The 57,671-nt window shown below is 44.9% G+C and carries 42 protein-coding genes (1 of these 42 cut by a window edge); 21 read left to right on the top strand and 21 right to left on the bottom strand.

The genetic code is table 11. From position 1 onward, the window contains the following. The first annotated feature begins 95 nt into the window (after nt 1-95). Together HGP28_RS02945 and HGP28_RS02940 are read left to right on the top strand one after the other, a co-directional pair. A complete protein-coding gene (locus tag HGP28_RS02945) occupies nt 96-905 on the top strand; it encodes a toll/interleukin-1 receptor domain-containing protein (protein WP_168834945.1) in 810 nt (269 codons plus the stop codon). A gap of 532 nt (nt 906-1,437) precedes the next feature. After that, nucleotides 1,438-1,887, top strand: a complete 450-nt coding sequence (locus HGP28_RS02940; RefSeq protein ID WP_343033785.1) for an MAPEG family protein — start codon at nt 1,438-1,440, stop codon at nt 1,885-1,887. A 59-nt stretch (nt 1,888-1,946) separates the two neighbouring features. Here HGP28_RS02940 and HGP28_RS02935 read toward each other — a convergent pair whose 3' ends face one another. From HGP28_RS02935 to malK, 7 genes are all read right to left on the bottom strand, one after another. Beyond that, nucleotides 1,947-2,255 carry a hypothetical protein gene (locus HGP28_RS02935; RefSeq protein WP_168834944.1) on the bottom strand — a complete coding sequence of 103 codons (309 nt, stop codon included), beginning with the start codon at nt 2,253-2,255 and terminating at the stop codon, nt 1,947-1,949. 298 nt (nt 2,256-2,553) lie between these two features. Further along, nucleotides 2,554-3,570 carry an acyltransferase gene (locus HGP28_RS02930; RefSeq protein ID WP_168834943.1) on the bottom strand — a complete coding sequence of 339 codons (1,017 nt, stop codon included), beginning with the start codon at nt 3,568-3,570 and terminating at the stop codon, nt 2,554-2,556. A gap of 231 nt (nt 3,571-3,801) precedes the next feature. Then, nucleotides 3,802-5,019 carry a serine/threonine transporter SstT gene (sstT, locus tag HGP28_RS02925; RefSeq protein ID WP_168834942.1) on the bottom strand — a complete coding sequence of 406 codons (1,218 nt, stop codon included), beginning with the start codon at nt 5,017-5,019 and terminating at the stop codon, nt 3,802-3,804. A gap of 659 nt (nt 5,020-5,678) precedes the next feature. After that, the gene (locus tag HGP28_RS02920) at nt 5,679-6,119 is read right to left on the bottom strand and encodes a copper chaperone PCu(A)C (RefSeq protein WP_168834941.1); all 441 of its coding nucleotides are present in this window, start codon (nt 6,117-6,119) and stop codon (nt 5,679-5,681) included. A 9-nt stretch (nt 6,120-6,128) separates the two neighbouring features. After that, nucleotides 6,129-6,737 (bottom strand): SCO family protein, encoded by a 609-nt coding sequence (locus HGP28_RS02915; RefSeq protein ID WP_168834940.1) that lies wholly within the window; start codon nt 6,735-6,737, stop codon nt 6,129-6,131. A 91-nt stretch (nt 6,738-6,828) separates the two neighbouring features. Beyond that, nucleotides 6,829-7,254, bottom strand: a complete 426-nt coding sequence (locus HGP28_RS02910) for a hypothetical protein (protein ID WP_168834939.1) — start codon at nt 7,252-7,254, stop codon at nt 6,829-6,831. 219 nt (nt 7,255-7,473) lie between these two features. Further along, nucleotides 7,474-8,583: a maltose/maltodextrin ABC transporter ATP-binding protein MalK gene (malK, locus tag HGP28_RS02905; RefSeq protein ID WP_168834938.1), complete on the bottom strand. Its 1,110-nt coding sequence runs from the start codon at nt 8,581-8,583 to the stop codon at nt 7,474-7,476. Nucleotides 8,584-9,076: 493 nt separating this feature from the next. Between malK and malE the strand changes: the two genes are divergently transcribed. The 4 genes from malE to malZ all read left to right on the top strand — a co-directional run bounded on the left by malE (nt 9,077) and on the right by malZ (nt 14,828). Continuing rightward, nucleotides 9,077-10,258, top strand: coding sequence for a maltose/maltodextrin ABC transporter substrate-binding protein MalE (malE, locus tag HGP28_RS02900; protein ID WP_168834937.1), 1,182 nt, complete (start codon nt 9,077-9,079; stop codon nt 10,256-10,258). Nucleotides 10,259-10,362: 104 nt separating this feature from the next. Further along, nucleotides 10,363-11,937 (top strand): maltose ABC transporter permease MalF, encoded by a 1,575-nt coding sequence (malF, locus tag HGP28_RS02895; protein ID WP_168834936.1) that lies wholly within the window; start codon nt 10,363-10,365, stop codon nt 11,935-11,937. Between the two features lie 12 nt (nt 11,938-11,949). Further along, complete coding sequence (malG, locus tag HGP28_RS02890; protein WP_168834935.1) at nt 11,950-12,840, top strand: maltose ABC transporter permease MalG; 891 nt, start codon at nt 11,950-11,952, stop codon at nt 12,838-12,840. Nucleotides 12,841-12,953: 113 nt separating this feature from the next. After that, nucleotides 12,954-14,828 (top strand): maltodextrin glucosidase, encoded by a 1,875-nt coding sequence (gene malZ, locus HGP28_RS02885; RefSeq protein WP_168834934.1) that lies wholly within the window; start codon nt 12,954-12,956, stop codon nt 14,826-14,828. A gap of 221 nt (nt 14,829-15,049) precedes the next feature. On the opposite strand, the gene HGP28_RS02880 is transcribed toward malZ, so the two are convergent. Beyond that, nucleotides 15,050-15,463, bottom strand: a complete 414-nt coding sequence (locus HGP28_RS02880; RefSeq protein ID WP_168834933.1) for a PACE efflux transporter — start codon at nt 15,461-15,463, stop codon at nt 15,050-15,052. An 82-nt stretch (nt 15,464-15,545) separates the two neighbouring features. Between HGP28_RS02880 and HGP28_RS02875 the strand changes: the two genes are divergently transcribed. The 3 genes from HGP28_RS02875 to HGP28_RS02865 all read left to right on the top strand — a co-directional run bounded on the left by HGP28_RS02875 (nt 15,546) and on the right by HGP28_RS02865 (nt 19,035). Further along, on the top strand, nt 15,546-16,442 hold the full coding sequence (locus HGP28_RS02875; protein WP_168834932.1) for a LysR family transcriptional regulator: 897 nt from the start codon (nt 15,546-15,548) through the stop codon (nt 16,440-16,442). A gap of 299 nt (nt 16,443-16,741) precedes the next feature. Continuing rightward, a complete protein-coding gene (locus HGP28_RS02870) occupies nt 16,742-17,101 on the top strand; it encodes a hypothetical protein (RefSeq protein WP_168834931.1) in 360 nt (119 codons plus the stop codon). A gap of 326 nt (nt 17,102-17,427) precedes the next feature. Further along, nucleotides 17,428-19,035, top strand: coding sequence for a DEAD/DEAH box helicase (locus HGP28_RS02865; RefSeq protein WP_168834930.1), 1,608 nt, complete (start codon nt 17,428-17,430; stop codon nt 19,033-19,035). A 78-nt stretch (nt 19,036-19,113) separates the two neighbouring features. Here the strand turns inward: HGP28_RS02865 and HGP28_RS02860 are convergent, their stop codons facing one another. The 3 genes from HGP28_RS02860 to HGP28_RS02850 form a co-directional block, all read right to left on the bottom strand. Next, nucleotides 19,114-20,007, bottom strand: coding sequence for a dihydrodipicolinate synthase family protein (locus tag HGP28_RS02860; RefSeq protein ID WP_168834929.1), 894 nt, complete (start codon nt 20,005-20,007; stop codon nt 19,114-19,116). Nucleotides 20,008-20,181: 174 nt separating this feature from the next. After that, on the bottom strand, nt 20,182-20,565 hold the full coding sequence (locus HGP28_RS02855; RefSeq protein WP_168834928.1) for a DUF2541 family protein: 384 nt from the start codon (nt 20,563-20,565) through the stop codon (nt 20,182-20,184). A 179-nt stretch (nt 20,566-20,744) separates the two neighbouring features. Further along, nucleotides 20,745-21,686, bottom strand: a complete 942-nt coding sequence (locus HGP28_RS02850; protein ID WP_168834927.1) for a Dyp-type peroxidase — start codon at nt 21,684-21,686, stop codon at nt 20,745-20,747. Nucleotides 21,687-22,284: 598 nt separating this feature from the next. On the opposite strand from HGP28_RS02850, the gene HGP28_RS02845 reads away from it, so the two are divergent. Next, a complete protein-coding gene (locus HGP28_RS02845; protein WP_211091868.1) occupies nt 22,285-24,105 on the top strand; it encodes an alpha-amylase family protein in 1,821 nt (606 codons plus the stop codon). A 201-nt stretch (nt 24,106-24,306) separates the two neighbouring features. Here the strand turns inward: HGP28_RS02845 and HGP28_RS02840 are convergent, their stop codons facing one another. The 5 genes from HGP28_RS02840 to HGP28_RS02820 all read right to left on the bottom strand — a co-directional run bounded on the left by HGP28_RS02840 (nt 24,307) and on the right by HGP28_RS02820 (nt 32,728). After that, nucleotides 24,307-24,546 (bottom strand): RNA recognition motif domain-containing protein, encoded by a 240-nt coding sequence (locus HGP28_RS02840; protein WP_168834925.1) that lies wholly within the window; start codon nt 24,544-24,546, stop codon nt 24,307-24,309. A gap of 129 nt (nt 24,547-24,675) precedes the next feature. Then, complete coding sequence (gene malT / locus HGP28_RS02835) at nt 24,676-27,366, bottom strand: HTH-type transcriptional regulator MalT (RefSeq protein WP_168834924.1); 2,691 nt, start codon at nt 27,364-27,366, stop codon at nt 24,676-24,678. Between the two features lie 574 nt (nt 27,367-27,940). Continuing rightward, on the bottom strand, nt 27,941-28,852 hold the full coding sequence (locus HGP28_RS02830) for a polyprenyl-phosphate transporter (RefSeq protein WP_168834923.1): 912 nt from the start codon (nt 28,850-28,852) through the stop codon (nt 27,941-27,943). Between the two features lie 546 nt (nt 28,853-29,398). Beyond that, entirely contained in the window at nt 29,399-32,290 is a 2,892-nt protein-coding gene (locus HGP28_RS02825; RefSeq protein WP_168834922.1) for a LuxR C-terminal-related transcriptional regulator, read from the bottom strand. Nucleotides 32,291-32,554: 264 nt separating this feature from the next. Beyond that, a complete protein-coding gene (locus HGP28_RS02820; RefSeq protein ID WP_168834921.1) occupies nt 32,555-32,728 on the bottom strand; it encodes a hypothetical protein in 174 nt (57 codons plus the stop codon). 150 nt (nt 32,729-32,878) lie between these two features. Between HGP28_RS02820 and HGP28_RS02815 the strand changes: the two genes are divergently transcribed. The 4 genes from HGP28_RS02815 (at nt 32,879) to HGP28_RS02800 (ending at nt 42,120) form a co-directional block, all read left to right on the top strand. Continuing rightward, entirely contained in the window at nt 32,879-35,329 is a 2,451-nt protein-coding gene (locus tag HGP28_RS02815) for a glycogen/starch/alpha-glucan phosphorylase (protein ID WP_168834920.1), read from the top strand. A gap of 57 nt (nt 35,330-35,386) precedes the next feature. Then, nucleotides 35,387-37,570: a 4-alpha-glucanotransferase gene (gene malQ, locus HGP28_RS02810; protein ID WP_168834919.1), complete on the top strand. Its 2,184-nt coding sequence runs from the start codon at nt 35,387-35,389 to the stop codon at nt 37,568-37,570. Nucleotides 37,571-38,626: 1,056 nt separating this feature from the next. Further along, a complete protein-coding gene (gene glgB, locus HGP28_RS02805; RefSeq protein ID WP_439333832.1) occupies nt 38,627-40,765 on the top strand; it encodes a 1,4-alpha-glucan branching protein GlgB in 2,139 nt (712 codons plus the stop codon). Between the two features lie 746 nt (nt 40,766-41,511). Continuing rightward, nucleotides 41,512-42,120, top strand: a complete 609-nt coding sequence (locus tag HGP28_RS02800; RefSeq protein ID WP_281355510.1) for a TetR/AcrR family transcriptional regulator — start codon at nt 41,512-41,514, stop codon at nt 42,118-42,120. A 64-nt stretch (nt 42,121-42,184) separates the two neighbouring features. Here HGP28_RS02800 and msrB read toward each other — a convergent pair whose 3' ends face one another. Next, the gene (gene msrB / locus HGP28_RS02795; protein ID WP_168834917.1) at nt 42,185-43,318 is read right to left on the bottom strand and encodes a peptide-methionine (R)-S-oxide reductase MsrB; all 1,134 of its coding nucleotides are present in this window, start codon (nt 43,316-43,318) and stop codon (nt 42,185-42,187) included. A gap of 176 nt (nt 43,319-43,494) precedes the next feature. On the opposite strand from msrB, the gene HGP28_RS02790 reads away from it, so the two are divergent. Both HGP28_RS02790 and HGP28_RS02785 read left to right on the top strand, forming a co-directional pair. After that, nucleotides 43,495-43,914: an OsmC family protein gene (locus HGP28_RS02790; RefSeq protein WP_168834916.1), complete on the top strand. Its 420-nt coding sequence runs from the start codon at nt 43,495-43,497 to the stop codon at nt 43,912-43,914. A 29-nt stretch (nt 43,915-43,943) separates the two neighbouring features. After that, the gene (locus tag HGP28_RS02785) at nt 43,944-44,864 is read left to right on the top strand and encodes a YdcF family protein (protein WP_168834915.1); all 921 of its coding nucleotides are present in this window, start codon (nt 43,944-43,946) and stop codon (nt 44,862-44,864) included. Between the two features lie 13 nt (nt 44,865-44,877). Here HGP28_RS02785 and HGP28_RS02780 read toward each other — a convergent pair whose 3' ends face one another. The 4 genes from HGP28_RS02780 to HGP28_RS02765 form a co-directional block, all read right to left on the bottom strand. Then, entirely contained in the window at nt 44,878-45,615 is a 738-nt protein-coding gene (locus tag HGP28_RS02780) for a hypothetical protein (RefSeq protein ID WP_168834914.1), read from the bottom strand. A 52-nt stretch (nt 45,616-45,667) separates the two neighbouring features. Next, nucleotides 45,668-46,624 (bottom strand): OmpA family protein, encoded by a 957-nt coding sequence (locus HGP28_RS02775; protein ID WP_168834913.1) that lies wholly within the window; start codon nt 46,622-46,624, stop codon nt 45,668-45,670. A 778-nt stretch (nt 46,625-47,402) separates the two neighbouring features. After that, complete coding sequence (locus HGP28_RS02770) at nt 47,403-48,044, bottom strand: winged helix-turn-helix domain-containing protein (protein ID WP_168834912.1); 642 nt, start codon at nt 48,042-48,044, stop codon at nt 47,403-47,405. A gap of 281 nt (nt 48,045-48,325) precedes the next feature. Continuing rightward, nucleotides 48,326-51,112 (bottom strand): Ig-like domain-containing protein, encoded by a 2,787-nt coding sequence (locus HGP28_RS02765; RefSeq protein WP_168834911.1) that lies wholly within the window; start codon nt 51,110-51,112, stop codon nt 48,326-48,328. Between the two features lie 1,458 nt (nt 51,113-52,570). Here HGP28_RS02765 and HGP28_RS02760 point away from each other — a divergent pair. The 5 genes from HGP28_RS02760 to HGP28_RS02740 form a co-directional block, all read left to right on the top strand. After that, on the top strand, nt 52,571-53,101 hold the full coding sequence (locus tag HGP28_RS02760) for a hypothetical protein (protein ID WP_168834910.1): 531 nt from the start codon (nt 52,571-52,573) through the stop codon (nt 53,099-53,101). Between the two features lie 107 nt (nt 53,102-53,208). Then, nucleotides 53,209-53,727, top strand: coding sequence for a hypothetical protein (locus HGP28_RS02755; RefSeq protein WP_168834909.1), 519 nt, complete (start codon nt 53,209-53,211; stop codon nt 53,725-53,727). Further along, a complete protein-coding gene (locus tag HGP28_RS02750; RefSeq protein WP_168834908.1) occupies nt 53,724-56,492 on the top strand; it encodes a TcfC E-set like domain-containing protein in 2,769 nt (922 codons plus the stop codon). Before HGP28_RS02755 ends, HGP28_RS02750 begins: the two co-directional genes overlap by 4 nt. Beyond that, nucleotides 56,489-57,217: a hypothetical protein gene (locus tag HGP28_RS02745; RefSeq protein WP_168834907.1), complete on the top strand. Its 729-nt coding sequence runs from the start codon at nt 56,489-56,491 to the stop codon at nt 57,215-57,217. The genes HGP28_RS02750 and HGP28_RS02745 overlap by 4 nt, the downstream gene beginning before the upstream one ends. A 9-nt stretch (nt 57,218-57,226) precedes the next feature. Beyond that, on the top strand, nt 57,227-57,671 hold the start of the coding sequence (locus tag HGP28_RS02740; protein WP_168834906.1) for a hypothetical protein. 599 nt of this gene lie beyond the right edge of the window; the window shows 445 of its 1,044 coding nt (coding positions 1-445); its start codon is at nt 57,227-57,229; the stop codon falls past the right edge of the window.

Raw genomic sequence — 57,671 nt, 5'->3', positions numbered from 1 at the left:
GATATTTTTTCGTATAATGTGTAAAAATATTACAGGGATGACGGTGTGTTAAATAGATGTCTGCTTGATACGCTGCTAGGCATCAGGAGATTTGCATGAAACATCCAAAGTTTAAAGGTGTTGGCACATTAGATGCTGAAATCAAAAAATGCGAAAAAAATTTGTTGAACAAAGAAATCGAGTTCAACTGGATTGTTCAGAAGCTAAAGTCTGCAGACCCGTCACTAGATAATATCAATAAGCTTAGACAGCAGCTTCGAGCTAAAGAGAAACAAGTGATAAAGGCTCGAAAACAAGTAAAGGCAAAAAAGGATCAAAAGTCTCGTAAGGTTAATGAGAAACAGAGAACCAAGCTTGGTGGTCAAGCTAAGAAAAAAGAACGATTGGCTTTAAATCGAGCGATTAATGAAGAAATGAATAATCAGGAGAATATTTTGTCCCAGCTAAAAAACATAGCAATTGAGTTTCCCTCTGATATAGAAGAATCAAAGTCAGGGACAGAGTTATTCATTTCCCACGCTTCGGAAGATAAAGCCGATTTTGTTAAACCACTAGCTGACGAGTTAATAAAGTTGGGTGTATCAGTGTGGTATGACGAATATACATTGCGTATTGGAGACAGCTTGCGCCGTTCAATTGACCAAGGTCTTGCTGAATCAAAGTATGGTCTAATTATCTTGTCTAAAGCATTTTTTGAGAAAAACTGGACTCAGTACGAGCTGAATGGATTAGTAGTAAGAGAAATGGAAGGAGATAAGGTCATATTACCTATCTGGCATAACATTACCAAAGACGAGATTATGAGACTAAGCCCATCGTTAGTCGATAAGGTAGCATTAAACTCAGCTATGTTCACGATTAGAGAAATAGCTGGGAAAGTGGCTGATGCTGTGAAAAATGCGTAACAAATGAGGATCAAGCGTTGCGCAGCCAGCGTTAAATTCCGAGTGTTGAACAAACCCGAAGCTTCTTTATAAGTAAATTGTGCAGTGGGTTTGGTGGTCGTGACGCCTTGAGACTTTTCTCAAGGCAAGCGCCAGTGTGCTAAGGTGTCGAGTGATTTTTTGTCAATAGGTTAACCATATTCGTATCGTTTTTTTGTCGCTTTACTCTCCCACATTAGTTTGATGCCATTCTCCTTATTCTGTTTGCCTTTCGGCTATCTCGGTCGGGTGATGCCTATACACGCCATTTCATTCTGGCAACATCAGTACATGCGTACCGTTTGGTTGCAACCATCAGAGATCTCAGTCGCTTTTTGGAATGTCAGCGCATTGATTCTGGGGTGTTTTCTGTAGAATTTGAATAACACGCATCGTAAGGGTTCCCTAATAAATCTATTTAATTAGGTGCACTTTCGTTTGAGAAAAGGGATGGAATTCATTAGCTCTGAGTGAGCAATGCGCACCGGCTCATTATTTATATAGAAATCATGAGGTGGGCCGTAATCTACAGATAATAATGAATATTGGAGTTTATCGAATGGAGTTGGTTACTCAATATAGCACAAGTGTTTTGGTGCTTGGTTTATCAGGAATATTATTTTTTATTCAGCTGTTAGTGGCTGATGTTACGGGCATAAAGCAGGGACACACGCTGGGTATTTCAGTTAATGCTGGGCATGAGAGCTTTTTATTTCGCTCTAGTCGCGCTTTTGCAAATAGCAATGAAACGGTCGGTATTTTCGTGTTATTTATGCTGTTCGCGATTTTTTCGTCAGCGAATCAATTTTGGGTAAACGGCTTATCACTAATGTATTTGGTTGGTCGCATTGGACACATGATTTTTTATTACGCTAATTTTCAATTGATGCGTAGTGTATCGTTTGTGATAAGTGCAATTGGGCTAGCAGGCATATTTGTATCAGGTCTAGTACGTTGGTTGTGAGCATCAAAAAGCCCCATATGCCTCTTTGGTGAATCTTTGACTGCAGCCGTCATGGCATCTTAGATACAAACCATATTTCTTATCCGCAGGTGGACATCCGAAAGGTCTGCAAGCTGGCCACTCGCTATAATATCGAGCGGTTTTCTTCCATCAAAATATGGCCCTGAATTTTTGGTTGTCATATAACCATTTCGCTTCGTTTCATCACGTAAAAGCAACTGTAAGCAGTCACTAATCGAGAACAACAAGTTGATTCGCGTTTGAAGCTCATTGTCATCGGTTATATTGCCGAGGATGGAGTCTATCTGATGAGAGCTCGCGCCCCATGCAGTCAATAATTCACTGGCTTGTTGCTTGGATTTAGACATGAAATACCCCTTTCCATAACCGCATGATTTATAGCCTTTCCACTTGAAGTTGCAGCGTTGGTGGCTGACTCACCCCTTATCACATAGTTTACTTATGCTCAGAGGCTTTGCTCGTTTGCTGCCTACCTGCAACTCCAAGTTGATTGAGTATAGATTGGCGGTAAATGGCAGTTTTATCAATTTATTATTCGAAAATGAGTGCGAATACGCGCCAGCTAAAGGTTTATTATGAACCAGCCAGTTGTGCAACACTGATTTGCTATAGGCTGAGGCTCGCTGCACTTTGCTAGCTGATCTCCTAGGGCAGTAGCCAACGAGTGAAACGGCTTTGCGCCACGATATAGCTTGCTGCGAGTGCCAAACTGCCGCTGATGAACACCCAAAGAGGGATCATGAGCGCGACTGGCCCGCGATACCATTCAAAGGCGTGCATTGGCCATAGAAAGAGCGGGTGCAGCAGATAAACACCTAAGCTGTAACGGCTGATAAAGCTCACACATTTTTTGAAGCCATTATTGAGATGGTCGGCGTAATATCGGCAGACGATAAACACCATACTTGCGGCCAGTACGGTATTGAGTGTTTTGTATGAAAACCAGCGCCCAACCACATAGCGCGCTTCACTCAGGCTGTTTTGAATGACCATATAACTACTCAGCGCCATAGCGGCAATGCCAATAAAAATAACGGCTCGCGTTAGCATCGGGTTGAGTGGCCATTTTTGATAGAGAACGTACCCAAGTGGCAGTAGTCCCATATAGAGCCAGAACTGGTGACTCCAAAGCCCATCCAATCGTAATAAAAACAGTAAGGTGGAGAGCAGCCAAACACCAATGAGTGCGTATATTACGTTGTTGTCATTATGGCGTACTAACCATTGCCATAGCGGGATCACCGCGTATAAGGGAATAAAGTAGTAGAAAAACCCTAAGTGGTAGTAAGTGGCGTGTTGCCAGCTTTCGGCGAGTTTTTCCTCGACCACATTGCCATTGAATCCCTGAGCGTTCCAGCCTGATAGATACGCGTAAAAAAGTGACCAGATAAGAAAGGGGATCAGGACTTTGCCAAGTCGCCGCGAAAGGTAGTATTTGAGATCAAACGGCCGCGTATCACTGAGCATTAGCGCCCCGGTTATCATAATAAACACGGGTACTGCCCAGCGACTAAAACCATTTAACGTGATTGCTGTGGCCCAATCGTCAAAGGGAATGACCCCTAACTCATGCCGATAGGGGGCTAATGCGTGAATAACCAGTACGGCAAGTGCCGCCACGCAGCGTAGAAGATCAAAGAAAAAAATATGCTGTTTGTTCATTGGATTTTCCTGCGCGCGAAATGAGACCCTGCATATTAACTTAAGTTGTAGGGGCGTTGTCAGCGCAGAGCAAATCTGAGTGTCGTGTGTTTTGGTCGGAGCTTGGTTTTAGGCAGAGCTTGGTTTGATGGGGAGCAAAGCAAAGAGGGCATAATGACAAAAGCCTCTTTACCTTATTATCGGGATAAAGAGGCTTGGTTTTCAGATTCTCTACTCGAAGTAGAAAAGAGTTTATTTCTGTTTCATCTGTTCAGCTTGGCACGCTGCTGCCGTGAAGACGACGTCGGTTGAGCTGTTTAACGCCGTTTCAGCAGAGTCTTGAATCACACCGATGATGAAGCCAACCGCAACCACTTGCATCGCGATGTCGTTTGAAATGCCAAACAAGCCACACGCTAGTGGGATCAGCAGCAGTGAACCACCAGCCACGCCAGAAGCGCCACACGCAGAGACAGACGCAACAATGCTGAGAAGCAGCGCCGTCATCAAGTCAATTTCAATGCCCATGGTGTGCACTGCTGCAAGCGTTAACGTGGTGATAGTGATTGCCGCGCCTGCCATGTTAATCGTCGCGCCCAGTGGGATAGACACAGAGTAAGTGTCTTCGTCGAGTTTCAGCTTTTCACACAAAGCGATGTTAACTGGAATATTGGCCGCGCTTGAGCGAGTAAAGAACGCGGTTACGCCGCTTTCACGCAAGCATTGGAAAATCAATGGGTAAGGGTTTTGGCGTGTTTTGAAAAAGACCATCGCAGGGTTGATGATTAGCGCAATGATTGCCATCGCACCAAGCAAAACTGCAAGTAGGTGTGCATAGCCGACTAACGCCGCAAACCCTGTGCTGGCAAACGTGGCAGCAACAAGACCAAAAATACCCAATGGCGCAAGACGAATGATAAAGCGCACGATATGCGACACGCTTTGGCTTAGGTCGTCAAATACCGCTTTGGTGGTGTCAGAAGCGTGGTGTAGCGCTAAACCAAGGCCAATACCCCATGCCAAAATACCGATATAGTTGCCGTTCATCAGAGCATGAACTGGGTTATCAACTAATTGGAATAGCAAGGTTTTGATCACTTCCGTGATGCCTTGTGGCGGGTTTGTGCCTGATGCGCCAGTCACCAAAATGAGTTCGGTTGGGAACAAGAAGCTCAGTGTTACCGCGGTAAGCGCCGCAAAAAAGGTACCCGCGAGATAAAGTGAAATAATAGGGCGCATGTGGGTGTGTTGGTTTTTCTTTTGGTTAGCGATGGACGCTGCAACCAAAATGAACACCAAAATCGGTGCGATGGCTTTTAAGGCGCCAACAAATAGAGAGCCAAGCATGCCAGCACTTTCTGCGCTTGAAGGTGAAAGAGAAGCTAAAAGGACACCGGCGACGATACCGACGACAATTTGCAGCACTAGGTTACCTTGAGTAACACGGGCTACGAGAGAGTTGGTTTGCATACCACTTTTCCTGCATAACGGTCGAATTATTATCAGGATTTAGGCGAAGAATCCGCGAAGAAAAAGAGTGAGTGCTTTCCGAACACAACGATGCAATTCTGCCTATTGCGGCGCTATGTTGGTATCACACGGTGCGGTCCTTGCTTAGTTCATTCACAACCGTTCTATACCCTTTCCACTTGAAGTTGCAGCGCTTTTCTTTGAAAAACTAAGGGGCTGGCTCTCACAAACCTCATCACATAGTTCGTCTATGTTCACGAAGTGCTCAGAGGTTTTGCTCGTTTGCCACCTACCTGCAACTCCAAGTTGTTTGGGTATATTACTATGAACAGTTGTGGGTGAACCCATCCCGATGTAAATACGAATAAACGATGTTAACCCATGACTTAACGCTGTGATTTTCTCTAACGGAAAAAGCACGTGGCTTGTTAATATTCAGCGCAAAGCGAGGGTGGTTAATGAGCATAATGATGCTCGAACCCTCACTAATTAACTTAAAGTCTTAAAATTAGTGAGGGTATATCGCTATATTAGCTTCGGAAAAATTTGTGTCTAGTTTTTGTTTTGTGCCAAGCTCAACACTTTGCAATAGTTAATAAAAATGGTGATTTGTGTGGCATTTTGCCGACATTCAATCACCATTTAACTCGTATAGACGATTAGCCGTGTTTCATGCCATGCATGACTTTTTTCACTGGCGCACGAAACGTTTGGGTCTTGCCTGACTTGAATGTAATCGTGACCTCAATGGTTTGCCCTGTCGCAAGTGGCGAGACAAGATCAAACAGCATAATATGAAAGCCCCCTGGTTTTAGGATCAATGCACCATGTGCAGGGACAGTAAATTTGTCCACTTGACGCATTTTCATCACATCACCTTCCATTTCCACCGTATGAAGCTCGACATGCCCTGCCGCAGGGGTGGTGGCGCGAATAATTTCTACGGTTTTATCGCTTGGGTTATCAATGACCCCAAAGACTGCACTGGTGATAGCGCCTGGCGCCATCGCACGCGCATAGGCGTCATTAATGGTGAGCGTATTGGCGTAAAGCGTGGGCGCAAAACAGACGACAAAGAGTAGGGTGATGAGTGATTTCATGATCGTTCCTTATTCATGATTGGCGCTGGTGAGGACTTGGTCTACAGCAGCAATAATGGGTGCGGGGTTGAGCGTATGAGGCACTTTGGTGAGTAAACTGCCATCTGGTCGCACAAAATAGAAGTAAGAGTTGTGGTCAACGGTGTAGTCCAATTTTGAGTCATTGAGCTCCGTTTTGCGGAAAATGACGCCATAGCGTTCAGCTAAAGGGGTGGTGATGTTAAGAGGGGCGGATAGTCCTTCGATACTTTGATGAAAGTATTGCGCGTAGGTGGCTGCGGTTTTTGCATCATCGCGTTCTGGATCAATAGAGATGAAAATCGGACGCAATTGCTCTCGTTTGTCATCAGATAGCTGGTTAAGCGCGCCGGCGAGCATGGCTAAAGAGGTTGGGCAAACGTCGGGGCAGCGAGTAAACCCAAAATAGAGCACACGAATGCGGGGATCGATTGGGTCAAAAAGGGCGACGGGCGTTTCACTTGCGCCAAAGAGTACGACAGGTTCATTACTCATATTTGAGGTCGAAGCAGGTTGAGACGCGTCAGTTGGCCATAATGCTTTGACGCCAAAGCCAAGCAAAAAAGCCAAAATAAGAACAAACATCCATTGTCGAGTCATAGTGTTTCCTTTTTGCTAGTTTTTGAGCTCATTGTTTTTGGCAGTGAGAAGCTCTTTTGATAATAGGATCAACATCGCAGGCAGATGATGGTTATTGCATGTTTAGTGACGCATAGATGGTTTTCTCACCATCATTAATGGTACCAAGCCAGGTCATTGCGCCAGTTTGGCAAATGGGCAACAGCAGCTCACCTTGATATTGACCATCAGCCACTTTAGTGAGTTTGTATCTGGGCTCGCCCATCTCCATTTCATAGCCTTTTAACGTTACGGCTAGCGTCTGCGCGGCGCTGTTTGGCCATGTTACGGTTAATTGAATCGGCGTCATGGCGGTGATGGCGTCGCTATCAAGGCGCAGTGAGACACCATTTTGGGTGCATGGAATGGCTGACAAGGCGCAGTAATCGTTTAATGAAACTTGGGGCGCGCGGCTCAGCTCGCTCTGCAACGCGACTCCACCAACAACCGCAAGCAGCAGGCTGAAAAGTTTGAGTCCTGAGGTGAGAGTACGGGTCATTAATCGGCTCGATAGATTGTTGTGACTGCATTGTAACAGAATCACAACAAGAGCAAATTGCGAGGTGGTCACAAAGTGATATACCCAAGTGGCTTCAAGACGTTTGGGTATAGTGAAAAGCGAAAAAGAAAAAACCCACCATGCACGGTGGGTAAACAAAAACGCTGTTTAAAGTGGAGAACAAACCAGTGCTAAATTAGCGCTGCGATTAGGGAACTGTTATGCGCCGACCTCTTTATATAGGCGTTGACATGCTTCGCCATTGCTGTGGAATAGGTGGCAACGATGCGCTGGAATACCAACAGTGAAGGTATCGCCAGCTTCAACTTCAAGCGTGTCTGGACGGCGGTAAATGAAATCTGCGTCAAGGTTTGGCATTTTGAGATAAACTTGCGTCTCATAACCCAATTTTTCAACCACTTGTACGTGACCTTCAATGGTCGCATCGCCGCTTTCTTGGCCAACCAAATGCTCTGGGCGAATACCAAGTGACATACGGCTTCCGGCTTCAACGGTTTGACCAGAGACTGGAATCCACATGGTTTGACCGTTGGCTAGTTGAACCAATACGCGGTCAGATTCAGCCGCTTCAATGTGAACGCTCATGAAGTTCATCTTCGGTGAGCCGATAAAACCGGCAACGAAGCGATTTTTTGGATAGTGGTACAGTTCAAGTGGCTTACCAACTTGAGATACATAACCGCCATCCAGCACAACGATTTTTTGTGCCATTGTCATCGCTTCGACTTGGTCATGGGTAACATAAATCATAGTGCTGCCAAGTTGCTTGTGCAGTTTGGCAATCTCAATACGCATCTGAACACGAAGCGCCGCATCAAGGTTTGATAGAGGCTCATCGAGCAAGAACACTTTTGGTTGTGACACCAAAGTACGACCGATAGCAACGCGCTGACGCTGTCCACCCGATAGGGCTTTAGGACGACGCTCTAGCAGGTGACCAAGCTGAAGAATGTTCGCGGCGTTTTCTACGCGGCGCTTGATTTCAGCGTTGTCTGCTTTAGCCAGCTTCAAACCAAATGACATGTTGTCATAAAGGTTAAGGTGTGGGTACAGCGCGTAAGATTGGAATACCATACCAACGCCACGTTGCGATGGTGGGATCTCATTCATGCGCTCGCCACCGATATACAGATCGCCAGAAGTAATGTCTTCCAAACCGGCGATACAGCGTAGGAGCGTGGATTTACCACAACCTGATGGGCCGACAAAAACCACGAATTCGCCTTCAGCGATATCCAAATCGACATTTTTGGAAATCAGATTATCTCCGTAGGCTTTGCAAACGTTGCGTAAAGTGACGCTGGCCATTGCGATATTCCTTCTGTTTCTTGTGTTGCTTTGCTCACATCCGCGATTACTGCGGTTCGAGCGTAATTGGAAAGGGCATAGCCCCTGCGTTTAAATGTATTCTCACTGCATTGAACTGGTGCCACATCCTCCTTTTAACAAGGATTAGTGGGGGATGAAGGGGGATGAGTGCCTTCATCACATTTTTTAGCTCAGCAGGATGAAGGGGAATTTTATCGGGTTTACCATGTGCTTCGCATCACATGGTTTGACCATATTGTGAATTCGATCACGTATGGGGGTGGATACAGATCATGTTTTTTACCATCAGCCCCGGGGGCGTAGTAGAAGGGAGGAATACTTTCTTTTCTAACTACGGGAAGATAGTAAGCGTTGAAGGTAACTCCGGTTGACAGACGTTAGCCAGAACCATCCAACAGGTCAAAAGAGAGTCGCTAAGAACACCATTTTGGCCTTTAGGGTAACAATGATAAAAAATAGAAAGGATGAAAAGATGAAAAACGTTGTATCACGTGTAGCGCTTTGTACCCTTGCTGCGCTTGCTTCTGCTAATGTGGCTGCTGCGATTCAAGAAGGCCAATTGACCATTTGGATTAATGGTGACAAAGGTTATAACGGTCTAGCTGAACTCGGCAAAAAATTTGAAGAAGAAATGGGCGTTCCAGTGACTGTTGCATTCCCTGACGACCTATCTAACAAATTCCCTCAAACTGCAGCAGCTGGTGACGGCCCAGATATCGTATTTTGGGCGCACGACCGTTTCGGTGGCTACGCACAAGCGGGTCTTCTAGCGGAAGTTAAGCCTTCTCAAGAACTTCAAGACAAGATGATCGACTTCGTTTGGGACGCAATGCGTTACGACGGCAAGTTTGTTGGTTACCCAGTAGCGGTTGAATCTTTGTCTCTTATCTATAACAAAGACTTGATCCCTAACCCACCAAAAACATGGGAAGAAATTGAAGCACTAGACAAGCAGCTTCAAAAAGACGGCAAACGCGCCATGATGTGGAACCTAGGCGAACCGTACTTCACATGGCCTCTATTGGCGTCTGACGGTGGTTACGCATTCAAATTTGACGGCGGTAAATACGACGCGAAAGATGTTGGTGTTGCGAACGAAGGCGCAAAACGCGCGATGACATTCCTTCGCTCTTTGGTTGATAAGAAAGTGATCTCGCCAGACATGGACTACGCGGTTGCTGAATCTGAGTTCAACAAAGGCAACCTAGCAATGACCATCAATGGTCCTTGGGCTTGGAGCAACATCGAGAAGTCTGGTCTGAACTACGGCGTAGCTGAGCTACCAACGTTCAACGGCAACCCTTCAAAACCATTCGTGGGTATTTTGACTGCGGGTATCAGCACTGCGTCACCAAACCAAGATCTTGCGGTTGAGTTCATCGAGAACTACCTATTGACCGACGAAGGTCTAGAGATGATTGACAACGACAAGCCACTTGGCGCAGTTGCTCTGAAATCATTCCAAGACCGTTTGGCGAAAGATTCACGTATCGCGGCAACAATGGCGAACGCACAAAACGGCGAAATCATGCCTAACATCGCTAACATGTCTGCATTCTGGTATGCAGAAGGTGCAGCGATTCGTAATGTTGTAGATGGCCGCCAAACTGTGGAAGAAGCGCTAGCAACAGCAGAGAAACAAATGCTTAAGTAAGCATTAAGAACTGTGTAGTAATAAGCGGGGAAGTTCGCTTCCCCGCCTTCCCCTTCCGCCATCTGCCGTTCCAATTTTGTTATTTAGTAGTTTAAGGAGCTGGTATGCAGCCAGTGCAAGACGCAGGTTTCTTAGAGCCTCAAGCAAAGACCACCAAGGTGAAGCATCACTCATACTTGAAATGGTCCATTCTCTCATTGATCACCGCGATCAACGGATACGCCACCATCTTGATGTACGCTCAAGGTGAAACCGCATTCGCTTTGTTGACTGTCGTACTAACGGCGCTCGCCGTGGGGATTTTTGGTAGTAATAAAACCTACGCTCATCGTTATATCTATCCTGGTATTGCAGGGATGATCATTTTCATCATCTTCCCGCTGCTTTATACCGTCGGCTTGGCTTTTACTAACTACAGCGCAAATAACCAATTGACGCTAGAACGTGCTCAGCAAGTGTTGCTTGACCGCACGTATCAGTCGGGGAAATCGTACGCATTTGATATTTATGAACACAACGGCTTAGCCCAAGTTGTGATCAATGATGATGGCCGTATGATGGCAAGTGAGCCGTTTTCATTTGGCAACATGCCAACAGAAACGCTCGATATTAACGAAAGCAATTCACTACAGGGCGAAAAAGCCCCGATTAAAGTGATTGCGCAAAATCGCCATGCGTTACGCACTCTATTACTAGAGACGCCTAATGGCGAAGAAATTCGCATGAGTAGCTTGCGTAAATTTGCGGCAGAAGGCCCGCAATACACAATGCAAGCGGATGGCGAAACGTTATTTAATAATCAACAAGGCGTCACTTATAAGCCAAATTACACCACAGGCTACTATCAACCTGTTGATGAGCAAGGTGAGTTTGTTGGTAAAGCGGTATCACCTGGTTTCGTGGTCGATGTGGGTTGGAAAAACTTCACCCGCGTTCTGGTTGACGATGGTATCAAAGAGCCGTTTGTTGAAATCTTTATTTGGACAATTGTCTTTGCATTCCTAGCTGTGGCTCTGACATTGGCGGTGGGTTTGGTACTAGCGTGTATCGTTCAGTGGGAACCGTTAAAAGGCAGTGGCATTTACCGCGTATTGTTGATTCTTCCTTACGCTGTACCGTCCTTTATCTCGATTTTGATCTTCAAAGGTTTGTTTAACCAAAGCTTTGGTGAGATCAACATGATGCTTGAAGCGATGTTTGGCATTAGTCCAAGCTGGTTCTCAGATCCGCTGATGGCACGAATGATGGTGGTTATCGTTAACACCTGGCTTGGCTTCCCATACATGATGATTCTTTGCATGGGCTTGCTCAAATCCATTCCTGACGATTTATACGAAGCCTCCGCGATTGACGGCGCAGGCCCGGTGCATAACTTCTTCAAGATCACGTTACCGATGATGATGAAGCCAATGGCACCCCTACTAATTGCAAGTTTTGCCTTTAACTTCAACAACTTTGTAATGATTCAGCTTCTAACAACAGGTGGTCCAAACATGGTAGATACTTCGGTACCTGCAGGTTATACCGACCTACTTGTGAGCTATACCTATCGTATCGCCTTTGAGGGCGGCGGCGGTCAAGACTTTGGTCTTGCAGGTGCTATCGCAACAATGATCTTCTTGATGGTGGGCGGTATGGCACTATTGAACCTCAGATTTACCAAGTTGGAACAAGATTAAGGAGCCTCTCTTATGGCAATGGTACAAGCTAAATCACTGAAATATCGTGTATGGGCGGCGCACGCGGGTTTGTGGATTTTCCTCGCGATGATCTTATTCCCTCTGCTAATGATTATTGCAATCTCACTCCGCGAAGGTAACTTTGCGGGTGGGGAAATCATTCCAACCAATCCAACGCTTGATCACTGGCGCTTGGCGTTGGGTATCGCAGTGGATAATGGTGACGGCACAGTAACGCCACCACCGTTCCCAGTACTGCTATGGCTTTGGAACACGGTTAAAATTGCGGGCATCACATCGATCATTATCGTAGCGATGTCGACGACCAGTGCTTACGCTTTCGCTCGTATGCGTTTTCGTGGCAAGAGCACCATTTTGAAGGGCATGATGATTTTCCAAATGTTCCCAGCGGTGCTGTCATTGGTTGCTCTTTATGCGTTGTTTGACCGTTTAGGTCAGTACATTCCGTTCTTAGGTTTGAATACACACGGCGGTCTTATCTTTGCTTACATCGGTGGTATCGCGATGCACGTATGGACCATTAAAGGCTACTTTGAAACCATCGACCGCTCTCTCGAAGAAGCGGCTGCGTTGGACGGCGCAACACCATGGCAAGCGTTCCGTTTGGTTCTACTGCCTCTGTCAGTGCCAATTCTCGCGGTTGTATTCATTCTGTCATTTATCGCAGCAGTTACAGAAGTGCCGGTTGCATCGCTACTTCTTACTGATGTTGAAAGCTACACCTTGGCGGTGGGCATGCAACAATACCTCTACCCACAAAACTACCTATGGGGTGATTTTGCGGCCGCAGCGGTACTCTCTGCACTCCCCATCACTATTGTGTTCCTTGCAGCCCAGCGCTTCCTTGTGGGTGGCTTAACTGCAGGTGGTGTTAAAGGCTAACGCTGACAGCACGCATTGTAATTCGTTGTTTTCCTGTCTTAGGAATCCCTCCGGTAGCCCCGCTACCGGATTTTTTTTATCTAAAATATAAGATTTGAACTTGAGGGAAATGTATGGCGACCCCTTTTTTGTATCATGGACAAGACGTGCACTGGGTAGTGACACGTGATGAGACGCTTGAATTGACGCTGGTGAGTCAGAGTAATGCGACGCCGCGTCAGATCTATGTGCGCTGTGAGCCGGATAATGAGCAGCGGTTGATCCCCATGGAAGCGGGTAAACAAACGGCGTATTTACGCTATTGGCACGCCACCATTCCATTAAATCGCGATAAAGCCACGACCGTTTACTGTTTTAAATGGGTCACCGAGACCGAGCAGTTTTGGTTGTCTGGGGTGGGGATTTCTCATCGCATGCCTGGACTTGAGCAACAGTTTCGCTATAACGCTCAAGCGCAGCCGCCGCAGTGGGTACAATCCCAAGTGTTTTATCAGATTTTCCCTGACCGTTTTGCGAACGGCAATCCAAGCATCAGTGTCAAAAGTGATGAATACTGTTTGAATGGGCGCGAGATGCCAACGGTTGCTAAAACGTGGGGCGCGCCAGTCTCTACGCACAACGGTACTGGCGCAAGTGAGTTTTATGGTGGTGATCTTCAAGGCATTACGAATAAGTTGGATTACTTGCAAGCGCTGGGCGTGACGACCTTGTATTTAAATCCCATTTTTACCTCACCCAGCAACCATAAATACGATACTACCGATTATTTTACCGTAGACCCTCATTTGGGCACCAATGCCGAGTTTGCGCAATTAAGCCGCGACGTTCACCAGCGCGGAATGAAGATCGTGCTGGATGCGGTGTTTAACCATACATCGCACAATCACCCGTGGTTTGACCGATTCTCACAGCGTGAGGACGGGCTTGGCGCGTGGCACAATAGCGACTCGCCGTATCGCGATTATTATCAATTTCTGGGTCAGCCGACAGGTGGCCGGGAGCAAGGTAATGACAATTACATCGGTTGGAATGGCATCGATACTCTGCCTAAATTAAATTTCTTAAACTCCGAAGTTCGAGATTATTTCTACGCCGGTGATCAGAACGTGATTGCGCATTGGCTTGGTAAGCCTTACGACATTGATGGTTGGCGCTTTGATGTGATTCACATGCTGGGCGAGGGAGAAGGAGCTGCCAATAACGCTCACTATGTTAAGGCCTTTCGCGCCGCTGCTAAGGCGGCAAATCCGGAAAGCTATGTTTTGGGCGAACATTTTTTTGAGGCGACTCAGTGGCTGCAAGGCGATCAAGAAGATGGCGCGATGAATTACTATGGTTTTGCTCATCCGCTTAGAGCGTTTCTTGCTGGGCTGGACATTGCTTTTGATCCGATAGCCTTGGATGCGAGCGAATTTGCCGCATGGCTTAATGAGGCGACGGCAAAAGTGCCATGGCGCAATCAGTTGGCCCAGCTTAACCAGTTAGACAGTCACGATACAATGCGTTTTTTGACTATGGTCAATGGCGATGAAGCGCGGCTTAAAATGGCGTTAACCTTTTTGTTCGCTTGGGTTGGCGTGCCTTGTTTGTACTATGGCACCGAAGTGGCGTTAGAAGGTGGTCATGATCCCGATAATCGTCGCTGCTTTCCGTGGGAGCGCCTTGCAACGCGCAAAGATATGATTGAATTGGTTCAAACGCTGGCCCATTTGCGAACTCATAGTGTGGCATTGCAGCAAGGTAGTGTGCAGTGGTTGCATCATCAAGGGGATGTTTTAGCTTTTGCTCGTACTTATGGCGAGCAAAGTTATCTGTGTGTGCTTAATCGAAGCTTCGAGGCTCAAACAGTGACTCTGCCGCTTTGGCAATTGACGGTACCAGTTCAGAGCGCGAAGGGGATTTTGTCTCATGAGCAGTGGTGTTGCCGTGATGGTGAAATGACGCTGAGTATCCCAGCGCAGCACTGCGAGATATTTTTGCTCAGTTAACCCCTTGCTACTTGATGCTAAAGCGTTATTGACGGGCTCTCACAAACCTCATCACATCGTTTCTCTATGTTGACGACGTGCTCTGAGGTTTTGCTCGTTTGTTACCTGCCTGCATCTTGGGTATAGAGCCTTCTAAATCAGCGTGCGGCCTCTTTGAGCCGCACGAAATGCCTCATTTTCGTTGTTTACGCACGTTCTCGATACGGTGTGTGTTTGTTAAATCATTTTGATGGTACAAATCGCTGACGCACGATGTCGTAGACCCAGTTATAAATGATCGCGTAGGTAAAGAAGAACGCGACAAACCCCATATCCATTATCAGCACATGGAAAAAGCCAAAACCAGTCATCCACATGATCACCGGAAAAGATAACGCGATCATGCCCAATTCAAATCCAATGCCGTGGAGCAAGCGGATGCGTTTGGTTCGTTTAAGCCGATCACCAGGATGCCAGCGATCAAATAATAGGTTGTACGCATAGTTCCAAACCATAGCAATCAGTGACAAGGTGATCGCGAGACCGCTCATAGAGAGAGGGTCTTTACCTGTGATAATCATCGCTGCGATGGTCAAAATGGCCAGTGCAATCACTTCAAATAGCACCATGTGAAAAATACGTTCTTTGCGAGTCATTTCTGCGCTCCTTAATTTGCTTATGAGAAATTCTATCAGTTATTATGATGCTCAAAAGTTAGTTACTATTAGAAAATCTGATATGTGTAATTTGGACCAATTACAAATGCTGGTTTTGGCGGCGGAATTAGGATCGTTTTCTGCTTGTGCGCGTCGATTGGGCAAAGTTCAATCGGCGATTAGTCAAGGTATTGCGCATTTGGAAGCGGATCTGGCGATGACGCTGTTTGATCGCAGCACTCGCAAACCGACTCTCACCAGAGACGGCGAACGCATTTACCAGTGTGCAAAGGCGATTTTGCAACAAACAACCGAGCTGGAAAAAACCGCCGCAGCGATCCACGCTAAAGAAGAAGCGTTAATACGCATTGCCGTGGATAAAGCGATTCAGGTGCCACGGTTTTATGACGTTTTGGCTCGCTTTGCCCATGAGTTTCCACACACACAAATTGAGCTTTTAACTCTGGCGAGTACCGATATAGTGAAACAGCTGATTGCACATCGGCTCGATCTTGGAGTGATGTTTGCTGATCTCAGTTTTTGTCGTGATGTGGCTCTTTGCTACATTGGCAGCCTTGATTTTCACGCCGTGTGTCATCCTGACTATCCCCTTGCGTCGATGACACAAATCAGTGACAGCGATCTGTTGCCCTATAGACAGATGGTATTGCGAGGTGAGTATGGCAACTATGGTGGGTACGGTGAGGAACTTGCGCATTTCACTTCGCTGTCATCACGCACATGGTGGTGTAATAATTTTGAGTCCATGTTGACGTTAGTTGAAAAAAAACTCGGTTGGGCTTATTTACCTGTGACGCTCACAACAGACGCCCTTACGCAAAGACGATTACAGGCAATTGACGTCTCTTTTGATCACAAAACGTGGAACTTGCCCGTTGATCTGATCACGCAAAAAGGGGCAAATCATGGCCCTGCAATGCGCTGGTTGACGACGGAATTAAAAGAGCTACTGTCCTGACGGTTTCCAAAGTTTATACCCGTCCCACTTGAAGTGGCAGCGGTGTTGACTGGCACTCACAAACCTCATCACATAGCTTATCTATGCTCAGAGGCTTTGTTCGCTTGTCGCCTAGCTGCATCTTCAAGTTGTTTGGGTATAGCTAAGTAACTTGGGATGAGTTGGGTGGTTTACTGTGTCATCTATTACTATTTGGCGCTTTCTTTTTGTTGAACTTCACAATTTTACGATTGGAGTAAAATGGCAAGCTTTAGACGACTAACCTTTTAGAAGGTTATTTGATTTCAAGGAGTGTCATCATGTCCTGCTCTCATTCACACGGCGACAAGACGTTTTCCCACCAATCTCATGTTCATGGGCCAAATTGTGGCCACACTGCAATTCAACACGGCGATCACGTCGATTATCTGGTTGATGGTGTATTACACCATCCGCATGGTGATCATTGCGATGAACATGTTATCGCTATCGATGCAAAAAATCCGGAGCAATGCTCGCCTGTTGGTAAAGCCGACGAGCATATTCATGGCCCGGGCTGTGGTCACGAAGCGATCAAACATGGCGATCATATTGACTATATTGTTGATGGGCGCCTTCACCACCCTCATGGCGACCATTATGATGATCATGGGCCGGTGGAGTTGGTATTAGCCGACTGATTTGGCGGTATACCCGTCCCACTTGAAGTTGCAGCGGTGTTGACTGACACTCACAAACCTCATCACATAGCTCATCTATGCTCAGAGGCTTTGTTCGCTAGTCGCCTGCCTGCATCTTCAAGTTGTTTCGGTATAAAAGTAGTTTTCGATATTATTGTGACTGAGATTGAGGATGAAATAACGGGTTGTGAGAACAAAATCGACTTAACAAGAGACACAAGTAAAATAGCGGTTGCTTAGTTGCCACAAAAGCTCGAGAATGCCGGACTTTTGTTCGGTCAATCGTATTATTGACCGAACTACTTATTGATTACTGAGATATCACTATGAGTTTTGCGTCGTTAGGTCTTTCTTTACCCATTGTTAAAGCTGTTGAAAGCAAAGGGTATCTCACGCCATCACCGATTCAGGAACAAGCGATTCCTGCAGTTTTAGCGGGGCACGATTTGATGGCGGCGGCGCAGACGGGAACCGGTAAAACCGCAGGGTTCACTTTACCGATTTTAGAGCGCCTGACCAATGGGCCTAAAGTTAAGTCCAATCATATTCGCGCGTTGGTTTTGACGCCGACTCGTGAGTTGGCCGCGCAAGTCCAAGAAAATGTGTTTACCTACAGCATCAACTTACCACTCACCAGCGCGGTTGTGTTTGGCGGCGTCAAAATCAATCCACAAATGATGCGATTGCGTAAAGGTGCAGACGTTCTTGTCGCGACACCGGGCCGCTTGTTAGATTTGTATCAGCAAAATGCGCTGAAATTTTCTCAGCTTGAGGTTTTGGTGCTAGATGAGGCGGACCGCATGCTGGATATGGGATTTATTCGCGATATCGAAAAAATCCTCGCGCTGTTACCAAAGCGCCGTCAAACTTTGCTGTTTTCAGCCACTTTTTCAGATGAGATCCGCACGTTAGCCACGGGGTTACTCAACCAGCCAGTGGAGATTTCGGTCAGTGCACCGAACTCAACCGCGCGCACGGTCGAGCAGGCGGTGTATCCTGCGGATGTGAAGAAAAAGCCAATGATGTTGGCGAAAATGATTGAACAGGGTAATTGGCAGCAAACCTTAGTGTTTACCCGCACCAAGCATGGCGCAAATAAACTGGCGGCGTTTCTAAACGAGCAAGGCATTAGCTCCGCAGCCATTCATGGCAATAAAAGCCAAGGCGCTCGTACCAAAGCGCTCGCGGATTTTAAATCGAATGAGATTCGTGTGTTGGTGGCAACCGACATTGCCGCGCGTGGTATTGATATTCCACAATTACCACAGGTGGTGAATTTTGAATTGCCTAAAGTGGCAGAAGACTATGTTCACCGAATTGGCCGTACCGGACGCGCTGGCGAAACGGGCCATGCGATTTCATTGGTTTGCGCGCTAGAAGCGCCGGAACTGTTTGCGATTGAACGTTTAACGCAGCAAGTATTGCCGCGTTTGTCTCTTGATGGTTTTGTAGTGAGTAATAGCGTGCCTGAATCGAAACTGGATACACGCCCAATTAAGCCTAAAAAACCGAAAAAGCCCAAAAAACCGCGCGAAGGTAATGCGCAAAACGAGACGGCAAACGAGCGCGGCGAGTCATCGGTAAAGCAAGGCAACGCGGGGGCTGCGAAACGCAGTGGTCACTCACACGCTGGAAAGCGCCATCGTGGCAACGCAAAGGGTGGCAAGGCACAGAGAGGCAAGGCACAGAGAGGCAAGGCACAGGAAGGTAAGCCAAATTCAGGTAATCGCTCTGGTGATGAGGCGGTTCAGGGCAATAGCAAAAAGCCCCAAAGCCACTCGAACAAGGCCAAAAACCCGAGCCGAAAGCCTTCTAACTCTTCGCCGCAGCCAAACCAGCGTCAATCGTCGGGCCGTAAGTCAGATCAATCACAGACCCAGCGCGCACCTTCCAATCGTTCGGGACGTAAACCGTCACGACGTTCTGAAGCATAATTAGAGCCTAGATTCCTTCGCAGTTGTTTGACTGCGAAGGGTATAAAGCCCTGCAACGTCAAGTGGTAAAAATATCAGCTAGCGCAGTTTGAGCTCGCTTAAGAGTTGCGCCAAAGCTTGTTTGTCTCTACCTGAAAGGGCTTGTAGCGGCTCCGGCAGAGAAGGGGCTTTGACCAATTCCAATATTTCAGCGGCGGTTGCCATAACACGAAGGCCGCTGCCAAATTGTTTATACAAGCTCCAAATCGGTTCAAGTGTTTGCGAATGTTGGACCGCTTCCACCGCATATCCTTGTTGCGCAGCTCGGGTTATTGCCAGTGCTTGAGCGGGAAAGACGCCACCAAATTGTGAAAACCACGTGGAACACCCGGCATTTAACCCCGCTGCGCCGTACGGATCGCCACTGATCCCTAATGTGACGTGACTTGGCAACAGCGCTTTGAGTTGGGTGATACGAGCGTGGTTTTCTTCATCGCTAAGTGGCATACCAGGAATTTTGATACAACACACATGAGGCAGTGAGGCAATCTTCGCATAAAGATTGTCACTAAATTCATATTGCGTCGCCGCTGGATTACCGTAGACAATCAAAGGCAGCTCAACGGCGTTTGCAATCGCTTGATACAAGCCAAACACTTCTTCATCGTTAAGATGCTGGTATGACATTGGCGTGAGCATAAGCCCCGCAGCGCCAACGTGTTTGGCGTGTGCCGCTAGATTGAGGGTAGTTTGAGTCTCTTGTGCACTGATGCCCACGATAACGGGCAGGCTTTGGGCTTCTTCTACGGCAATGTCGGTGACTCTACGACGTTCATTTTCACTAAGATACGCGTAGCTCCCGGTGAATCCGAGCACGCTGATTGAGTCAACCTGTGCACCAACTAGGCGTTGTAATACTTGCCGATAATGCATTTCGTCGATCTGCTGGTGGTCCATGGGCGTCAAAGTGTAAGCACTTAATCCGGAAAACATGATGCCTCCTTGAGCAAAGAAAAGTGAGTGAGCGCGTTAGAGTGGCTTGGGTATAGACCTTGCCCATCTCACTATATGCCATCGCGGTGATATCCTTGAGTATAGGCGAGTGCTATAGCTCAGCCGTCTCACAGCTGATAGATTGAAGACATTTTGCTCAATGTGCTCATGCGATTAATCGCGCTCTTTACCGTAAACCCTCACACCGGCCGTTGAACCTTCTGAATTACCATAGACATCAATGCTTTTTACACAGCGCTGGCGGCCAAAGTAGCGCCAGCGACTATGCTCATCTTCATTGAGTTTGCTGTAAAATTGATACGTTTTATCGTCGCCATTTTGAAATTTGACCACCACTTTGCGCAGCTTAAGATCTTTTTCGGCCTTGATTTGGAATGCGTTGGTATAACGACAAACCAAAAGCGGTATTTTGGCTGCACTCCGACTGTGCTCGAGTAAAATGGTCCGGCCTAACGTGAATTTTTCGTCAGCATTGGCAGAAGGGATGGTTAGCAGCAGACTAAGCACTGTGGTGGAAAATAAGGCTATTGGTTTCATCAGGGTATCGCTTTCAAAAATAATCAACCCACTATGTTGGTGGGTTGAGTTGAATGAGAGGCGTATCCTACATCGCCTTGGTAAAGGCCACTAGCAAAGGTGCGGGTTCTAGCCAAACTCTGGCACAGCATTGACAGTCGCTTTACCAAAGCGTTGTGAATACTCATTGCGGCATCTGGTTAATCGTCAAATTGGGCCTCAAGAAAAGCGCGTGGAGGAACAAAAAAATTGTTGCCTGTCTTTGCTTCGACGAAATCAAGTAACCGGTCGTAGTGACCTTCCTCATCTGCCGTTATCATCTGAGTGAGAGAAATCGTGAGTGTGCTGGCACTGGCGACGAAGCCAACAAACATGGTGCCGTGTTCAATCGCGTTGCCGTAAGGCCGGTTTTGGCGAAACATTTTGATCTCTTCATCATCGACAATCACTTTACTTTTAGCGTTATGCGCCCAAGCGGGTTTGTCATCGTCGCTCAACTCAATGTCATCGAGTTTGGTTCGGCCAACCACCTGCTCTTGATATTCGGTGCTTTGCGCGTCCCATAGACCCTGGCGGTCAATATACCGCTGTACGGTTAGATAGCTGCCACCAACGTGCGCGTCATCGCCATCACCGACTAAGACCCAAGAGGCACGCTGTTCGTACTCAGGGTTTTCTGTGCCATCAACAAAATCAATCATGTCGCGGTTATCGAGGTAACGATATCCCTGAGTATCTTCAATCAGTTCGGCGATAGGGGAAAGCGCCGTCGCACAGTATTTGGCCACTTGAAAATTAAGATCCATGCGCGACGATTTCACCATAATGAAGATGTCGCCAGCGGTTGAGGGGAAGTGGCGGTCCCCATCCGTCATTTCAACAAAATCCGCCAGCTCTGGTGGCAGAGGCGTGTCGGGAAATGCCATTTCCCACGCTTTTTTGGAAAAGCCGATTGTGACAGTTAAATGCGCATCATCATCTTTGTGACGCAAAGATTTTTCGATGCCGCCAAGTTGGCCCAATGCATCGCCAATTTCTTCGACGTTGAACCACTGATCTCTCAAAACAAAGGTGAGAAAGTCGGCGTGAGTACTTGGGTCACTTAAAACCCCAGGCTGAGCTAAAGCGGCTAAATGTGTCATGACATTCCTCGTTATCTTGTGCAACTTAAGGCTGATATCCTGCCAACAGCCTTCTTAAACCCTTTTCACTTGAAGCTGCAGGGCTTTTCTATAAAAAATTAAGGGACCGACTCTACATAGTTTATCTATGTTCACGAAGTGCTCAGAGGCTTTGTTCGTTTGTCACCTACCTGAAACTCCAAGTTGTCTGGGTATAGGTATAGTCAATATCGAGCTAAGAAATCGCGCCACAGGTGAGACGTTTTAACAATTTTTGCTGATGTATCAACGGCAGCTTACGACACAAGGGCGTGATCTCGATTGCAAACAGGCACAATAGTACCTCATCATTTTTGCGTAAGTTTTGTCTCTACTGCGGAATGATACGTACATTATTGGTGATTTGGTTCACGTTTTGGGGCTGACTACGCCCCGTTTTTGTGATCTTGATTCAGTTGGAGTGGGTGGCAGGACTATCTACGCCCCTTGCCTACGCCTCGTGCGATATTGTTAATGGATGAGGTGCCGCTTCCCATTCTATTCCAAGATTAACCACAATGACTCGCTCGAGAATGTAATGACCGAGCGTTTACGGCGAATTCAGATCGGGGGGCCGACCATGAATAATAAGAAAATCGTTTATCAGGTATTTACACGCCTATTTGGCAATACCAACACGCACAATGTTGCTTGGGGCACCATTGAAGAGAATGGCGTGGGGAAATTCAGCGATTTTACCGATACCGCCCTTAACTCCATTAAAGCTCTGGGTATCACCCATATATGGTACACCGGAGTGCCACATCATGCGTTAGTTGGCGACTATCAAGACGTTGGCATTACTTGCGATCACCCTGCTGTGGTCAAAGGGCGCGCTGGCTCACCCTACGCGGTGAAAGATTACTACAACGTCAATCCAGATTTAGCCCAATCGCCTGCAGAGCGTTTGGAAGAATTTAAAGCGCTGATTGATAGAAGCCACAAAGCGGGGCTTAAAGTTGTGATTGATATCGTGCCCAATCATGTTGCACGTAACTATCACGGCTTAACGAACCCGTTGGGTGTTGAGGATTTTGGTGCATCAGACGATACGTCACTGACGTATCACAAAGATAATAATTTTTACTACTTAGTTGATCAGGCTTTTGAACTGCCGACATATCCAGAGCACAGTTTGCCACTGGGTGGTCGTCCATCAAGTATGAGTGATGTGCCATACGTTGAAAAACCGGCGCGCTGGAGCGGTAACGGTGCTCGCAAGGCAAAACCGGAATTTGATGATTGGTATGAAACCGTCAAGATTAATTACGGCGTGCGCCCTGATGGCACAAAAGATTTTCCTTCACTACCAAATGATTTCGAGCAATGGGATCAAATGGCACGTTATCGATTTTGGCAAGAGAACTCGGTTCCCGATTCATGGCGTAAATTTCGCCATATTGCCGAATATTGGTTGATGCTAGGCGTCGATGGTTTTCGTTACGATATGGCTGAGCTTGTGCCAGTTGAATTTTGGAGTTATTTAAACACAGCAATTAAACATCTCGATAATGAAGCGTTTTTGATGGCTGAGGTTTATCAGCCTGCGCTGTATCGGGATTATATCCAACTTGGCGGTATGGATTGTCTGTACGACAAAGTGGATCTTTACGACACTCTGAAAGGGGTGATTCAAGGTAAGCAAAGCAGTGATGCGATTGCGAACGTACAAGCGCAATTGGCAGATATTGACGCTTCTATGCTGCGATTTTTGGATAACCATGATGAACAGCGTCTTGCCAGTCCACAATTTGCAGGGGATGCCAATTTTGGCAAGCCTGCCATGCTGTTGTGTACCGCACTGGGTCGTGGCCCCGCCTTGGTCTATTTTGGCCAAGAAGTTGGTGAGCCGGGCGAGGGGGATATGGGTTTTGGCCGCCAATCTCGAACCTCGATCTATGACTATTGCGGTGTTCCTGCGCACCAAAGATGGATGAATGGTGGACAATTTGATGGTGGACAGTCGAGTGACAATGAACGCCAATTGCGCGCCTTTTATCAGCGATTGCTTAATTTGACGTTAACGGAATCCGCCTTTGACGGCGACTATGTCGATTTGCACGTTGAAAATCGCCAGCGAGGTGGGAACTACGATGAGCGCATGTTTGCGTTTGCTCGAAGTGACGATTCTCAACACTTGCTGATATTCAGTCATTTCAGTGACAAAGACAAACCTATGGTGACACTGCATATCAATCAGATGTGGGTTGATAAGTGGCAATTGCAACCGGGAGAATACTGGTTGAGAGATAGGCTTGCGGTCGAAAATAGTTCAGCAAACTGCGCTCGGCTAAGTGTTACAAAGCAGGCAGCAACCTTGTTCGTGCCCGCACCAGCTTTTGCAGCAAGTGTATTTGATGTGAGTTTGGCTTTGTCAGAAGTGACAAGAGCTGCTAATTAGACCCAATCCCCCAATGAGAACCAGTGGCGCTCTACTGCCCTTGAGCGTCACTGGGGATCATTTTTACCCACTTTTTAGGCCGATACCCAAACCACTTGAAGCTACAGCGCCACGTTGTTTGGGTAATCGGCTTAAGCCCTTCCAAGATGCGTGGTTCAGCGAAAATGATTTATTTTTGCCTGTGAGTTAACTCTCGCTAGCTTAGCTTTGTGCTGGCTTGACGCGAATTTTGTTTTTGGCAAATGTTGAGAGGTTTAGCGCATTCATCGCTTGTTTTGCCTCTGCTTCATCGGGCATTTCGACAAAGCCAAACCCTTTTGATTCACCTGTTTCGGCGTCAAGAACTAGGGTGCACTCTTTGACGGTACCAAAATCTTGAAATAGGGTACGCAGTTCATGTTCTGATGTGGTGCGAGCAAGGTTTCGAACAAGTAATTTCATTGTGGTTTGTCATGTTGTGATGAATTCTTTATTGTCGCGGTTTGTGGCTATAAAGCCAAGCGTTGTTTGTGGATAAAAAAAAGAAAACCACCCGAAGGTGGCTCTCTGCTTTGAAATGACATTAACTGACTAAAATTGAATCGATTTTATCATCTTGTCAGCAATCGCAATGGCTTGATCACGATTGGTAATTTGCAGTTTTTGATACAAATTACGAATGTGGGTTTTGATGGTGGTAAGAGCTACGTCAAGTTCGGCAGAAATTTGATCGTTGCTGTATCCCGAGTAAATCAGCCCCAGTACTTGCCATTCACGAATGGTTAGGTGACTTACTCTGACCGCGGCAGGGAGGTTATCGCTTGCCAGTAATTTCTCGACTAACGCTTCATCGAAATGCACCGCGCGTGACATTGAACTGCGATTAAACGACTCCAAAACCGTGCGGGCTTGGTGGCGTACAATCACATCAACATCACTCATTTTTGCAATGCGGGTTAAAACGCCTTGCAGATGGTTTCTGTCGAGGTAAAAGCAGATCAGAATATTTGAATGGCTTGATAAGCTCATGGCTTGAATCAACGTCTCTTGCGCAGCTAACGTTTGGCCATCTTGTTCTTGAATTGCCGCAAGCAAGGAGAGCACACGTTGCACATCTGCGCTCAATTGCAGCGCTTGGCTCTGCTCAAGTGCTTGATGCAAAATGGTGTAAGCCATATCAATGTCGCCACACAATGCATGCGCTCGCGCGAGGTTGCGGTACTGCAATTGTTGGAAATGGTTGTTGGCTTTTTCAGGGACTTCTGCATCCTCAAGCCACTGTTTTGCTAGGTGTGGCTGGTCTTTCAATTGCCATAACACCAATTGAGCGTTGTACACTTTAGCGCGCCAATCAAGATGACACTCGGTCAGACCGAGTAAATGTTGGCACTGTTCAAGGTGGCGTTCTGCTTTATCTAGCTCGCCACGCGCCAACGCGACATTCGCGAGCATGGTATACGCGGGAATCGAGCGGTGCGCTTCATAGTAAGAGAGCACATCCATGCTGCGTTGCGCGAGCTGCTCAGCTTCGTCTAAACGATGCAGACTCCAACAAATTTGCGCTCGTAGTCGAAGCATGAATTCGTGTAGAGGCACTTGTTCAAGATGGTGGATCTCAATCAATTCCTCGGCTTTGTCTAAGCTATCGAGCGCCAACTGCATTGAGCCACGTGCCATGTAAATTTCACATTGCTGCAGTAGAGCCCATAAGGCTTGTTGGTAAACATGGTGCTGGCGCGCCAGTTTCTCTGATTGTTGCATCAGAGTCAGCGCGCGGTTGAGCGTGCCAAGACAATGATAAACTTCTCCAATGACGGATGTGGCGACAATGCGGCTGCGATAAACATCGGTTGGCAACTGAGCAAACGCTTTTTCGCTGAGTTCCAACGCTTGTTCAGGGCGGCCTTGGTTAATCGCGACCTGCGCCATCAACGCATTGAACTCTCCTTGTTCACTTTCGGCAAGCTCGATAGCGCGAGCTTTCATTTCCCGCATACCGATCTCAATCAATTCACCGACGTGGTTGTAACGGTGTTGTGATTGAACCAGCCAAGCTTTTAAGAGCACTAAGCGTGGCTGAGTATAGAGTTCATCATCGGTCAGGGTTTCTAGAGCGCGGCTTAATAGGCGAATATGCCCATTATTAAACAGATGCCAACCGTGACTGCGTAGCACGTCGACACGAATACGACTTTCGCGAGCATCCAGCGCGGTGGTTAATGCCAATGTTGGGTTATTAACGCTTAGCCAAGCCTGCACCGCTTTTTCGCGTAGTGTGTTTTCCATCCCTGGAAGTAATTTTTGTCGTTGGTGCGACAAAAAGTTACCAAAGAGGTTGTGGAAGCGATACCAATTGCCTTCCACGCCAATATTAACGATAAACAGTCCCTGACGGTGTAAATCCAACAAAGTAGCGAGGGCATCCTCACGACCTGTCAGCATTTGTGCCAGCTCTGCGTTGAAGCGGTCCAATACCGAGCATTGCATAAGAAAAGTGCGGCTCGACTCATCGAGTTGGTCAAACACCTCTTCGGCAAGGTAATCCCATAAGTGAGGCAGTGTATTGGCGCGGTCAAATGTGGGTACCGTTTCTCGGTGTGCACTATTCATTGCGATTAATTGCATAGCCGAAGGCCAGCCTTCAACTTGCTCGCGTAGAGATTTTCCGTGTTCAGCGAGACGCGCATCAAATTGGCGAAGAAAACGATCCGTTTCTTCTTCATCAAACGCCAATGATGGGTTATCAATTTCCAGCATTTTGCAATGAACACGAAGCGCAGCAACCCCTAGAGGTGGTTGAGTTCGTGAGGTGATGACGAGCGTAAGGTTTTCTGGCGCGTGTTTGAGAAAGTGGGTCAGTGCTTTATGAATTTCATCTTCAGTGATGAAATGGTAATCATCCAGCGCTAAGTATGCGTGTGCTTTCCAGCTCGTTAGTTCACCAAGTAATTGATTAAACAAACTGGTTAAATTGTTAAATTGGCCTTTCTCAGCCATGGTTGCTGTTTTCGCGCAGCAGTCATTTGTGGCTAAATTAAGAGCCTTGACAAAATAGTTGGCGAACGAAAAGGCATCATTATCTCCCTCGTCAATGCTAAACCAGCCCATATTCGGCTTATCGTCTAGCCATTGCGCGGCCATAGTCGTTTTACCAAATCCAGCCGGTGAGTGAAATAACACAAGTTTATGCTGTTTCGCTTGCGCCAGTTGATTGAGCAAGCGTGGTCGTAAAATCGCATTGTGTAATGCACTGGGAGCAGTAAGCTTTGATGGAATCCACATAATAGAACACCTAAATCGCAGTTTGTGTATGCTCTTGCTGGACTATTTTTTCTGGATGCTAGGTGGCGATGACAATCCTATTGTTTTAGGACAATTATCCGTTGTCATTGCGAACCTATTTGTCACCCTTGCAGGTCACACATGCAGCCAGATCCCCCATAGAAAAAAGCAAGGCTTACATCGATATTGTTATTTCCCCGCTACTTTTGATTAACCTGTCAAATAGCGTGGTTTTCGAACCGATTATCCGGGATCTAATGCCATACCACACATCATGAAGGTAAAAACTGAGAGGTTGATCATTAACTGAGGGAGGATTTGGTGAGATTTAGTGCGCTGTTTATCAGAAAAATCTGACCTAGAGACGAATTAGAATGGTTTTGAACCGAACTTTGTTTTGTTAACAGTTGACTAAATCTACGTCGTGAATCGACGAATGGAACAGCGTACTTGCATCTATTACACTAAATTCGTGCTGCAGATCACGAATGATTCTGCAGCACATTGATGCTCGAGGGTTTGGCTCATTTACCGCCGCCTACAACGCAAAGTTGTGTGGGTATTGAGCGGTTTGTTATCTTTGCGCAATTTTTTCCAAGGACAGAACGAGAGTGATGGCGACCAACATCATGACAATCGCAATACCAAGTTGAGCAGGTTGCGCCGTAATGGCTTCGAATTCAAATGGTGAGAGATTGCGCTCCAATAACGGCACTTGCTCTCCGCTGGAATTGGTGCGCCATGTTAAGGTCTCTTTCCAAGGCCAAATTTTTGGTAAGGTGCCTATCATAAGGCCGGTGAGAAACATCAAGGTAGCGTCACGAAAACGCGATAATAGCCAAGAGAGTAGGTGGGAGAAGGATAAAATGCCCACGACACAACCAAATAAGAAGAGCGCAAGGATATCAATTTGGAATCCTTTAACAGCGGCAAGTACCGGCCCATACATGCCAATCAGTAATAAAATGAAGCTACCGGAAATACCCGGTAAAATCATGGCGCAAATCGCGATTGCACCAGAGAGTAGGATGTTGAGATAGGTAGGTTCGAGATGTAACGGATTGAGTACCGTAATACCATAGGCAAACGCGATACCGCCGCACATTAGCAGAAACGCGACACCATTTTTACGCTCCACTTGACGCACAATATGATAAACCGAGACTAAGATAAGACCAAAAAAGAAAGCCCAAACTGGGATGGGGTGAAATTCCAATAACCAGGTAATGAGTTTGGCTAACGTGGCAATGCTAATAAAAATACCACTAAATAACGCGGCTAAAAATCCGGCATTAATGTGTGCGAGTGAGGATTTAATGCCCTCATTTTTTAATCTTTTGATTAATGAAGGGTTAATACGACGAATACTTTCTAGCAAGGTGTCATATATACCCGTAATAAAGGCAATCGTGCCACCGGATACGCCGGGAACAACATCGGCAGCGCCCATGGCGATACCTTTAAAAAAAGTCGTTAAGTAATTCATTTTTAAATTAAATTTTGATTAATGCTAGCAAGTATACACTGTGATTTATGAAAACACTATGTTATGGCAAGTTCAAATCGTTTATCCCATGTTTACTTGACGCTGTAGGGCTTTTCATTGCGAACAAAGCTGATGAGATAAGTCATTCTCACTGAACCGCTCACCTTGAGGTGACTTGGGTATATACTCAGAAGCTTTGTTGATTTGTCACCTGGCTGTCACTCCGAGTTGCTTGAAGTTAGGCTGAGCTTTCGTTTTGAATATTGAGTGAGATAATATGAAAGAATGAAAATTCGCATTGTGCAAATAAGTGCAAATTGCAATTGCATAATGCGCAAAACCTGACTTGACGATGGTGCATCCCTCGCAGGGATCACAAAAATAGTGCATTTAGATGTGGCACAAATTCTGCAAAGAGACGTTTGACCCTTCTTAAGCCGAGGGTCACCTAGCCAACTGACGTTGTTAGTGAATAGTCATTGTTCACATCATACATGAGCCAAACGCGAATATTGCGGGTGGCTTTTTTTTTGCCTTATATCCTACTCAATTTTCAGTCTCATCAGAGGTCGAGCTGAAATTTGTTACTGTTTCAATATCACAAGCAAGCTGTTTCGCTAAGCTCAAAGCCGCAGGGCGGCCTGATAATTGAAGCTTTTGATACAAATGGCGAATGTGGGTTTTGACCGTTGATGGTGCCACATTAAAATGACGGGCAATTTGATCATTTTTCCATTTCGCTCTTATTAAATCAAACACTTGCCATTCTCTCTCGGTCAGCGCTTCATGAATGCCATAACGGGCCAATATGCCTTGGTGGAGCAATTTAGCCACGGTGTCATGATGAAATAATGGCACAAAAGGGGGCGGGCAAGAGATCGAATGCGCCGCAGGATGACGTAATGCAATGCGCTGCAAAGATTGCTGCATTTGGTAATAAGAGGATTCTGTCTTCTGCGTTGCAACGCTTACCGGTGCGTTTTTATCCTGTTTTGTTTGATTTGAGGCTGAGGTTGCCGAACTCTTTGCGCTATGTTGACGAGCAGCAGCCAAGTGATGCGCTAAGGCCGATGCTGATAAGTGCGGTGACTTGGCTTGAGAAAGTGCTTCAGCGATGGCACAAATTCTTGAGTATTTCTCGAGATAAAATTCGCCATAACTGACTGTATCAAGGTTCAGTGAGATCAAGTGGTGTAAGCGGTCCAACACGGCATCAACGTTCGCTAATTCAGAATAAAGCGAGGCACTGAGCCACAAATGGCGCTGAACTTCGAGCCATAATTGATTGCGCTGGGCTCTTTGCTGCTGCTGATCTAATAATGTGAGCGCTTCTTTACTACGGCCGAGATAGTGATAGGCCAGTGCAACATTTCGCCATTGGGCGTGGGCGGTAGCATCGTTTCGCTCAGTTTCTCGCTCTGCGCCTTCGAGCCAGTGTTTTAGTTTTACTGGCTGATCACGCCAATATTCAATCAATAATCGAGATATTGCTACGTTGAGCGTCAGTGATCGTTTTAACTCGGCGGTTTGAGATAATAGATGGGCCATGCATTGTGCAAACGACTCAGACTGTTCAAGTGAAAATGTAAGCAGCGCGCAGTAATAATCGTGTTCTATTTGTGAGGGTACGTTGGCGTTGTTTGGCTGCGAGCGCTCCTTGGTGAGAAGTGAGTCCGCAAGTCGATTCCATTGCCCGGTAGTGGCAAAATGATGATGCTTGATTTGATACCAATTTTCTTGGGTTGCGCTGGGCAGTCCTGATGTCTTCGAGATTAATTGCTCTGTGCGCGTTATAAGATAATCGACGTTAACCATCTGGGCGCTGCTCAACTGACAGTCGATTTGCAACAATAAAAAAGCAATGCTGAGATCATGCCACTGCTGTTGACGGCAGTGTTTCTCACCTTGTTGGGCGAGTGCGTGGCTGCGCTCAAGCTTTCCTTGATATTGATAGACTCGTGCTAATGTGAGCGTGGCTAAAAGCTGGCTACGTTTATGCAGCTGCGGGCTATTAAATAGTGCCATTTGGGCCAGTCGCTCTGCTGGCGCGATTTGTTTATTTCGCCAGGCTAAATCGGCTTTGATGGCTTGTACGTCACTGGCGATGGTCTCACGTTGCTGAGGTGGAAGTGATACCAGCGATTGTTCGAGTTGATGACTGAGCTGATGGGCTGATTCACTTTGGCTGCGCCACCAAAACATCAGTAGAAGCAGATTGCTATTTAAGCCAATGGGTGGCAATAAAGCGAACGCTTGCGCCATTTGATGGTTCGGTATCATGGCAAGTAAGGTCGTACCGTGATGGGTTAACAAAGTTTCAAGCGTTTGAGGGCATTCGCTTTTAATCGCATGAGCTAGCGCGCGTTTAGGGGAAAGGCTTGCCCAGCCCTGTGTGGCAATTTGGTGTAACTGCGCAAGGGAAAATGGACGTAATTGTTGGTATTTGATCTGATAAAATCGCTGAAGTATGGCCGAGAGTGACCAACATTCGATGCCATTTTCGGTTAACGGCGACGCCACAGGTAGTTGCTGCAATTCTTCGAACCAGTGATTGTTTTTTTGCAGTTGTTGGCCAAGCTGAGTTAAGACACTGGAATGCACCTCATCAACCATGCTGAGCGCCATCGCTACGTCACGCTGGCTCGTACTGAGTGGTTGCCAAAACTCTTCTTCGCAATAGTGCCAGAGTGAACACTGGGTTAATGCCAGTGTGGTGTTATCGTCTTCGGTGATCCAACTCGGCGGTTGGATTGCAAAGCGTAGTAATTGCAAAAGCGCAGGGTGTCCTTGAGTCAATTGAAACAAACGTTCACAGCGTGACGGATTGAGTCCTTGTGGAATAAGCCATTGCCGGCACTCATCTTGCGTAAATAGCAGTGAGTGAATATTCAGTGTGTGAACGGTTTTTTTCAGACGTAAATGACCCAGTGCAAGTACAGGGGTTTGGCGACTGATGAGGACAATGGTGAGATGCGCCGGTGCGTTTTCAAGTAACGTGCGCGTAATCTCATCACCTGAGGTCTCGGTAAGCCAGTGGTAATTATCAATCACCAGAATGGCAAGCGTACGGATTTGGTAACAGCTATGGATGATGGCTTGATAAATTTGCTGTTGCTGTTGCTGTTGCTGTTGCTGTTGCTGCTTGTGATGACGATGACGCGGTGAAGTGGCTGCGGGCGTCTTATCGGCTAATAATGCCAGTGCATCAATAAGCTGTTGTGCATAATCGAGAGCGTTATCTTGGGTGAGATTAAGCCATACGCAGTTTGAATACGCGTTAACCCACTGAGCGATTAGCGTTGTTTTGCCAATACCAGCCGCGCCACTACAAAGAAGAAGATCGAAATGAGGGGCTCGATTCAAGGGCTCAATCAGTCGAGTTCGATAAAATGCTTCTTTATCAGGGGTGGGGTAAGTGTAAACATGACGTTTGGCCATGATGATCGTCCTAATCTTATACCCAAGTAATGTCAAGATGCACTGAACCCTGCGTTTTGAAGTCACCCGGCTATATCACTTTATCTTGTGTAAGGCCGCTGCGTAATATGACTCTCATGATCACTGCAGCGCTGCTGACTCTTCAAATTCGATCTCGCGATAATGATGTGAACTCACTCTCATTCGCAAAGAAATTATAAAACATAGGGATTATTCTTCTCATTTTCTCATCCCTAAATTGTTCTCCTCCCTAAATTTGTGATCTTAATCACCGTGAGAGGTCGCTTGAGTGTCAGGTGCGGTTTCATTATGCGCAATAAATACCATCTCGATAGCGTGAAAATCCAAAAATGTGATCTGAATAGAGTGGAAAATCTTGATTAAAATCGCATCACTTTTCGTGATCTCAATCACGGTTTGTTGGGGTTTCTCTATCATCTTGTGACGACGCTCTTGCTTTTGGCGTTGCTCAGACTCTCTACGCCCCTCCTCCTCCTCCTAATCGCCTTTCAATAGGGAGGAGGCGAACTTGCTCCGTGCAACGCAAACTTGCTGCAACTGAGTAAAATCAACGACGAGAGTTATGTGATGACAAAACAACCTCATGCGTTTGACAAAAACGCTTTTCAACTAAGTGTTCAAAAGCACTTGTCAGCGACTTATGCCCACACAGTGGAAAACGCTGATAGCCGCGCTTGGTACCTTGCAATGGGCCGCGCTCTAGCTGAAATTACCACCATCAATCTGCTTGAAACTGAAGCAGATGAGCGCGTGGTTAATGCGAAAAGTGTTAACTACCTGTCTCTAGAATTTTTGATTGGCCGTTTGACGGGCAACAACCTGATTAACATGGGCCTTTATGAGTCTGTGACTGAAGCAATGGCAGAGATGGGTCAAAACCTGACTGATCTGCTTGAAGAAGAGCGCGATCCTTCACTGGGTAACGGCGGTCTTGGTCGTCTAGCTGCGTGTTTCATGGACTCACTGGCTGCGCAAGAATTCCCATCAGTAGGCTACGGCTTACACTATGAATACGGCCTATTTAAGCAATCTTTTGCGGAAGGTCGTCAACAAGAAGCACCTGACGCGTGGCGTGGTGTGGAAGGTTACCCATGGGAAGTTGCTCGCCCTGAATTAGCGCAAGAAATTGGCTTCTATGGTCACGTTGAAAGTTACGATGACAACGGCGTGCAACGTCGTCGTTGGGTGCCTTCAATGTATGTGAAAGCAATGCCTTGGGATGTGCCTGTTGTGGGTTATCAAAGCAACACGGTTTACCCATTGCGTTTGTGGGAGTGTCAAGCAATTGCACCATTCTCACTAGAAAGCTTCAACAATGGTAACTACTTCGAAGCGCAGCACGCTCTGATTGACGCGGGCAATATTACTAAAGTGCTTTACCCGAACGATAACCACGAAAAAGGTAAAACACTGCGTTTGATGCAGCAGTTCTTCCACAGCTCAGCATCAGTACGCGATATTCTACGTCGTCATCTTGACGCTGGTTTAGCGCTTGCGGATCTGTCTAAGCAAGAAACGATTCAGCTTAACGACACGCACCCAACGATCGCGATTCCAGAATTGATGCGTATTTTGATGGATGAGTACCACCTAGATTGGGACGCTGCGTGGGCGATTTCAAGCAAGACATTTGCTTACACAAACCACACCTTGCTACCTGAAGCGTTGGAAACTTGGAGTGAGTCACTGATTCAACACCTATTGCCACGTCACATGGAGATCATCTATGAAATCAACCACCGCTTCCTACAAGAAGTGCGTGCAAAATGGCCTGGTGATGTTGCTAAACAGCAAAAACTATCCATCATTCAAGAAGGTTTCAACCGTGTAGTTCGCATGGCAAACCTATGTGTTATCGGCTCTTATGCGGTTAACGGCGTAGCGGCACTTCACTCAGAATTGGTAAAACGTGACCTATTCCCTGAGTTCGATGCGCTATACCCAACACGTCTTCATAACGTGACTAACGGTGTGACACCACGTCGTTGGTTGAAGTTCTGTAACCCAGGTCTTTCTGAGCTTGTATCAGAAATCGTGGGCAACGATTGGCCAAAACACCTAGAGCAGCTTGAAGCCGTTTCTCAGTATGCAAAAGATGCAGCGTTCCAAAAACGCTACATGGCTGTAAAACGTGAGAACAAACAGCGTCTTGCGGATTGGGTGAAAACAAACTTGGATATCGAAATCAGCGCTGATGCTATTTTCGATGTACAAATCAAGCGTTTGCACGAGTATAAGCGTCAACACTTGAACCTATTGCACATCTTGTCTCTGTACCATCGCCTGCTCAACGAGCCTGGCTTTGATATGGCACCACGCGTTGTGTTCTTTGCTGCAAAAGCGGCACCTGGTTACCACCTAGCAAAAGAAATCATTTTTGCCATCAATAAAGTGGCAGAAAAAGTGAACAACGATCCACGTATCGGTGGCAAGTTGAAAGTGGTCTTCATTCCTGACTACCGCGTGAGCATGGCTGAGATGATCATTCCTGCGGCGGATGTTTCTGAGCAAATCTCGACAGCAGGTAAAGAAGCATCAGGTACGGGCAACATGAAGATGGCGCTAAACGGTGCATTGACCATAGGTACAATGGACGGTGCTAACGTTGAGATCCGTGAAGAAGTGGGCGACGACAACATCTACATCTTTGGTCTTGAAGTCGATGAAGTTGAAGCGCTGAAAGCACAGGGCTACAACCCATTTGAATACTACCACGCCGATCCGCTGCTAAAAGCATCAATGGATTTGTTGTTAGGTGAAGAGTTCACTCCAGGTCAACCAGGTCTGCTTCGTGCGACTTACGACAGCCTACTGGATGGCGGTGACCCATACTTGTGTTTGGCAGACTTCGCGTCTTATGTCAAAGCACATGAAGCGATGGACAAGCAGTACCGTGATAAAGCGGGCTGGGCTCAGAAGGCCATCTTGAACACCGCGCTGGTGGGTAAGTTCACATCAGACCGCTCGATTCGCGATTACGTCGATAACATTTGGCAGCTAAAAGCTATCAATCGTTAATCTAAACCATGCCCGCAAGTTTCAAGCTTGCGGGCTTATCTACTTTTCGGAGTCAATATGCAAACGTCAAGCGTATTACACAAAGTGGCCAAACAAGCAAATCTGGCCGATTCATATAAAAGTGCTTGGGGTGATGAAGCGAAAGTCTCTGATGAAACCTTGCGCCGTTTACTTGCCTCACTCGGTTATGACGTGAGTAGCGATGAAGCACTGTTAGCATCAGCAGAAAAAATCCATCAGCCTGAATTGTTGCCGAATGTGGCTGTATGGCGTGATGGTGACGCTGCTGAAGTGATGCTCAACTTAGCCAACACTGCACGAATTGGTGATTTTTCTTGGACCCTGCGTTTAGAAAGTGGCGAAACCCTATCGGGTTCTGTGGCTGAACAAGTGCAGCGTGACGAGCGTGATAATGATGGCGCGGTCTATTTTTCTTTACCGCAAACATTACCATGGGGTTACCACCACCTCGAAGTCACTCGTAAACGTCGTAAAGCCCCTTATGTTATGACACTTATCCGCACGCCTCGCGCGTGTTTCAAGCAGCCTGTGCTTGAACAAGGACAAAAAGTGTGGGGCCCAAGTATTCAGCTTTACACCTTACGCTCAAATCATAACTGGGGTATGGGTGATTTTGGTGATCTCAAACAATTGGTCAGTGACATTGCGTCACGTGGCGGTCAATTTGTTGGTTTGAACCCTATCCATGCGTTATTCCCTGCAAACCCTGAATCGGCGAGCCCATACAGCCCGTCGTCACGTCGCTGGCTCAACATTCTTTATATTGATGTGGGTTCAGTGCCAGAATTTTCACTCAGTGCTGAAGCGCAGCAACAAGTCGGCAGCGATGAATTCCAAGCGCGTCTGCAACATGCACGTGATGCGCACTGGGTTAACTATAGCGAAGTGCGCGCGCTCAAAATGAGTGTATTGCCGCTGCTCTTTGCTGAATTTAAGTCACGTCATCTTGATCAAAACACCGCGCGCGCTCAAGCCTTCTTGAACTTCGTTGAGCTTGGTGGTGATAGCTTGCGTCATCAAGCGGCATTTGATGCTTTGCATCAACATCTGCGTGAAGATGACGAGAACTCTTGGGGCTGGCCTGCCTTCCCAGAAGGTTATCGCCATTACACCACAGAGCAGACTCAAGCGTTCATTGCAGAGCACCAAGCTGAAGTACAGCTATTTATGTACCTACAATGGATTGCTGATTGCCAAATTCATGAAGCGCAAGCGCTGGCTGAAGAGAAAGGCATGTCGATTGGTTTGTATCGCGACCTTGCGGTGGGTGTATCGGACGCAGGCAGCGAAACGTGGGCTGACGAAGGCAACTTGGTGTTGGATGCAAGTATTGGCGCGCCACCAGATGTGCTTGGTCCACTGGGTCAAAACTGGGGCTTGCCACCATTAAACCCAAATGCATTGATGAAAACGGGTTACGATGCGTATGTCCAACTGCTTCGCGCGAATATGAATCATTGTGGCGCATTGCGTATTGACCATGTGCTGGGTCTGCTACGTTTGTGGTGGATTCCAAAAGGTGAAAAAGCGACCGAAGGCGCGTATTTGTACTACCCAGTGCAAGATATGTTAGCGATTTTGGCTTTGGAATCACATCGTCATCAATGCAGTGTGATTGGTGAAGATTTAGGTACAGTGCCAGACGAAATTGTTGACTTGCTTCGCGATGCGGGCGTGCATTCATACAAGGTCTTCTTCTTTGAGACCTCAGAAACGGACGGTGGCTACATTTCGCCAAGTCATTATGCGGCGCAATCGATGGCTGCGCTCTGTACTCACGATATGCCAACACTACGCGGGTTCTGGCATTGTGATGACTTAAAAATGGGTGAACAGCTTGGTCTTTATCCAGACGCGGCTCAGTTGCAAGGCCTGTTTAATGATCGTCTAAAGAGCAAGCAAGCCATTTTGGACAGTGTGCGTTGGCACGGTTTGTTGCCAGAAGGTATCGGCCATGATGCGCAGTATGTTCCGATGGACTGGCACCTCAGCGAAGCACTGCAATTGCATCTTGGTGCGGGATCGTCGGCGCTGTTTAGTGTGCAATTGGAAGATTGGCTTGAGATGGATAATCCGGTCAATATTCCAGGTACGGTGGATGAGTACCCCAACTGGCGTCGTAAATTGAGTGTCAATCTAGAAGATATTTTCTACCAAGAAAAAGTGAATCACTTAGCGGGCCAATTAACACGAGCTCGTGCAAACGCAAGCCAGAAATAATGCCTTCGCCCCACTTTGGTGGGGCGTTTTTATTCCGCATTATACTCGTTCTACTTGAAGTTGCAGGGGTGTTGACGGGCACTCACAAACCTCATCACATAGTATCTCTATGCTCAGAGGCTTTGTTCGCGGGTCGCCTACCTGCATCTTCAAGTTGTTTGTGTATGGGTTTTTGAAAGTTAATCAATTTAACTTTTTGTTTTGTAATGATTAATTATCGTTCTTGCGTTAAAAAATGAAAGCTATTTACATTGTAAATCGTACTTTCCTTGCCTAATGGAATGCTGATACTCAAGTTGTCACTTAAAGGTAAAGAGTCGCGTTTGGGTTTGAGCTAAATAGCCGTGATATGAGACGTTTCATTTCTTGTTTTGGCTGTATTGGCCCCCTGTGATATTCACACATAGGTAATGGTCCCATCACCTGCTTGTTCTTTGTCCAAACGAAGATTTTATTCTTGGCTTTTGTGATCTGACGTCGCATTTGTAGGTTGATTGTAGTGGTAACAGACCTTAACAATAGGTGTTGTAAAATCCTTTCAATATAATGCAACTACTTGAGTAATAAACTACCCTTTGAAGGGCTGTCCCAAATGTGGGACAACAACTATACCCAAACCATTTGAAGATGCAGGTAAGCGGCACACGAGCAAAGTCTCTGAACATGGATAATCTATGTGATGAGGTTTGTGAGAGTCAGCCAACAACGCTGCACCTTAAAGTGGGAAGGGTATGTATCAAGAGTTGTTCTTCAAGTGGGTGCCATTTAGGTATAGGTGTCGATTTCAAAGAAAATCGATGAATTAACGCATTTGGTTGAGGCTATCTTAAAGGCGAAAGGGCATGGGGTAGTCTGGGGTGAGAATATTTCCAATTTCGAACCAAAATGTTTATCAATCAGATGCAATTTGTTCCGAGAGTGGAACGTTTTGCTGTCGGTGGCCTTGAGATGAAGGGGCATTCAACAGGACCGCTTGGCGCATAAGTCATTATGGCTAGGGAGATAGGTGTGAAAACCAAACAAAAACGCAATAAATTTACTGACAAATTAGCTCAGTTGGCTGTCGCACGATGCGCCGATCCATTTTCAATTCTTGGCCCATTTATTAGTGAGAAATCGGGCTCACTTCGTGTTTGGATGCCAGGTGCAACTGCTGTCAGTGCTGTACTTGATGATGAGCAACGTATTCCGTTGACGGAGCAGGCGACAGACACGTTTGTGCTTACCCAGCCACTAGACTTACACCTTACTCATTATCGTCTTGCTGTGGATTGGAATGGCGTCGAGCAAATTATCGACGATCCGTATCAGTACCACAGTTTGTACGCAGAATACGAAGAGCTTCACACACCCAAGCAGATGTACCATCACATGGGTGCCCAATTCATTACGCTTGAACGTGGTGGTCAGGTGATTGAAGGGGTGCGTTTTCTAGTGTATGCCCCACATGCGTCGGCCGTGAGCTTGATTGGTAGCTTTAACCATTGGGACGGGCGCCGTCATCCGATGCAGCGTCTTGACTACGGTATCTGGGGATTGTTTATTCCAGATCTGAAGGAAGGGGTGCAGTATAAATTTGAAATTAAAGGGCCAAATGGCGAAAGCTTGCCTCATAAAGCTGACCCGTGGGGCTTCCAATCTGAGCAATACCCTTCTTTTGCGTCTGTCACTTATGACCATGACCGTTATGACTGGCAAGATCAGGCATGGCAGAATCGCCCTGTAACGGAAAAACGCAAAGAAGCGTTATCATTTTATGAACTGCATGCTGGCTCGTGGAAGCGCAATGACGATGGTTCTTACCTTAATTATCGCGAACTAGCGGATGCGCTAGTGCCGTATCTGGTTGATATGGGCTACAGCCATGTCGAGCTAATGCCGATTGCAGAGCACCCATTTTACGGCTCTTGGGGTTATCAGCCAGTAGGATTGTTTGCACCGACGAGCCGCTATGGCTCTCCCGATGACTTCAAATATTTTGTTGATGTCTGCCATAAAGCGGGAATCGGCGTGGTGCTCGATTGGGTACCAGCCCATTACCCCTCTGACGACCATGGTCTGAATACCTTTGATGGTACTCCGTTATACCATGACCCTGATCCTCGTCGTGGCTGGCATCAAGACTGGAAATCGTTTATCTATGATTTGGGCCGTGAACACGTTCGTCGTTTCCTTGTATCGAACGCACTGTACTGGTTTGAGCAATTCCACATCGATGGCATTCGTGTCGATGCTGTTGCCTCGATGCTCTACCTTGATTATTCGCGCAGTCACGATCAATGGGTACCTAATATCGATGGCGGCAATGAAAACTACGACGCTATCGCAACCCTTAAATGGATGAACGAAGAAGTTTACAAGCACTTCCCGAACGCAATGACGATTGCGGAAGAGTCAACCGCGTTCCCAGGTGTTTCTGCGCCAACGTTCTTGGGTGGATTGGGCTTTGGCTTTAAGTGGAATATGGGATGGATGCATGACAGTCTTTCGTATATGCGCGAGGAGCCAGTGCATCGTAAATATCACCACAACACCATCACTTTCCCGTTGGTGTATGCACACAGTGAAAACTACGTGCTATCGCTTTCGCACGATGAAGTGGTGTATGGCAAAGGCTCGATACATAACAAGATGCCGGGTGATGAATGGCAACAGACGGCAAATTTAAGAGCGTTCTACGGTTACATGTATGGTCAGCCGGGTAAAAAGCTTAATTTTATGGGCGCAGAGTTAGGTCAAACTGGGGAATGGAACCATGACGATCAACTGCAGTGGTTCTTATTGGATTTTGAACGTCATCAAGGGGTTCATAGTCTGATGCGTGATTTGAACCATTTGTATCGAGATCAAACGGCATTGCATGATCAAGATTGTGTGCCGGCCGGTTTTGAGTGGCGTCTTCACGATTGTGCAGACAGCAGTGTGCTGGCTCATGAGCGTATTAGTGAAGCGGGTGAGCGTATTTTGGTTGTAACGAACTTCACGCCAGTGCCACGTGATGAGTTCCGCCTTGGCGTGCCAAACCTTGGTGATTATGAACTTCTGCTTAATACCGATGCAAAAGCGTATGGTGGTAGTGATTACGAGGTGGCTTCTGTGCTCAAAGCAGAGGCTGTTGAGAGTGAAGGGCTGGATCAATCGCTGAGTTTGACCCTGCCACCACTATCGACCTTGTACTACAAACTGAAGCGTTAATTCGCGTCAGGTGATAAAAAAAGCGCCATTGTGGCGCTTTTTTTATCAATGTATGTGGAGACGGCGCTGATGAATTGATGCTCAAGTCGCAGTATATTTCGAACTCACTCTGGCAGCATTGATTTTAAAATGCGACAAAACAGCTTAGAGCTAAGATTAACCACAGTAGCATAGTGAGCCAGTAGCTCGTAGGCTCCTTATCACGATGCAACTCTCGATGCAGCCAAACACGCCCTGTGTACATATCCCATGCTAACCACAAAAGTAATACGATACCTAACCCAGTGTAAAATGACATAATGTCCTCGAATCCGTATCTACCCGTCCCACTTGAAGTTGCAGCGCTTTTCTTTGAAAAATTAAGGGGCTGACTCTCACAAACCTCATCACATAGTTCGTCTATGTTCACGAAGTGCTCAGAGGCTTGGCTCGTTTGCCGCCTGGCTGTATCTTCAAGTTGTTTGGGTATAGAGCCATGCTGTTAGTCTGGCAGTGATCGTAAGTTTGTCCATACCTGTCCTGCTTGAAGTCGCAACATTTTTATTTGATAAATTAAGCGACTCGTAAGCCTCATCATATAGCTCATCTATTTTTACCAAGTGTTCAGAGACGTTTACCAAGTGCTCAGAGACTTCGTTTTCCATCTGTGCTTAGTGCTAGTTATTCAGTTATACTATGTAAACTCATTAGTTTACTTATTTAATTCTCTCCCTTATCATCAAGTGGGTAACATCGTAGGTAATCAAATGATGAAAGTGAGCGAAAAGAAACGGTTGGATCTACTGGCCGCGGCGAAACAAGAGTTTATTACTCATGGCTATCATGCCGCGAATATGGATAGGGTGTGTGAAATCGCTGGCACCTCAAAGCGCACGCTATATCGTCATTTTGCTGCCAAAGAGACCCTGTTTATTGAGGCGATTAACCATATTTTTGACGGATTACGTCAACAGGTGGTTTTGAATTACGAGGCCGCAGCCTCGCTAGAGTCTCAATTATGCGGCTATTTCTTGGCCAAAAGTGCGGCACTGTATGAGGATGTGGGGTTGCCACCGGTGCGCATGATTATTGGCGAATTTATTCGCCAGCCAAGTTTAGCACAGCAATACGTGCAATTTGTTCAAGACAGAGATAATGATTTGCAGGCTTGGCTTGAAAATGCGATTACCGATGGTCGCCTTGGAGGGGCAGATGCAGAGCAGATGAGCGCAATGCTGTTAGCGCTCTATCATGGCAGCTTTTTATGGCCGCAGCTCATTGCCAATGCCCCTATTTTACCCGTTGAACAGCAGCGTATGCGACTGGAGCAAATCGTGCTATTTTTCGTGCGTGGGTTTACCCCTGTGCGTGATTAAATCGATTGTGCCCGCTCTTATTCGTCCTCTTTAAGTCGCTTGGCGATCTGCGCGCTATACCGATTCACTCAAAGAGGTAAAGGTACTTCGCATAGCCTTGCGCTTGCATTTGCTGTTTAGGAACAAAGCGCATTGCTGCTGAATTCATGCAATATCGCAATCCTGTTGGCTCTGGGCCATCTTCAAAAACATGACCAAGATGCGAATCGCCATAGCGGCTTCGTACCTCCATACGAGGATAAAACAGGTGAAAGTCCTTTTTAGTCACGATATAACCTGAGTCAATTGGCTTGGTAAAACTTGGCCAACCCGTGCCAGAGCGGTATTTATCTGTTGAGGAAAATAAGGGTTCGCCTGACACAATATCGACATAGATACCTTCTTCTTTATTATCCCAATAGGGGTTGTCAAACGCCCGTTCGGTCCCTTCTTCTTGTGTGACGTAGTATTGCAGCTCTGTCAGCATGGCCTTAATCTCAGCTTGTGAGGGCTTTGTATAGGGCTTGAGCGTTTGCGTTTGTTCGCCTAGGCGGCTGCGCAGTGAAACCGGATTACTTTTGCGGTCATCGCCAAAAACGGAATCGAGGTAGGCATCACGGCCAGATGCTTGGCGGTAGTACTTATATTTCAGGCGACTTTTTTTGTAATAATCTTGGTGGTAGCTTTCTGCTGGGTAGAAAGCCTGATACTCGATAAGTTCGGTTTGCAGTGGTTTTGGGTAAATGCCTGCGGCATCCACCGCGCTAAGCAGCGACGTTGCTGCGTCAAATTGCGCCTTATTATGATAAAAAATGGCAGGGCGATATTGAGCGCCTCGGTCAACGAAAGAGCCTTTGGCGTCGGTTGGATCAATATGCCTTAAAAAGTAATCAAGCACATCGGTATAACTGAGCTGATTGGCATCATAAGTCACCTGTATCACCTCGATATGATCGGTATTGCCACTGGCGACCTTGCGGTATTGGGCATCCTCTTCACTGCCACCTGCGTAGCCAGAAATAACGTCAATCACACCAGGTAGCTGTTCGAGATCAGCCTCCGTACACCAAAAACATCCGCCAGCTAAGGTGGCTGTTTCGATATTGTTTGCACGAGTTTGTGTGTTTGCCGTCGCATGAGGCGTAGGCATGAGCACTAGTGTGAGCAAACTCAGTGCAAGACTCAGTGTACTGAGCAAAATAAATCCTCGCTTTTTCATCCGATTCTCCTCATTTGTTCCCTATACACCTTTGCAACTTAAGGGCGCTTAGGCGTAAAAACATAATTAAAAAGAACGGTTTTCTATGACAAAAATTTCCAAACCCAGAAATTTTATTGCGCCCGAAGACGAAGTGAGTAAAGTGGTCGAGTATTTCGATAAGGTAACAACACAATATGAAAGCAGAAGTGAAATGGGTCGATAATTTGACCTTTTTAGGTCAATCAAATTCAGGGCATTCAGTGGTAATGGATGGGCAGGGCGGAGCAAAAGCGCCAAGTCCCATGGAGATGGTGCTCATGGCGGCGGGTGGATGCAGCTCGGTTGATGTGGTTGATGGATTAAAAGCTGCGGGTGAGCCTGTTACTGGGTGCATTGCGACTGTAACAGCAGAGCGACGTGAAAGCGCGCCGCGCCTGTTTACGCAGGTGAATATTCACTTCATCGTGAGTGGCGATGATTTGACGCCGAATACTGTGGCTCAAGTTACCGCGGATTCGCTGACCAAATATTGCTCGGTGTGTCTAATGCTGGGTGCGGGCGTGACGATGACGCACAGTTGGGAAATCGTACCTGAAAGCGTTAAAAACGAATAATTCCATCGGTAAGACGCAGGGTGAGTGAAATGGAATTTTATCCCGACACACATTTGGTTGTGGTCGTGCTGGGTAAGCGACTGGTTAATAATGAGCTAACACCAGAGGGGCACGGGCGTATCTGCACTTTGATAGAGGCTCAGCGACGTTATGCTGAGTTGACGAGCGCAACCATTCTTTTTTGTGGCGGAGTGACTCAAGGACAAAATCGTGCCGAAGCTGATGTTCTTTGCGATGCTTATTTAGCGCAACTTACTGATGACTCAATAGCCCATCCATTAGGCGGGATCTGGCGTGAAAATCAATCGACGACCACGGTTGAAAATATCGAGTTTGTTGCGCGTATGCTGATAAAAGATATTGCGCCATGCCATGCGTCAAATACACAATTTCAGTTGATGTTGGTCTCAACGGATTATCACCTCGAACGCATTTTTCAAATTCAGCACTGGATGCCGCAGCAAGGATTACTTAGTCGTCTGCTGCATCGGTGTGAACAGGCAAATGTATCAATTCAATTACCACTGGACGTTTCTCAGCATATTGTGGCGCCTTATCCCTATACTGGCCCTGCAGCTCGGTGCTTTCAAGCAATTGAAGCCTTAACACCATATCGAGTTTATCTTGAAGGGCTCTGCCAGGGTGTCTTAAAGCTTGATAGTGGGGGCACTCGATTGAGCGACAAAGCATCACCAAGTGAGTGTCTCGAATTCAGTGCTTACGAGCAGGCGCACAAACTTGCTTATGACGCATTAGAGGTGCTGAGTCGAGTGAGTAACATTGAACCTTATTGGCAGCGTCAAATTCATCGTGTGAGCCAGCTCATCGCGAATGATCCTAATACGCTGGATAAAGCGCAACTGTGGGAACATGTTCAAGAATTTCATGCACTGCTGCTCGATCTTAACCGTTATTTTGATCCTGAAAATCAGCGATTAAATAAGGTTTAGGTCAATTGAATCATTATCGATAGCGCATTTTTATATCTTCAACTAATTTTCTATATGTCCAGCCATGTTCACTTAATACATATTGCATTTTTCTCCTAGACATGTAAAAAGCAGCAGCCAATATATCCAAATCTATTTTTTTATTTTGGATGACGTTTTTTTCTAAAAATAGTCTTATATCGGTAATGATGTTTGACTTGTCTTCAATTTTGGTAATAGAAAGCAAGTCCATAATAGCGTTTATTTTATAGTTATTCTCAGTGTCTAATTCATCGGTGTTGGTGCTCTTCAATAGTGTTGTTATTGCGATACATAAGGGATGATATGTGAGATTTCGATTTCGCAAGAAGTCGACTGACAAAGAAGGAAGTACATCGAATGGAATGACTAATGCCTTTGAATGACCATCTTTTATATAATGGCCGACAAAGGGTTGTGTGAGGTCTAAAATAAATGAAGAATGAGAAAAATTATAGTTATTATTTTTTTGATTTCCAATAAATTGGTTATAGCTATAAGTTAGCAAAAAAAACTCGTTTCCTTGCTTTAGCTGAGTAGGGTTGAATTGTGCTTTATAACTAGTCGTTTTTACTTCTGTAAAAGTAACTTCTGGATAAGTTATATTAACTAGAGTGTCAACCGAAGAGAAAAAGTTGTCCTTATTGTACTCTATAATATCAAGAGGTAAAGAGTGCTTAGAATTAAGCACATCTTTCCATTCTGTTATATTGGTCGTATTAAGTATTTTCATAAATTCCTTGTTTAAAAATTACCAATACAGTAAGCATTAAATAAAATCATTATTAATATTTGAAAGAGGAAATAATAATTTCAACACGGCGGTTTTTTTGTTGACCACTTAAAGTATCATTTGATGCGCTCGGTGAATGTTCACCTTGTGCACTTATAGACATTCTATCCACCGGTATTCCCTGTTTGGCGAGATTGTCAAAAATGAATTTTGCGCGTTTTTCAGAAAGCAATAAATTATATTTTTCTTGTCCTGTGCTGTCAGAATGTCCGATTATTTCAACACTGGCGTTACGATAGGTTTTAAGAATGTCGATAACCTTATTTAAACTATCACTAAGGGAACTTGTTGATTGATCGAAATCAAAGTATACATTTGTGATATAGCTTGGATGGATAGCGTTGTTTAATTCAATTGTTGGTCGAATAATGTCCTCATCCGCTATGTTTGATTGTAACGTTTCATTTTTACCTAAATTGTAACTGAATCTAAGGCTAGCAATGTTGACATCCATGCTTTCAATTTTTTTGGATGTCATTTCTTGGAATGTTTGGTATTCCAGTCCAAAAGACATAGATGAATTAATTTTGTATTGATATCCAATTGATGCTGTTGTGACAATGTCTGATTCACCTGATGCAGTGATATATGCGCCACCAAATTTGCCATAAATAGATATTGATGGTGTGAGTGGTAAAGTAAACTTAGGTGCGATTGTCAGTGCCAACAGATCCGTTTTCATTATGTTATCAACATTGTTAATGTTTTTTTCAGTTATAGTGAAATTACTAAGATAATCTAAGTTAAGCTCGGTGGCCAAATATGGGTTTATTTCATAACCAGTATGCAAGTTTCCCGACCAGCCTTTGTCTTGACAGGATTCTGATATGTCACAAACATCGCTTAAAAAGCCGTAACCAAGACCTGTTCCTACATAGTAAGAATCAGAAGCATAGCCGTTAAATGAAAATCCGCTTATTATTGATGCGATTAATATATTCTTATTCATGATTGAAACTGATTTTTATTGGTACGTCGTGCTATTATTGATTTTTTTTTTATCATTGCAATGGGAGGTGGTGGAGTTAGGGTTGGATTAATTTTTAATAACTATTATCAATCCTGATTTAATCTGCAATTATTGTGCTTGAGGTTGTAGAATTGTTGATAGAAGGGTGAAAACACTAATCAACTTCAAAGAATTTTAACGTTGCTGTCTACGTATAAACAACATTAAAGTTGCAGTAGGCGGCAAACGAAAGAAATCTCTGAGAACTTTGTTAATATAGATAAATGTCAATATAGATAAATAATGTGATGAGGTCTGTGAGAGCCAGCTAACAAACCTACATCTTCAAGTGATAGGAGTATATTTTAGCACTAATTTCTTGGCGAGATTTTAAGCCTCGCAAAAGAATCGAATGTTATTAAGTGATTTTTGACCTACCGGAGTAATCATTAGGCAGTGGCGACTAACCCTATAAATATGGAAGCTGGCCAGTGATTTTTGGTTAATGTCAACATTTCTAAGATAAATCCTATTTATTTTTCTTAATTTGTTTAATGAATAATTTCCTTCTACTATAGAGTAGCTATCTCTGTTTTTATACCGAGTCGATATAATGTTAATGTCACTACCCTTACTATAGAGTTGACTCACAACCTTTTTGAAAGGAGCATCGTAATCAAATTTTGTTGTGCCACGGTAATATAGAGTTTCCGGTTTGCCAAAAATGAAAACGAACAAAAAAAGAAGTGAAATAAGAACGTTTATGACACTGATATTTTTAATGGTTATTTTTTTCACACCAGGCCTCGAAACTTTCAAAATTTAAACGACACGTTAAATCTTCATATCTTAGTGTTATTCCGGCTTCGTTATTACTCACAACTGTATAATGGGATTGAGTCAAGTCAGGTAACTTTTGGATATCAAAGGTGGCTTGCGACTTATATAGATACATTGCAATTACTACCCATCCGATAATGCTAACCGTAAAGTATAAGGCAGTTAGCCAAGACCAGTGGCTCGATTTTGATAGATTATTGTTCTCGCCACGATCTCCTTTGGTAACCGATTGGTTTAATAGCGCCGCACTCTCTTGCTGATTTGTTTCATCTTGCTCTGTAACGGAAGAAATCGAGTAACCCTCACCTTTATGATTGATAATCACCGTTTTTTCTTGATCATCAATTGATGTCCGAGTTTTTTTTATCAGCTGAGTCACGGACTCGTTGCTGATAAAGGTATGACCCCAGACCTGCTCCTTGATATCGTCAACCGAGACAATTTCCGGATAAGCATTAATGAGTGTTTTGAGCAAAAGTATTTGATTTTTTTTAAGGTTTTCTCTTTGCCCAAGGCTCTTAATGACTAAACTCTCACTAAAGTTTAGCACGCAGCCATTAATTAAGTAGTTTTTAGACATAAAATATTCTATTTTTCATTCGATTAGTATGTATCTGCTTAAAATTAAAACAAATTTATTATAGTAGATGGATGTATAGAGGTTTTAATTTAAGTGAGTTATTGGTTGTATCAGGTTTTGGAAAAAGTGGTTAACTTCGCAAGGTTCCCACTAACAATCGGAAAAACGGATTGTTAATGGGGTAACACAGTAAGAATTATACGATAAAATGATGGCCGCATATGCCAAACGGGGATGCGGATAACAGTCCCATTTGCCAACGGGGTTGGCCATCATGCACATTATTCCGCCTCAGACACGCAGCTTACAGAACCATACTTGGGTGCAGCACTGCCATGTTCACCCGTACGAAGGTTTATCGTACCTGTAAGGTCATTAGCCCAGAATGTCATCGCAGTAAACCAGCCTCGAGCGTTAGTCATTTTGCCAAATTCACCATAAAGTTTGTCGTACTCTGCAACGGTTGCCATGCGCCAGTTCGTTCTTTGCAGTGTTTGCATTGAGTTATTCCGCGCGCACCAAGCATGAGCTTCATCTTTGGTAAATCGTGGCGAATAAAAGCCCGGCAGAGAGTCATAATATGGACTTGAAGGGCTAGAGGTTGAGGAATAATGATAACCGTTAGCCGTTGATCCATAATAGATTCTGTTCATAAAAGCTCGCTCTGGTGGTGCTAGGTAAAGAAACCCTGGCATGCTTTTAGAGTCAAGCGTTGGTAAACAGTTAAAGCCGCCACCCGAGATACCGCATGGAAATCTGTCAGGTCCGAAGAGTAAATCGCGACTCTGCTCTTTTTGCACACCATCTGCACGGTGATTATATTGAACCTTAAATGTCACAATTTCACGTGCGGTGTTGGTGACATTGAGCTGTAATTTACCCTCTGCATCGGTGCGCCTGTTTGCAGGAATGAATTCAACAGTGACACTACGATCAGGATCAGCTTCAACGACTTCGACGTCGACGAGCGCGTTTTTAACCACGTTACCAAAAAAGTCCTTAACGACGAGAGAAATTTTATTCTGCGCGACGCCGTCATGGTGCTCATAGTTTGCAACTATCGAGACCGAATCAAAGTCTGCGGTTGTCACATCACCAACATATTCAATCGTTGGGCTAATTAAACGAGAAAATTCATCCGAGTTGTTGATTAAGGCAAAGCGATGCGTCCCAACCACCGTGGTTGAGCCGTATAGCGGTGTGACGCCACCATCGGTCGTGCCTTTATCCAGAGTGACCTCACCGGCAATAAGTGTACCTGCAACGGTCTCTGTGCTAAATGTATTGGCATAAGGCATAGACACGATGGCCACTTCGTGCGGTTCACCGTTAGCGACCGCTGTGTAAGTGGGAAACTCGGCTTTCATGATGCGCGCCTCAATACACGTGGCATAGTAGGGTGCGTATGGTTCATAATCCGTGACAATTGCAGAGTCTAAACGGAATCCTTTGTAACGTGAGCCATCTTTGACAAGATAAGGCTGCTGCAATGGCCAATCAGCCAGATCACCCGTTAACACGCCGCCTGCTAAGTTTCCGTCACGCAATAACTGAATATCGGTCAGCGTGGGTATGATACCGACTGAGCTACAGTAGTTATCGGCAGCGGCATCATTGAAGCCCGCAATGGTATTATTGACAGGTTCATCCCAGATGTCTTTCGTTGCAAGACCTAATGCTCCGGCTTCATCGAATGTTAAAGGGGCTGTAAATCCATCAACATCAACCCAAGTCGCTTCTCCACCCCTCGCGCTTACGTTCATTTTGATAAAACCAGACGCATAGCCGCCATAGTGGTCAGCAACAATGTATTGAACAATATGCACACCCGCGTTAGTCGCACTAAAGTTGAAGCGAGTGTTATTGATATCATCTGGTTCAGTTGGCGTCACTGTACTGGTGTAACTTTGTACGTCAACCAGTTGCCAAGTTTGGCCCTCTGGGTCGATGATGTCTAATCCATTCAATGTGGCTAAATCAACAGTGACTTCTGTAGCCGCTTCAATCGTTGGTGAGGGTTTGAGATACCACTTACCTGCGATGTTAGTAAAGGTTTGAGACAAACCATTGTAACTTAGCGCAAGATAGCGGCCCGTCGTATCATCACCACTGTAAACATGTGAGTTATAGGCCGCTTTATGGACAAGTTGGAACAATTTACCATCGTAGGCTGGGTCTTCAGGCAGTGCGATATCCTTGACCCAGTTGCCATTATAAGTGGTCATCTGGATAAAGTTACTTGTATTCAGAAGTGGTTTAAAATCACACAGCCCGCCGGTACCACTTGAACATTTTAATTCATTTGGAGTAGTCGAAACATCGATGATTGTGGTGTCAGTGTTGTATTCATAAAATGGCGCACGTATTGACGGTGGTAAATTGGTATCATCCGATACGGTAACATAAATCACACCCATCAAATCTGCACCTGGCGCCGCAGAATCAGTCAATGTGTAAACAATGCGATTCCATCCAGAATATTCAGGAGGTGTGAATGTCAAAGTATTCCCGGTCGCAGTCACGCTACCGAGATTATCATCCATACCTTGGACGACAACTGAGTCGACATTAACAGAGTATGTGCTTTTCCACTCTCCAGACAATAATGATGGAAGGTCAAAGGTCATCACACCATCGCCAATGACCGCCTGCTCTGAAAGTGGAGTCAATAGAGGTGAATCTGCTTCGCTAGCAAGTACACTCAGATTAGCAGAATGTTCGCTATGGCCATCAGTGATGGTATAGGCGTATGTGCAATAAGCCGCGCCGAAGGTATTAATCTCAAGCGCCAAGTCTTTAATGACAGGCGTTCCGCAGTTGGCCACATCGTTTTTTGCGTATATGTCCGTTAAGCGTAGGTTTTCGCCTCGAACATATGGCTGCAGGTCGACAGTCGTTGCAATATTAGGGCGCACGACATTAAAGCCATCAATTGCAAGAATTGCAGCATTAGGCTGAGGTTCTGATGTGCTTGGCGCTGAATTGCCATCACTACCACCGCCGCAACCTAGCAATAATGCAAGGGAAGTAGCTATGATTGAATGACGGAAATAAAAGTTATAATTCATAATCATATATCATTGTTAATGCAATAAAAACCAAGTGGAATAAATCACTAACATCATAAATATAAACACTGCTATGCATATCTATATGCGCGAAATTTCAATAAACATTGTTTGTAAAACCGCATTGAAATTCATGTGTTTTAATTTGTGGAATAGGAAAATCGGCAAACGAATTACCTCTTGCCGATTAAAAAATTCAGTCAGTTTTTTGCATGCTAACAGATATAACGTATTGGAAAAACAGTATTGTCAGATTTTAAGAAACATTAACAAAGCAAGAAACAAAACGTTTATAAATCAATGGTATGAGTGTTAATTAACGAAAATTAACATCAGTCTATGGCTGAGGTGTGGAGGCGAAACTCTTGTTTTTACAAGCCTGGACTAGAGCTGAAGCAGAGGCTCAAAATAAAGATAATATGCTTCAAGTCGACTAATCGATTAAAGGAGAATGCGCTTTGAATAGGCATTTTATTGAAAAGCAATCACAGGCCATTTGTCCCTAAATATTAACTTGATTGAGTATTAATCCACATGAAAATGTCATGTTTTACTGCATCGCACTTTTGTAATATTTCCATGACCTAACGCAGAAAGTAATAAATCTCGACGTATCGTAAGGGGGGCGTCCAACTTTTGTGTGTAAAGCAAGCCGACTAACGGACGACATCATATCAATTGAATGGTGTTTATCTAGATCCTCTGGAAAGTCTTGCGCAATTTGCTTGGTTTTTTGCACACATTGATCGCACGATATAGGTAAAGTAAGTATAAAGCCACACACGTTAGCTGTTTGGGTGAGCCCTATCTCACGATCTTGCATTAAGTTTGTGGCTTTTCCTGCCAAATGGTTAGTCATTGGCACTTTTATCTCGGTGCATTTTGAAAGACAGACCAAACTAGGGTCTACTCTTATCACTAAAAAGAGCTAGAAACATACATTTTAAAGTTTTGGTTTGCTGTATTTAACCGGTTTAAACGAGGCTTAAGTCAGTTTATTTCCTTCCAATCAAACCCATCGGCTTGAACGAAAAATTAGATTCCTTATTTAATTTTAATTAATTATCAATAATTGAGGCGTAAGATCCTGATAGCTGTGGGGTTGAAGTCGATGATATCGATAATTTGTCGATTCGATAAATTTGTCTGTTTTGTCAAATTAAATTTCTTATCTAAATTACACCCCAGAGCAGAAAGCCCGCTAGATATTAAACGGAACTTCTTATTAATATTCTTGTTAATATCAATAATCGCTTAAGGTAAATAGCGAACTAGCAAATTATCTGTATCGACAATCTTTTCTTTATATCTATTATATAAAGAATGACAAAAGATAGCTTTCACCTTTTAGCTTAGTTATCTATTTAATTTAATCTTTTAGAAATTTAGGACTATAAGCGCAAATAATATGACGAAACGTCATTATGCGATTTATAAGTCAATAAATGGAGAAACCACATGAAAAAAACTATCATCGCTCTTGCAACTCTAGGTTTTGCAGCTTCTTCTTTCGCAGCCGTTGAAACTGCTGACCAAACTCTTCAGTGGAGCGGTGCAGTTCCAACTTACACTGCGTCAACTGATAACTGGGAAGTGCGTGCAGTTGGTGCCGATCTACTAAACGGTGAATTGACGTTCACTGCAGATGCGACCGGTGTGAACCTAACTGACGCAACTAACCTTACTTTTGAAGTAATTAAAACAGCTGATGAATCTCAACTTGCGCATACAGCTACTCTAAAGAGCTTTGAAGTAATGGTTGATGGCGCTCTTGCAACTGAGACAATCAAATCACAATTTAGCCTTGTTAGCCGCAACGGTGGTACTGAGGCACCAATGGAGCTTAATGGTACTCCTACTGCTTCTGGTGCAGACAAGCTGACTGTTCTTGACGTAGTAGCAGTTGAAAACATCACTGGCCTTGTTGGTGGTGAAGAGATGGCTGTTAAAGCAATCCTTACTGTTGAAGCAGACGCAGCTGCTATCTAATTTAGTTTGCTAGCTAACGTTAAGTTATTAAATCGAAATAATAGATAGTGCGCAATTAATAAAGTCCACGTATGTGGACTTTATTTTTCTGAGCGTGAGGTTAGAAAATGAAAAATATAAATAGCTATGTATTATGTTCAATTTTATCTTTGCTGTCTCAGGTTGCATATGCAGAGGGGCGATTTGATAGCTTAGATTTTTATCCAAATGTTGAAATATTTAGTCCGACATCGTTAGATGCTTTAGAAATTAGACTAGAAAAAAAACATTACGAAGCCAACTACGATCAAGTATTTGGTCGATTTGACCCATTAAAAATAAAATTTGATGTTATTTCAAAAAATAGCACAAAAATTGATTACGCACTGAAATTAAAATTATCATCGCATTATTGTAAAAACGATGGAGATGAGACGTCAGAAAAAGAGTTATTAGGCGTGGAATTAAAACTTGATGGATATGAATTTTCTATTGAAGGAGAATCTAAAGAAATTTCTTATTCAACTGATGATAAATACACTCACAGCATGACGATGGAGTCACCTCTGGTTGAGATGACAGAGGAACGACAAATGTGTTATGGAGTAATCGGTATATCGGCGGAGCTTAATGAAGGTAAAATATGAAAAAAATAACTAAAATATTAGCTTCGTTATCTTTAGGCTATATGGCCGCGGCAACATCAAATGAAATTCCTGAAGAATTTGCTGATTTGTTTGTGGAAAGTGAGCATCAAGTCGAAATCACTATTGCTGGTGATAAAAAAGGCCATACAGTCGATGCTATCGTAACCTATGACACCTTTAAATTACTAGATGTCGATGCGATAAAATCTGACTTCAGAACATATTTAAAAAAGAAAAATATCAAAGAGCAATATATCGATATTGTAGTAAATCAATTACTGAGTGGTGTTGAATCAGATTCTGACTGTGTAAGTACGGACGATGCCTGTATCCCCCAAAATTCTTCAGATCTAGTTAGCTACTACTATGATCATGATAATAAAAATTTAATAATGTATGCTTCGTCTGAAGCGTTTGATTTCACAAGAACCTTAAAAGAGTATCATTCTTCATATCAAGAGCGTAATGCATTGGTGAACAACACCAATCTATATATTTATGCAAATGACGATAATAGCAGTTTTATCTGGTCAAATGATACAACCCTTGGATTAACTAGGGGACATGTACAACTTGATACACAGTATCATCATGGTGATAATGAACTGGATGCAAGTAATGCTCGGTACAATTACGCATGGTCGAACTATAATTTTAGTGTAGGATATAGTGACGAACTAGCCGACCAACGTATAAATTCAACTGACTTTTTATTTTATGGCACGCAGGCTCGAGGTTATTCAGCTTTATTTTCTTCAAGTGATAAACTTCTGGTAAAAGATGGCTACTCGCAACAATTTGTCAATTTTTATTCGCCTCAAGAAGGACAGCTCGAGGTATTGCGAAATGGTAAGTTATTATTTACTGATATTGCTAGACAGGGCCATAACAGGATCAGTTACAGTGAACTTCCTCAGGGAGTCTATGCTGTTACCCTTAAAGTAAAGCAGGCAGATAATGTTATCCTAGAAGAAACCATTCAGGTTGTTAATAAAAATAACGTCTCATTAGCTATTGATGACTATGATTTTGTCTTGAAAGGTGGTCTGTTAGAACTGGACCCATTATATCGTGACACTATTGAATACAATACGGATAATAAGTGGTTCACGGAAGCGGCTGTAACATACCGTGCTAGTGAAAAATCCGTTATTGGCGGGGTACTGGGCTCTGACTTTAACTCATTGAGACTCGCTTTCGGTGGGCAATATTATTTAAATGAAGATGTGACGCTTGATTATTTAACAAGTCAATCTAGCGCAGGTGCAAAGTACTATCAGGGGAACTTAATTTACGGTCCTATAGTCTTTAGTGCATCAGATTATAAGGCCTCGGGCGTAGATTATACTTATCGCTATGTTCCATTCCAACTCCCTAGTGCGAGTACATATGAAATGGATTACAGTGATGCCTTATATGGGATATACGATAAAAAAGAATATAGCATCGGGTATTCAACAAAAATATTTGAAGGTCGAGGATACGCCAATTTATATCATGCTGAAGTTCAACTCGATGATGATGTAATGAAAAGTAATAACTTATCATTGTCTTGGGATAGGACGATGTTTGGCGGAATTTTTGGCATCAATGCGACGTATAATTTAAATTCTGGCGAAAGTGATAGTTTTACAACTAACTTTTCCTGGCGATATGAATTTGATGACACTTACTCTGCACGCACTGCTGTGGCTATGGACCAAGACGGATTTTCATTTGCTCAACAAGAGCTGACAGCAAGAAAAGTCGCAGATGATTACAGTGTGACGACGACTGTGGCAACCAAGATGGAAAGTTACGGTGCAGATCCGTGGACCAACGAGTTGCTTGTCTCTGCCAGTGGTAGCAATGATTATCTACAGTATAACGGATTCGGTTATGTGAGTACTGGAGAGCAATATTCTGTATCAGGTACGTTGCGTGGGACCCAAATCGTCACAAATGATGAATTTGTTGCAACCAAGAATGATGGTAAAGCTTTTATTAAGGTAACACCACAATGGTCATCCATCCCAACCGAGGATGCGGCGATTGCTTACTCAATCTATAAAGATGGTGAAGCAAGACATACTGGCGAGGTTGGTGCGAAATCAGCATTTATTACATCACTACCAGTATATTCTGATGTAACAGTTGATCTTGATACTGAATATACTGATGTGGAGGTTGATGTTTCATCAATTGAGCACTTTACGATGCCTGGCACATATTTAAAAGTGAACAGTCGAGTAACGCCACTACGTAGCCAAGTCTTTATTCTTAATGATATTGATGGTCAGTATGTTGAGAATGTGAGTTGCGTTGGTGACGGTTGTAAATCTGTTGAACCAGTTACCGAGGGAGGAATCTACCGCGTAGTTTACCGAGAAAACGACAGTTTTCATTTAGCATCCGGGGACTCTACATGTGTTTTCAACCCAGAAAAATTTGGTAATAAGTATGTACAATCATATTGCTTAGAAGGCCTAACTCAAACAAGTCAAGATTTATCTTTAAATACAAGCCATGAGGAAAAAACAGTCTATGATGGCTTAAAATACATGGGTGTCTATCAATCGACGGAAGTTACGCTAAAAATACTAGAGCGCTTGAAAGAGTTAGGAATCGCTTCTAGATATGTACAAATTGATGACCAGCTATATGTTTATGTTGAGCAACATGATACCCACTCAATTGCTCAGGTAGCGGTATTGGAAGAGCTTAATGATCATGTGACTCATGCTCATTTCAAACCAGAAAATATGTTTAGTGTAACGAAATTATGAACGTAAAATTAACGAAACTTATGACGTTTGCGCTTAGTGCAAGCATCTTTAATTCACATGCTATTGGCATTGATTCAATTATTACTGTTGCTGAAAATGGCAAGGGTACATTTACAGTATCGAACAATGATGGCTACAGACAGTTTATCACCGTAGGTATATCAGATATTAATATTGTTAAAGGTCAATTAGAATCAACACCTTATACCAAGGAAAATATTGCAGATTGGACACTTGAAGTTCGTCCTGCAAGACTTATTGTAAATGATGGTCAACATAAAAAATTCTCTGTCCGCTATACAGGCACACCGAATAAAAGTCATGATAAAATTTATCAGTTGACCGTTGCACCGTCACCTTATTACGAAGAAGGTGAAAAACCATTACAGTCAGTACAGTTAGCTGTTGGCTTCGCACCTTACGTGATTGTTCCAGCGCTAGAAGATCAACCGATTCAGTATGATATTAGCTATGAAAAAGGACGCTTGAAAGTCCACAATAAGGGTGATAGTTATCTTCATTTAACGATTGATGCATGCCCTGACACATTAATCGGTAAAGAAAGAAATGCGTGCGTAAAAACATCTTATGCCCTAAGTGATCGATTGTTAGAAGTTCCAATTGAGCCTCATTTGGAAGAAAAGCTTAAATTAAGTTTGAAAACGAATAACAATAAATATAAAGAGCAATTTACTATTTTACCGTCGCAAAATAAAATAAAGTAGGTGATTCTAATGAAGTCAGCAGTGAAATTATTCTCACTAACTATAATAGTTTATATGTTACTTGCTAAAATGGTGAGTGCGGCAGATTTAACTGGTGAATTAGATGCAACTCAAGTTAAATGGCAGTCTGCAATCCATATAAGCGGCGGTGTTACGCCAGCACTTTGGGATCTGCCATTTGGTTTGCCTACTGGAAACCAACTCATTCCTGGTGGTCATGCGCTTCCAAGTGGGCAAGTGGATGTGAAGTTGATAAATGCCTCAGGTGATGTCGTCACACTGCCAATTACAGTGAAAGGAATACAATATCGTTTTGATGGTGCAGCGTCAGTAACAGATGACGCAAGCGGAATCTCTACGACGGTTTCCGGAGAAATTGCGACGGTAATTGGTAATGGTATTGGCAATAAGCGCATTCATTTTGGCAACAACAATTCGATGATTAATTCGTACC

Source organism: Vibrio agarilyticus (assembly GCF_012641465.1).
Classification (GTDB): Bacteria; Pseudomonadota; Gammaproteobacteria; order Enterobacterales; family Vibrionaceae; genus Vibrio; species Vibrio agarilyticus.
The sequence above is the reverse complement of the archived record's forward strand: the minus strand, read 5'-3'. Positions and strand labels throughout refer to the sequence as shown.

Bases quoted from the DNA above. Each gene is read 5' to 3' on its own strand.
- HGP28_RS02945 (WP_168834945.1), top strand. From the start codon at position 96: ATGAAACATCCAAAGTTTAAAGGTGTTGGCACATTAGATGCTGAAATC.
- HGP28_RS02935 (WP_168834944.1), bottom strand. From the start codon at position 2,255: ATGTCTAAATCCAAGCAACAAGCCAGTGAATTATTGACTGCATGGGGC.
- HGP28_RS02930 (WP_168834943.1), bottom strand. From the start codon at position 3,570: ATGAACAAACAGCATATTTTTTTCTTTGATCTTCTACGCTGCGTGGCG.
- sstT (WP_168834942.1), bottom strand. From the start codon at position 5,019: ATGCAAACCAACTCTCTCGTAGCCCGTGTTACTCAAGGTAACCTAGTG.
- HGP28_RS02920 (WP_168834941.1), bottom strand. From the start codon at position 6,119: ATGAAATCACTCATCACCCTACTCTTTGTCGTCTGTTTTGCGCCCACG.
- HGP28_RS02915 (WP_168834940.1), bottom strand. From the start codon at position 6,737: ATGACTCGACAATGGATGTTTGTTCTTATTTTGGCTTTTTTGCTTGGC.
- HGP28_RS02910 (WP_168834939.1), bottom strand. From the start codon at position 7,254: ATGACCCGTACTCTCACCTCAGGACTCAAACTTTTCAGCCTGCTGCTT.
- malK (WP_168834938.1), bottom strand. From the start codon at position 8,583: ATGGCCAGCGTCACTTTACGCAACGTTTGCAAAGCCTACGGAGATAAT.
- malE (WP_168834937.1), top strand. From the start codon at position 9,077: ATGAAAAACGTTGTATCACGTGTAGCGCTTTGTACCCTTGCTGCGCTT.
- malF (WP_168834936.1), top strand. From the start codon at position 10,363: ATGCAGCCAGTGCAAGACGCAGGTTTCTTAGAGCCTCAAGCAAAGACC.
- malG (WP_168834935.1), top strand. From the start codon at position 11,950: ATGGCAATGGTACAAGCTAAATCACTGAAATATCGTGTATGGGCGGCG.
- malZ (WP_168834934.1), top strand. From the start codon at position 12,954: ATGGCGACCCCTTTTTTGTATCATGGACAAGACGTGCACTGGGTAGTG.
- HGP28_RS02880 (WP_168834933.1), bottom strand. From the start codon at position 15,463: ATGACTCGCAAAGAACGTATTTTTCACATGGTGCTATTTGAAGTGATT.
- HGP28_RS02875 (WP_168834932.1), top strand. From the start codon at position 15,546: ATGTGTAATTTGGACCAATTACAAATGCTGGTTTTGGCGGCGGAATTA.
- HGP28_RS02870 (WP_168834931.1), top strand. From the start codon at position 16,742: ATGTCCTGCTCTCATTCACACGGCGACAAGACGTTTTCCCACCAATCT.
- HGP28_RS02865 (WP_168834930.1), top strand. From the start codon at position 17,428: ATGAGTTTTGCGTCGTTAGGTCTTTCTTTACCCATTGTTAAAGCTGTT.
- HGP28_RS02860 (WP_168834929.1), bottom strand. From the start codon at position 20,007: ATGTTTTCCGGATTAAGTGCTTACACTTTGACGCCCATGGACCACCAG.
- HGP28_RS02855 (WP_168834928.1), bottom strand. From the start codon at position 20,565: ATGAAACCAATAGCCTTATTTTCCACCACAGTGCTTAGTCTGCTGCTA.
- HGP28_RS02850 (WP_168834927.1), bottom strand. From the start codon at position 21,686: ATGACACATTTAGCCGCTTTAGCTCAGCCTGGGGTTTTAAGTGACCCA.
- HGP28_RS02845 (WP_211091868.1), top strand. From the start codon at position 22,285: ATGAATAATAAGAAAATCGTTTATCAGGTATTTACACGCCTATTTGGC.
- HGP28_RS02840 (WP_168834925.1), bottom strand. From the start codon at position 24,546: ATGAAATTACTTGTTCGAAACCTTGCTCGCACCACATCAGAACATGAA.
- malT (WP_168834924.1), bottom strand. From the start codon at position 27,366: ATGTGGATTCCATCAAAGCTTACTGCTCCCAGTGCATTACACAATGCG.
- HGP28_RS02830 (WP_168834923.1), bottom strand. From the start codon at position 28,852: ATGAATTACTTAACGACTTTTTTTAAAGGTATCGCCATGGGCGCTGCC.
- HGP28_RS02825 (WP_168834922.1), bottom strand. From the start codon at position 32,290: ATGGCCAAACGTCATGTTTACACTTACCCCACCCCTGATAAAGAAGCA.
- HGP28_RS02820 (WP_168834921.1), bottom strand. From the start codon at position 32,728: ATGATAGAGAAACCCCAACAAACCGTGATTGAGATCACGAAAAGTGAT.
- HGP28_RS02815 (WP_168834920.1), top strand. From the start codon at position 32,879: ATGACAAAACAACCTCATGCGTTTGACAAAAACGCTTTTCAACTAAGT.
- malQ (WP_168834919.1), top strand. From the start codon at position 35,387: ATGCAAACGTCAAGCGTATTACACAAAGTGGCCAAACAAGCAAATCTG.
- HGP28_RS02800 (WP_281355510.1), top strand. From the start codon at position 41,512: ATGATGAAAGTGAGCGAAAAGAAACGGTTGGATCTACTGGCCGCGGCG.
- msrB (WP_168834917.1), bottom strand. From the start codon at position 43,318: ATGAAAAAGCGAGGATTTATTTTGCTCAGTACACTGAGTCTTGCACTG.
- HGP28_RS02790 (WP_168834916.1), top strand. From the start codon at position 43,495: ATGAAAGCAGAAGTGAAATGGGTCGATAATTTGACCTTTTTAGGTCAA.
- HGP28_RS02785 (WP_168834915.1), top strand. From the start codon at position 43,944: ATGGAATTTTATCCCGACACACATTTGGTTGTGGTCGTGCTGGGTAAG.
- HGP28_RS02780 (WP_168834914.1), bottom strand. From the start codon at position 45,615: ATGAAAATACTTAATACGACCAATATAACAGAATGGAAAGATGTGCTT.
- HGP28_RS02775 (WP_168834913.1), bottom strand. From the start codon at position 46,624: ATGAATAAGAATATATTAATCGCATCAATAATAAGCGGATTTTCATTT.
- HGP28_RS02770 (WP_168834912.1), bottom strand. From the start codon at position 48,044: ATGTCTAAAAACTACTTAATTAATGGCTGCGTGCTAAACTTTAGTGAG.
- HGP28_RS02765 (WP_168834911.1), bottom strand. From the start codon at position 51,112: ATGAATTATAACTTTTATTTCCGTCATTCAATCATAGCTACTTCCCTT.
- HGP28_RS02760 (WP_168834910.1), top strand. From the start codon at position 52,571: ATGAAAAAAACTATCATCGCTCTTGCAACTCTAGGTTTTGCAGCTTCT.
- HGP28_RS02755 (WP_168834909.1), top strand. From the start codon at position 53,209: ATGAAAAATATAAATAGCTATGTATTATGTTCAATTTTATCTTTGCTG.
- HGP28_RS02750 (WP_168834908.1), top strand. From the start codon at position 53,724: ATGAAAAAAATAACTAAAATATTAGCTTCGTTATCTTTAGGCTATATG.
- HGP28_RS02745 (WP_168834907.1), top strand. From the start codon at position 56,489: ATGAACGTAAAATTAACGAAACTTATGACGTTTGCGCTTAGTGCAAGC.